This is a genomic window from Streptomyces sp. NPDC088915, from assembly GCF_044749825.1.
GTDB lineage: Bacteria > Actinomycetota > Actinomycetes > Streptomycetales > Streptomycetaceae > Streptomyces.
Genome location: NZ_JBIVIR010000007.1, coordinates 1 through 54,690, shown reverse-complemented (window position 1 = coordinate 54,690; position 54,690 = coordinate 1). Strand labels below are relative to the sequence as shown.

General features: G+C 72.6%; 56 protein-coding genes and 3 pseudogenes. 32 read left to right on the top strand and 27 right to left on the bottom strand.

All coding sequences use genetic code 11. From position 1 onward, the window contains the following. Window positions 1-8 precede the first annotated feature (8 nt). Window positions 9-857 (bottom strand): TetR/AcrR family transcriptional regulator, encoded by an 849-nt coding sequence (locus tag ACIP5O_RS14635; RefSeq protein ID WP_401292838.1) that lies wholly within the window; start codon window positions 855-857, stop codon window positions 9-11. 212 nt (window positions 858-1,069) lie between these two features. Between ACIP5O_RS14635 and ACIP5O_RS14630 the strand changes: the two genes are divergently transcribed. Together ACIP5O_RS14630 and ACIP5O_RS14625 are read left to right on the top strand one after the other, a co-directional pair. After that, window positions 1,070-2,041, top strand: coding sequence for an ATP-binding cassette domain-containing protein (locus ACIP5O_RS14630; RefSeq protein WP_401292836.1), 972 nt, complete (start codon window positions 1,070-1,072; stop codon window positions 2,039-2,041). Further along, the gene (locus ACIP5O_RS14625) at window positions 2,034-2,795 is read left to right on the top strand and encodes an ABC transporter permease (RefSeq protein WP_401292834.1); all 762 of its coding nucleotides are present in this window, start codon (window positions 2,034-2,036) and stop codon (window positions 2,793-2,795) included. The genes ACIP5O_RS14630 and ACIP5O_RS14625 overlap by 8 nt, the downstream gene beginning before the upstream one ends. Window positions 2,796-2,817: 22 nt before the next feature. Here the strand turns inward: ACIP5O_RS14625 and ACIP5O_RS14620 are convergent, their stop codons facing one another. Beyond that, on the bottom strand, window positions 2,818-4,062 hold the full coding sequence (locus ACIP5O_RS14620; protein WP_401292832.1) for a GNAT family N-acetyltransferase: 1,245 nt from the start codon (window positions 4,060-4,062) through the stop codon (window positions 2,818-2,820). Window positions 4,063-4,147: 85 nt separating this feature from the next. Further along, entirely contained in the window at window positions 4,148-4,747 is a 600-nt protein-coding gene (locus ACIP5O_RS14615) for an ABC transporter substrate-binding protein (protein ID WP_401292829.1), read from the bottom strand. A gap of 129 nt (window positions 4,748-4,876) precedes the next feature. On the opposite strand from ACIP5O_RS14615, the gene dtd reads away from it, so the two are divergent. After that, on the top strand, window positions 4,877-5,302 hold the full coding sequence (dtd, locus tag ACIP5O_RS14610; protein WP_401292826.1) for a D-aminoacyl-tRNA deacylase: 426 nt from the start codon (window positions 4,877-4,879) through the stop codon (window positions 5,300-5,302). 4 nt (window positions 5,303-5,306) lie between these two features. Here the strand turns inward: dtd and ACIP5O_RS14605 are convergent, their stop codons facing one another. From ACIP5O_RS14605 to ACIP5O_RS14580, 6 genes are all read right to left on the bottom strand, one after another. Further along, window positions 5,307-6,287 carry a YgfZ/GcvT domain-containing protein gene (locus ACIP5O_RS14605; RefSeq protein WP_401292824.1) on the bottom strand — a complete coding sequence of 327 codons (981 nt, stop codon included), beginning with the start codon at window positions 6,285-6,287 and terminating at the stop codon, window positions 5,307-5,309. 147 nt (window positions 6,288-6,434) lie between these two features. Beyond that, complete coding sequence (locus ACIP5O_RS14600; protein WP_401292821.1) at window positions 6,435-6,881, bottom strand: Fur family transcriptional regulator; 447 nt, start codon at window positions 6,879-6,881, stop codon at window positions 6,435-6,437. A gap of 55 nt (window positions 6,882-6,936) precedes the next feature. Continuing rightward, window positions 6,937-7,509, bottom strand: coding sequence for an FABP family protein (locus ACIP5O_RS14595; protein WP_062753387.1), 573 nt, complete (start codon window positions 7,507-7,509; stop codon window positions 6,937-6,939). A gap of 252 nt (window positions 7,510-7,761) precedes the next feature. After that, window positions 7,762-8,688: a hypothetical protein gene (locus tag ACIP5O_RS14590; RefSeq protein ID WP_401292818.1), complete on the bottom strand. Its 927-nt coding sequence runs from the start codon at window positions 8,686-8,688 to the stop codon at window positions 7,762-7,764. After that, window positions 8,685-9,545: a hypothetical protein gene (locus ACIP5O_RS14585; protein ID WP_401292816.1), complete on the bottom strand. Its 861-nt coding sequence runs from the start codon at window positions 9,543-9,545 to the stop codon at window positions 8,685-8,687. The genes ACIP5O_RS14590 and ACIP5O_RS14585 overlap by 4 nt, the downstream gene beginning before the upstream one ends. A gap of 17 nt (window positions 9,546-9,562) precedes the next feature. After that, the gene (locus tag ACIP5O_RS14580; protein WP_401292814.1) at window positions 9,563-10,360 is read right to left on the bottom strand and encodes a hypothetical protein; all 798 of its coding nucleotides are present in this window, start codon (window positions 10,358-10,360) and stop codon (window positions 9,563-9,565) included. A gap of 103 nt (window positions 10,361-10,463) precedes the next feature. Here ACIP5O_RS14580 and ACIP5O_RS14575 point away from each other — a divergent pair, with 103 nt between their 5' ends. Beyond that, the gene (locus ACIP5O_RS14575) at window positions 10,464-10,826 is read left to right on the top strand and encodes a DsrE family protein (RefSeq protein ID WP_401292811.1); all 363 of its coding nucleotides are present in this window, start codon (window positions 10,464-10,466) and stop codon (window positions 10,824-10,826) included. Between the two features lie 19 nt (window positions 10,827-10,845). Here ACIP5O_RS14575 and ACIP5O_RS14570 read toward each other — a convergent pair. From ACIP5O_RS14570 to ACIP5O_RS14535, 8 genes and pseudogenes are all read right to left on the bottom strand, one after another. After that, window positions 10,846-10,929 (bottom strand): annotated as a pseudogene (locus tag ACIP5O_RS14570) (DUF3099 domain-containing protein); the annotation flags it as partial. A gap of 129 nt (window positions 10,930-11,058) precedes the next feature. Next, complete coding sequence (locus tag ACIP5O_RS14565; RefSeq protein ID WP_401292809.1) at window positions 11,059-11,322, bottom strand: DUF3099 domain-containing protein; 264 nt, start codon at window positions 11,320-11,322, stop codon at window positions 11,059-11,061. A 117-nt stretch (window positions 11,323-11,439) separates the two neighbouring features. Next, the gene (locus ACIP5O_RS14560; RefSeq protein ID WP_030220952.1) at window positions 11,440-11,727 is read right to left on the bottom strand and encodes a DUF1416 domain-containing protein; all 288 of its coding nucleotides are present in this window, start codon (window positions 11,725-11,727) and stop codon (window positions 11,440-11,442) included. A gap of 52 nt (window positions 11,728-11,779) precedes the next feature. Then, a complete protein-coding gene (locus ACIP5O_RS14555) occupies window positions 11,780-12,625 on the bottom strand; it encodes a sulfurtransferase (protein ID WP_401292805.1) in 846 nt (281 codons plus the stop codon). 150 nt (window positions 12,626-12,775) lie between these two features. Next, window positions 12,776-12,856: a putative leader peptide gene (locus ACIP5O_RS14550; RefSeq protein WP_350203226.1), complete on the bottom strand. Its 81-nt coding sequence runs from the start codon at window positions 12,854-12,856 to the stop codon at window positions 12,776-12,778. A 225-nt stretch (window positions 12,857-13,081) separates the two neighbouring features. Next, window positions 13,082-13,768, bottom strand: a complete 687-nt coding sequence (locus tag ACIP5O_RS14545; protein ID WP_401292803.1) for a DUF2993 domain-containing protein — start codon at window positions 13,766-13,768, stop codon at window positions 13,082-13,084. Between the two features lie 148 nt (window positions 13,769-13,916). Continuing rightward, a complete protein-coding gene (locus ACIP5O_RS14540) occupies window positions 13,917-15,284 on the bottom strand; it encodes a hypothetical protein (RefSeq protein ID WP_401292800.1) in 1,368 nt (455 codons plus the stop codon). 11 nt (window positions 15,285-15,295) lie between these two features. Next, window positions 15,296-15,550, bottom strand: coding sequence for a MoaD/ThiS family protein (locus ACIP5O_RS14535; RefSeq protein WP_401292798.1), 255 nt, complete (start codon window positions 15,548-15,550; stop codon window positions 15,296-15,298). A 444-nt stretch (window positions 15,551-15,994) separates the two neighbouring features. On the opposite strand from ACIP5O_RS14535, the gene ACIP5O_RS14530 reads away from it, so the two are divergent. The 5 genes from ACIP5O_RS14530 (at window position 15,995) to ACIP5O_RS14510 (ending at window position 21,435) form a co-directional block, all read left to right on the top strand. Beyond that, window positions 15,995-16,804: a response regulator transcription factor gene (locus ACIP5O_RS14530; protein ID WP_356542943.1), complete on the top strand. Its 810-nt coding sequence runs from the start codon at window positions 15,995-15,997 to the stop codon at window positions 16,802-16,804. Between the two features lie 24 nt (window positions 16,805-16,828). Further along, a complete protein-coding gene (locus ACIP5O_RS14525) occupies window positions 16,829-17,890 on the top strand; it encodes a LacI family DNA-binding transcriptional regulator (RefSeq protein ID WP_401292796.1) in 1,062 nt (353 codons plus the stop codon). A gap of 166 nt (window positions 17,891-18,056) precedes the next feature. After that, window positions 18,057-19,181 carry a S1C family serine protease gene (locus ACIP5O_RS14520; RefSeq protein WP_401292794.1) on the top strand — a complete coding sequence of 375 codons (1,125 nt, stop codon included), beginning with the start codon at window positions 18,057-18,059 and terminating at the stop codon, window positions 19,179-19,181. 20 nt (window positions 19,182-19,201) lie between these two features. Further along, window positions 19,202-19,927: a response regulator transcription factor gene (locus ACIP5O_RS14515; protein WP_401292791.1), complete on the top strand. Its 726-nt coding sequence runs from the start codon at window positions 19,202-19,204 to the stop codon at window positions 19,925-19,927. Window positions 19,928-20,010: 83 nt separating this feature from the next. Next, window positions 20,011-21,435, top strand: coding sequence for an ATP-binding protein (locus tag ACIP5O_RS14510; RefSeq protein WP_401293504.1), 1,425 nt, complete (start codon window positions 20,011-20,013; stop codon window positions 21,433-21,435). Here the strand turns inward: ACIP5O_RS14510 and ACIP5O_RS14505 are convergent. After that, complete coding sequence (locus tag ACIP5O_RS14505) at window positions 21,400-22,254, bottom strand: phosphatidylinositol-specific phospholipase C domain-containing protein (RefSeq protein ID WP_401292788.1); 855 nt, start codon at window positions 22,252-22,254, stop codon at window positions 21,400-21,402. The genes ACIP5O_RS14510 and ACIP5O_RS14505 overlap by 36 nt on opposite strands. 106 nt (window positions 22,255-22,360) lie before the next feature. Further along, a complete protein-coding gene (locus ACIP5O_RS14500) occupies window positions 22,361-24,190 on the bottom strand; it encodes a bifunctional metallophosphatase/5'-nucleotidase (protein ID WP_401292785.1) in 1,830 nt (609 codons plus the stop codon). Between the two features lie 157 nt (window positions 24,191-24,347). Between ACIP5O_RS14500 and mshD the strand changes: the two genes are divergently transcribed. The 11 genes from mshD to pstB all read left to right on the top strand — a co-directional run bounded on the left by mshD (window position 24,348) and on the right by pstB (window position 36,046). Continuing rightward, window positions 24,348-25,274, top strand: a complete 927-nt coding sequence (mshD, locus tag ACIP5O_RS14495) for a mycothiol synthase (RefSeq protein WP_401292782.1) — start codon at window positions 24,348-24,350, stop codon at window positions 25,272-25,274. An 89-nt stretch (window positions 25,275-25,363) separates the two neighbouring features. Next, complete coding sequence (locus tag ACIP5O_RS14490) at window positions 25,364-25,762, top strand: GntR family transcriptional regulator (protein WP_356543408.1); 399 nt, start codon at window positions 25,364-25,366, stop codon at window positions 25,760-25,762. Further along, window positions 25,759-26,598, top strand: coding sequence for an ATP-binding cassette domain-containing protein (locus ACIP5O_RS14485; protein ID WP_401292780.1), 840 nt, complete (start codon window positions 25,759-25,761; stop codon window positions 26,596-26,598). Before ACIP5O_RS14490 ends, ACIP5O_RS14485 begins: the two co-directional genes overlap by 4 nt. Beyond that, window positions 26,595-27,560 carry a hypothetical protein gene (locus ACIP5O_RS14480; protein ID WP_401292778.1) on the top strand — a complete coding sequence of 322 codons (966 nt, stop codon included), beginning with the start codon at window positions 26,595-26,597 and terminating at the stop codon, window positions 27,558-27,560. The genes ACIP5O_RS14485 and ACIP5O_RS14480 overlap by 4 nt, the downstream gene beginning before the upstream one ends. Before the next feature lie 208 nt (window positions 27,561-27,768). Then, complete coding sequence (locus tag ACIP5O_RS14475; RefSeq protein ID WP_401292776.1) at window positions 27,769-29,997, top strand: RNA degradosome polyphosphate kinase; 2,229 nt, start codon at window positions 27,769-27,771, stop codon at window positions 29,995-29,997. Then, entirely contained in the window at window positions 29,984-30,967 is a 984-nt protein-coding gene (locus ACIP5O_RS14470; RefSeq protein WP_401292773.1) for a CHAD domain-containing protein, read from the top strand. The genes ACIP5O_RS14475 and ACIP5O_RS14470 overlap by 14 nt, the downstream gene beginning before the upstream one ends. Continuing rightward, entirely contained in the window at window positions 30,964-31,377 is a 414-nt protein-coding gene (locus ACIP5O_RS14465) for an NUDIX hydrolase (RefSeq protein WP_401292771.1), read from the top strand. Before ACIP5O_RS14470 ends, ACIP5O_RS14465 begins: the two co-directional genes overlap by 4 nt. Before the next feature lie 543 nt (window positions 31,378-31,920). Beyond that, a complete protein-coding gene (gene pstS / locus ACIP5O_RS14460) occupies window positions 31,921-33,063 on the top strand; it encodes a phosphate ABC transporter substrate-binding protein PstS (protein ID WP_401292768.1) in 1,143 nt (380 codons plus the stop codon). Between the two features lie 110 nt (window positions 33,064-33,173). Next, complete coding sequence (pstC, locus tag ACIP5O_RS14455) at window positions 33,174-34,148, top strand: phosphate ABC transporter permease subunit PstC (RefSeq protein ID WP_401293502.1); 975 nt, start codon at window positions 33,174-33,176, stop codon at window positions 34,146-34,148. Continuing rightward, complete coding sequence (gene pstA / locus ACIP5O_RS14450) at window positions 34,145-35,218, top strand: phosphate ABC transporter permease PstA (protein ID WP_401292766.1); 1,074 nt, start codon at window positions 34,145-34,147, stop codon at window positions 35,216-35,218. The genes pstC and pstA overlap by 4 nt, the downstream gene beginning before the upstream one ends. Before the next feature lie 51 nt (window positions 35,219-35,269). Then, a complete protein-coding gene (gene pstB, locus ACIP5O_RS14445; RefSeq protein ID WP_386364402.1) occupies window positions 35,270-36,046 on the top strand; it encodes a phosphate ABC transporter ATP-binding protein PstB in 777 nt (258 codons plus the stop codon). A 94-nt stretch (window positions 36,047-36,140) separates the two neighbouring features. On the opposite strand, the gene ACIP5O_RS14440 is transcribed toward pstB, so the two are convergent. Beyond that, window positions 36,141-37,139, bottom strand: coding sequence for an inorganic phosphate transporter (locus tag ACIP5O_RS14440; RefSeq protein ID WP_356542916.1), 999 nt, complete (start codon window positions 37,137-37,139; stop codon window positions 36,141-36,143). 6 nt (window positions 37,140-37,145) lie between these two features. Further along, the gene (locus ACIP5O_RS14435; RefSeq protein ID WP_365548667.1) at window positions 37,146-37,766 is read right to left on the bottom strand and encodes a DUF47 family protein; all 621 of its coding nucleotides are present in this window, start codon (window positions 37,764-37,766) and stop codon (window positions 37,146-37,148) included. A gap of 192 nt (window positions 37,767-37,958) precedes the next feature. Between ACIP5O_RS14435 and ACIP5O_RS14430 the strand changes: the two genes are divergently transcribed. After that, window positions 37,959-38,393, top strand: a complete 435-nt coding sequence (locus ACIP5O_RS14430) for a metal-sensitive transcriptional regulator (RefSeq protein WP_401292763.1) — start codon at window positions 37,959-37,961, stop codon at window positions 38,391-38,393. Window positions 38,394-38,423: 30 nt separating this feature from the next. On the opposite strand, the gene ACIP5O_RS14425 is transcribed toward ACIP5O_RS14430, so the two are convergent. Beyond that, window positions 38,424-38,609 carry a hypothetical protein gene (locus tag ACIP5O_RS14425; protein WP_125667292.1) on the bottom strand — a complete coding sequence of 62 codons (186 nt, stop codon included), beginning with the start codon at window positions 38,607-38,609 and terminating at the stop codon, window positions 38,424-38,426. A 139-nt stretch (window positions 38,610-38,748) separates the two neighbouring features. Next, window positions 38,749-39,591, bottom strand: coding sequence for a hypothetical protein (locus ACIP5O_RS14420; RefSeq protein ID WP_401292760.1), 843 nt, complete (start codon window positions 39,589-39,591; stop codon window positions 38,749-38,751). 127 nt (window positions 39,592-39,718) lie between these two features. On the opposite strand from ACIP5O_RS14420, the gene ACIP5O_RS14415 reads away from it, so the two are divergent. Beyond that, window positions 39,719-39,886 carry a hypothetical protein gene (locus ACIP5O_RS14415; protein ID WP_401292758.1) on the top strand — a complete coding sequence of 56 codons (168 nt, stop codon included), beginning with the start codon at window positions 39,719-39,721 and terminating at the stop codon, window positions 39,884-39,886. Between the two features lie 51 nt (window positions 39,887-39,937). Here ACIP5O_RS14415 and ACIP5O_RS14410 read toward each other — a convergent pair whose 3' ends face one another. Both ACIP5O_RS14410 and ACIP5O_RS14405 read right to left on the bottom strand, forming a co-directional pair. Then, on the bottom strand, window positions 39,938-40,669 hold the full coding sequence (locus ACIP5O_RS14410) for a phosphatase PAP2 family protein (protein ID WP_401292756.1): 732 nt from the start codon (window positions 40,667-40,669) through the stop codon (window positions 39,938-39,940). Window positions 40,670-40,875: 206 nt separating this feature from the next. Then, window positions 40,876-41,835, bottom strand: a complete 960-nt coding sequence (locus ACIP5O_RS14405; protein ID WP_401293499.1) for an NlpC/P60 family protein — start codon at window positions 41,833-41,835, stop codon at window positions 40,876-40,878. 457 nt (window positions 41,836-42,292) lie between these two features. Here ACIP5O_RS14405 and ACIP5O_RS14400 point away from each other — a divergent pair, with 457 nt between their 5' ends. The 6 genes from ACIP5O_RS14400 to ACIP5O_RS14375 all read left to right on the top strand — a co-directional run bounded on the left by ACIP5O_RS14400 (window position 42,293) and on the right by ACIP5O_RS14375 (window position 49,593). Then, complete coding sequence (locus ACIP5O_RS14400) at window positions 42,293-42,601, top strand: hypothetical protein (protein ID WP_024757447.1); 309 nt, start codon at window positions 42,293-42,295, stop codon at window positions 42,599-42,601. Window positions 42,602-42,717: 116 nt separating this feature from the next. Then, the gene (locus ACIP5O_RS14395; RefSeq protein WP_401292754.1) at window positions 42,718-43,557 is read left to right on the top strand and encodes a hypothetical protein; all 840 of its coding nucleotides are present in this window, start codon (window positions 42,718-42,720) and stop codon (window positions 43,555-43,557) included. After that, window positions 43,547-44,890 (top strand): hypothetical protein, encoded by a 1,344-nt coding sequence (locus ACIP5O_RS14390; RefSeq protein WP_401292751.1) that lies wholly within the window; start codon window positions 43,547-43,549, stop codon window positions 44,888-44,890. The genes ACIP5O_RS14395 and ACIP5O_RS14390 overlap by 11 nt, the downstream gene beginning before the upstream one ends. Then, window positions 44,887-46,440 carry an SCO6880 family protein gene (locus tag ACIP5O_RS14385; protein ID WP_401292748.1) on the top strand — a complete coding sequence of 518 codons (1,554 nt, stop codon included), beginning with the start codon at window positions 44,887-44,889 and terminating at the stop codon, window positions 46,438-46,440. The genes ACIP5O_RS14390 and ACIP5O_RS14385 overlap by 4 nt, the downstream gene beginning before the upstream one ends. A gap of 20 nt (window positions 46,441-46,460) precedes the next feature. Then, window positions 46,461-47,855 carry an ATP-binding protein gene (locus ACIP5O_RS14380; RefSeq protein ID WP_401292746.1) on the top strand — a complete coding sequence of 465 codons (1,395 nt, stop codon included), beginning with the start codon at window positions 46,461-46,463 and terminating at the stop codon, window positions 47,853-47,855. A gap of 46 nt (window positions 47,856-47,901) precedes the next feature. After that, window positions 47,902-49,593 carry a type VI secretion protein gene (locus tag ACIP5O_RS14375; RefSeq protein WP_401292744.1) on the top strand — a complete coding sequence of 564 codons (1,692 nt, stop codon included), beginning with the start codon at window positions 47,902-47,904 and terminating at the stop codon, window positions 49,591-49,593. Window positions 49,594-49,600: 7 nt separating this feature from the next. Here ACIP5O_RS14375 and ACIP5O_RS14370 read toward each other — a convergent pair. Beyond that, window positions 49,601-50,062 (bottom strand): annotated as a pseudogene (locus ACIP5O_RS14370) (GNAT family N-acetyltransferase); the annotation flags it as partial. A 138-nt stretch (window positions 50,063-50,200) separates the two neighbouring features. Then, window positions 50,201-50,755 (bottom strand): annotated as a pseudogene (locus ACIP5O_RS14365) (GNAT family N-acetyltransferase); the annotation flags it as partial. A 149-nt stretch (window positions 50,756-50,904) separates the two neighbouring features. On the opposite strand from ACIP5O_RS14365, the gene ACIP5O_RS14360 reads away from it, so the two are divergent. The 4 genes from ACIP5O_RS14360 to ACIP5O_RS14345 are packed head-to-tail and all read left to right on the top strand — an operon-like array spanning window position 50,905 to window position 54,578. After that, window positions 50,905-51,834 carry an ABC transporter ATP-binding protein gene (locus tag ACIP5O_RS14360; RefSeq protein ID WP_401292742.1) on the top strand — a complete coding sequence of 310 codons (930 nt, stop codon included), beginning with the start codon at window positions 50,905-50,907 and terminating at the stop codon, window positions 51,832-51,834. After that, the gene (locus ACIP5O_RS14355; protein ID WP_401292740.1) at window positions 51,831-52,625 is read left to right on the top strand and encodes an ABC transporter permease; all 795 of its coding nucleotides are present in this window, start codon (window positions 51,831-51,833) and stop codon (window positions 52,623-52,625) included. Before ACIP5O_RS14360 ends, ACIP5O_RS14355 begins: the two co-directional genes overlap by 4 nt. Window positions 52,626-52,638: 13 nt before the next feature. Then, on the top strand, window positions 52,639-53,913 hold the full coding sequence (locus tag ACIP5O_RS14350; RefSeq protein WP_401292738.1) for a sensor histidine kinase: 1,275 nt from the start codon (window positions 52,639-52,641) through the stop codon (window positions 53,911-53,913). Beyond that, a complete protein-coding gene (locus ACIP5O_RS14345; RefSeq protein ID WP_401292735.1) occupies window positions 53,910-54,578 on the top strand; it encodes a response regulator in 669 nt (222 codons plus the stop codon). Before ACIP5O_RS14350 ends, ACIP5O_RS14345 begins: the two co-directional genes overlap by 4 nt. The last annotated feature ends 112 nt before the right edge of the window (window positions 54,579-54,690 follow it).

Sequence of the window (54,690 nt, the reverse complement as noted above, 5' to 3'; positions counted from 1 at the left end):
CGCGCCCGTCACGACCGGGTCCCCTTCCCCGCCACCAGGACCGCGACCCCGTCCAGGATCCGGTCCAGGCCGAAGCGGAACTCGTCCTCCGGGGCGTCGGCGACGTCCAGGACGCCCGAGCCCAGGACCCGCGTCACCGCCGGGTACGCCTCCGGGTCCGCGAGCCGCCGCAGCGTGCGGGCGTACCGGGCCATGACCTCCTCCGGCGGGTCGTCGCCGGCGGCGACCACGGCGGCGAGGTCGGCCGTCATCGCGGCCTCGTTCTTCACGTAACCGGCCACGAGCATGGTCACCGAGAGCACGGAGCCCTCGTCCAGGCCCGTCCCCTCCAGGGCGACGAGGGCCCTCTCCCACCAGGCGACCATGTTCGGGGTCGCGGGCGGTCCGGCGACGGGGACCCGCAGCAGCCAGAGGTTGCGGTGGTAGACCTCGCGCATCGCCCAGGCCCAGGCCGCCATCGCCCCGCGCCAGTCGGTGCCGGGCGGGGAGAGCTCGGGCGGGGCGCCCGTCGCGGCCTCCTGCATCAGGACGTACAGCTCGCTCTTGGCGGAGACGTACCGGTAGAGGGACATGGTCGAGACGCCCAGCTCCTTGGCGACCCGGCCCATGGAGACGGCGTCGAGGCCCTCGGCCGAGGCGAGGGCGACGGCCGCGCCGACGATCCGGTCCAGGGTCAGACCGGGCTTGGGGCCCTTGGTGGGGCGCTCCCGCACCCCCCAGGCGGCCTCGATCGCGGGCGGCAGGAAGGACCCGCCACCGACCGCCCCCTCCGCCGAACCACTGGCACGGCCGTTCGACCGCCCGCCCGCCGGGACGGCTCCCCGCTCGTCCTCCCGGCCGCTCTCGCCGTCCGCCATGACCTTCCGCCTCCGCACCTCGTCCACCTCGCGGGCCGCGCGCGGCACGTACGACCCGCACGGCCCGCACGGCCCGCACGAACCGGCCCCGTACGGACCCCACGCTTGACGCCCATCCTAGTAATGCGTAACCCTTACACAGTAACGCGTAAGGCATACGCAGTACCGGCGCGGCGTCCCGTCGTGCCCTCCGCGAGCCCAGGGAGCACGTCATGCCTCCGGCCATCGAAGCCACCGGCCTGTCCAAGAGCCACGGCACCGTCCGCGTCCTCGACGCCCTCGACCTGCGGGTCGCCGAGGGCACCGTCTTCGCCCTGCTCGGCCCCAACGGCGCCGGGAAGACCACCGCCGTCCGGATCCTCGCCACCCTCACCGCCCCCGACGCCGGCCACGCGCGCGTGGCGGGGCACGACGTCGTCACCGAACGCTCCCGGGTCCGCCGCGCGATCAGCCTCACCGGCCAGTCCGCCGCCGTCGACGAGACCCAGACCGGCGCCGAGAACCTGCGGACCGTCGCCCGGCTCTCCGGGCTCTCCCGCCGCGCCGCCGCCCGCCGCGCCGCCGAACTCCTCGAACGCTTCGGCCTCACCGGGGCGGGCGACCGCCTCACCGGCACCTACTCGGGCGGCATGCGCCGCCGCCTCGACCTCGCCGCGGGCCTGGTCCGCGACCCCGGCACCACCCGGGTGATGTTCCTCGACGAACCCACCACCGGGCTCGACCCGCGCAGCCGCCAGGAGCTGTGGGACGCGGTCCGCGAACTCTCCGCCGCCGGCACGACCGTCCTCCTCACCACCCAGTACCTGGAGGAGGCCGACCGGCTCGCCGACCGGATCACCGTCCTCGGCGCGGGCCGCACCCTCGCCGCCGGCACCCCCGCCGCGCTCAAGTCGCGGTACGCGGGCCACCGGCTCGACCTCGTCGCCCGGGACCGGGAGGGCTATCTGCGCCTCACGTCCGCCGCCGCCGGCCGTACGGCCACCGCCGCGCCCGAGGCCCTGGCCCTCGGCGTCCCCACCGACGGCAGCGCCGCCCACGTCCGGGAGCTGCTCGACGTCCTCGACCCGGAGCGCCGGGACATCGCCCGCTTCACCCTCCACACGGCCACGCTCGACGACGTCTTCCTCGCCCTCACCGACGCGACGGCCCTTCCCACGAACGACAAGGAGCCCAGCCGTGTCTGACGCCCTCTCCGCCGCGGGCGTCCTCGCCGGCCGCGGCATCCGGATCAGCCGCCGCAACCTCGACGCCGTCCTCACCTCGATGCTGCTGCCGGTCATGCTGATGCTGGTCTTCGTCTACTTCTTCGGCGGAGCCATCGACACCGGCACCGGCACCCGGTACGTCACCTACGTCGTCCCCGGCGTCCTCGTCCTCTGCGCCGGGTTCGGCGCGGCGGGCACCGCCGTCTCCGTCAGCGAGGACATGCGGCGCGGGGTGGTGGACCGTTTCCGCACCCTCGACGTCGGCGGCACGCCGTTCCTGGCCGGGCACGTCGCCGCGTCCCTCGCCCGCAACCTGCTCTCCACCGCGCTCGTCCTCGGCGTCGCCTTCCTCATCGGCTTCCGCCCCGCCGCCTCGCCCGGCGGCCTGCTCGCGGCCGTCGGCCTGCTGCTCGCCTTCATCACCGCCGTCTCCTGGCTGTCGGCGGCGGCCGGTCTCGTCGCCAGGACGCCGGAGGCGGCCGGCGCGGTCACCTTCCTCATGATGTTCCTGCCGTACCCCAGCAGCGCGTTCGTCCCGATCGACAGCATGCCGGGCTGGCTGCACGGCTTCGCCGGACACCAGCCGGTGACCCCGCTGATCGAGTCGATGCGGGGGCTGCTGCTCGGCCTGCCGGTGGGGAACGCGCCCTGGATCGCGCTCGCCTGGTGCGCGGGCCTGTGCGCCCTCGCGCTCGCCGTCGCCGGCGTCCTCTTCCGCCGCCGCACCCGCTGAGACCCCGGGGGCGCGGCGGGGCTCAGAAGATGTCCGGCGAGAACGGCCGCAGCGGGGTGCGGAAGAGCAGGTCGGCGCGGGCCGCCGCGCCGGGCGTGGCCTCCTCGACGCGCCCGAGCCGGGCGAGCCGTACCGCCGAGCGGTCGCCGAACGCCAGCGTCCCCAGCTCCGCGACGCCGAGGACGAGGTCGGCGGACGCGTCCGTACGGACGCAGGAGGCGCCCTCCGGCGAGGCGTCGAGGCGGAAGCGCCCGCCCGCGAGGCCGTCCGCGTCCCGCACCTCCAGGACGAGGCCGTCCGTCACCGGGTACGCACGCCCCTCCAGGAGCCGGGGCACGTCCAGGACCCGGACCCACAGCATGTCCGCGTGGGACACCGTCCGCGCCGCGCGCGGGTCCGGAAGCAGCTCCGGCAGCGGGTCGTCGGGCGCGCGGTAGCCGGAGCGGACGGTGGTCACCCAGTCCAGCGAGCAGAGGTAGAGCCACAGGGCGCGCTCGGCGGCCGGGGTGACGGCGATCAGGTCCCGCACGGTCGCGGTGTTCACCGGCTGCTTGGCGTCGTCCCACTTGTCGTCGGTGCGGTACGCCACGAACCCCTCGGGCTCGCCCGACTCCGACCGGTACACCGCGTAGTAGGGCTCCGTCCACGGGTCGAGCTGGAAGCCGAGGCCGGTGCCCTGCGCCCAGAGGCGCTCGGTCCGGTCGGTGACGCCGGCCCGGACCCCGGCCAGCCGGCGGTGCAGGCCGGGACCGATCTTGCGGATCTCGTCGCCGTCGGACAGGTCGACGCGACCGCCGTCCTCGGGGCGGCCCGAGCGGCGCGGATCGAGCCCGGCCCGCCGCAGGTCCACGCTCCACTCGGTGGTCCAGCTCGCCGGACCGAAGCCGAACCGGCCGTAGATCGGGTACTCGGCGGCGATCAGGGTCGCGAGCGCGTCGCCCCGCTCCTTCGCGACGGTCAGGTCGGCGGCCATCATGCGGCTCAGCAGGCCCCGGCGCCGGTGCGTCGGCGAGACGGTCACCTGGGTGATCGCGTCGGCGGTGAGGCCGCCCCCGCCGACCGTGCTGACCTCCTGCCGGAACGAGCGGAAGGTGGCGACGACCCGGTCCCGGTCGAACGCCCCGAGGGTCCGCGCCAGGTCCGTGTGCGGCAGCCGGTCGGCCACGTCCCCGTCGGGCACGACGGGCGGGCGGAGGAAACCGGTGCGCAGACCCCGCAGCCAGTCGGGGAACTCGGACTCCGTCACGGGACGTATGTCGACAGTCATCCTTCGACCCTACGCAGGCCCCGGACGGCCCCGCACCGGATTTTCGACCGCCCCGGAAGCGGGGCGGAAGCACCCCGGGAACGCCTCAGGCCAGCAGGTCGTCCACCTGGGCCTCGCCCTCCCGGTACCGGCGGGCGATCTCCGCCCCGCAGTCGTCGGCCGTCCGCTGGAGCTCCTGCCGGCGCCGGGAGACCTGCTGCTCGTACCCCGCGAGCCGCCCCATCGCCGCGTGCAGCTCGTCGTCCGTGCGGGCCGTCAGGTCCGACAGCTCGACCTCGGACAGCATCTCGTTCGCGAGCCGCCGGTACTCCTCCCCGCGCGGCGTCGACAGCGTCACGTGCCGGGCCGACGTGCGGTGCCGGGAGGGCACGTCCGCGAGGATCTCCGAGAGCCGGTCGAGGACCGGCGCCTCCGGGTCGGTCCGGCGCGCCAGCTCGGCCCGCAGGATGTCGATCCGGCCCTGGAGCATCCGCCGCACGTAGCTCAGGTCGGCCTCGTCGCTCCGGGCGTCCCGGCGCAGCGCGCGCAGCTCGGGCAGCCTCAGCGTGCCGAGGTCCGGCTGCGCCCGGTCCGGCAGGGCGGGCTCGGAGGTCCGCTGCGCGGGCGGCCGCGCCACGGAGGAACCGCCCGCCCGCGTCAGCGGTACGGGACCGGACGGCGTGGGCCCGGTGCCAGGTGCACTCATGAGTTTCGTCCCCTCGACCGGTGCGGAGCCGCACCGCCTGACACGCATGGTGCCACTCCCACCCGTGCACGTGCAGGCGCTCTGCACCCGTTCGGCCCCTCCCGTATTCGGGTGGGTAGGTTGGGGCGCATGCGAGCAGTGGTGCAGAGGGTCGACGGCGCGCGCGTCGTCGTCGCAGGGGAGACCGTCGGTGAGATCGAGGGCGAGGGGCTGTGCGTCCTGGTCGGGGTGACCCATGACGACACCCCGGAGAAGGCCGCCCAATTGGCCAGAAAACTCTGGTCCGTCCGGGTGCTGGACGACGAGAGGTCGTGCTCCGACGTGAACGCGCCGCTGCTCGTGATCTCCCAGTTCACCCTGTACGGAGACGCCCGCAAGGGCCGCCGCCCCACCTGGAACGCGGCCGCGCCCGGCCCGGTCGCCGAGCCCCTCGTGGACGAGGTCGTGCACCGGCTGCGCGAGCTGGGCGCGCACGTGGAGACGGGCCGCTTCGGGGCGGACATGCGCGTCTCGCTCACGAACCACGGCCCGTTCACCGTACTGATCGACGTCTGACGGCCTACGGCTCGACGACGACCTCCTGCGCCGCCGCCGTCGTCCCGGCGACCAGCGGGGCGTCCACCGGAACGTTCCGCTTCACCAGGGCCAGGGCGATCGGGCCCAGCTCGTGGTGGCGGACGGCGGTGGTCACGAAGCCGAGCTGGCGCCCGTCCTCGCCGTCGGACGCGAGCCGGACCGGGGTGCCGTGGCCCGGCAGGAACACCTCGCTGCCGTCCAGGTGCAGGAAGACCAGGCGGCGCGGGGGCTTGCCCAGGTTCTGCACGCGGGCGACGGTCTCCTGCCCCCGGTAGCAGCCCTTCTGGAGGTGGACGGCGCCGCCGATGAGGCCGATCTCGTGCGGGATGGTCCGGTGGTCGGTCTCGAAGCCGAGCCGCGGCCGGTACGCCTCGACCCGCAGCGCCTCGTACGCGAGGATCCCGGCCGCCGGTCCGTGCGAGGCGGCGAAGGACTCCAGGTCGGCGCGGGGCAGGAACAGGTCGCGCCCGTGCGGGGTCTCCCGTACGACGACGCCCTCGGGGGTCTCGGCGACGGAGCCGGCCGGGAGGTGGACGACCGCGGTGTCCTCCGTGCGGTCGGCGACCTCGACCCGGTAGAAGAACTTCATCGACTCCAGGTAGGCGATCAGCTCGCCCTGCGTGCCCGGCTCGACGTGCGCCCACACCGTCTCGCCGTCGTCGACGAGGTAGAGGGCGTGCTCGATGTGCCCGTTGGCGGAGAGGACCAGCGCCTCGGTGGCCCGCCCGGGCGGCAGGTCGGTCATGTGCTGGGTGAGCAGCAGGTGCAGCCAGCTCAGCCGGTCGTCGCCGGAGACGGCGACGACGCCGCGGTGCGAGAGGTCGACGAAGCCCTCGCCCTCCGAGAGGGCGCGCTGCTCGCGGAACAGGTCGCCGTAGTGCGCGGCGACGCCCTCGTCGCGCCCTTCGGCGGCGACGGCGCCGGACAGGGACAGCAGGGGGCTGGTCGTGGAAGGTCGCTGCATGGGGAAAGCCTACGACTCCGTGGCCGGGGCCTGCCGGGGCCGGGGGGCGCGAGGAGGCCTGCCCAGACCCTGCCGGGGCCCGCGAGCACACGAGGGGACCCGTCCAGACCCTGCCGGGCCGCCGGGCCCGGGGAAGCACGAGGAGCCCTACTCCCCCTCCGGGACCTCGCCGCGCTCCTTCGCGGCGCAGTCCCCGCACCGCCCGAAGATCGCGAAGTGCTTCATGTCCGTCTCGAAGCCGAAGGTCGCGCGGAGCTTCCCGGTGAACTCGGCGGCCACCTCGACGTCCGCCTCGATCACCCCGGAGCAGTCCCGGCAGACCAGGTGGAGGTGGTGGTGCCGGTCGGCGAGGTGGTACGTCGGGGCCCCGTGCCCCAGGTGCGCGTGGCTGACGAGCCCGAGCTCCTCCAGGAGCTCCAGGGTCCGGTACACGGTGGAGATGTTCACCCCGGAGGCCGTCTTGCGGACCTCGCAGAGGATGTCGTCGGGCGTCGCGTGCTCCAGCGCGTCGACGGCCTCCAGGACAAGCTGGCGCTGCGGCGTCAGCCGGTAGCCGCGCTGCCGCAGGTCGCTCTTCCAGTCGGTGCTCACCACGCCCCCCAGTGTAGGAGGGCGCGGCGCACGACCCCAGGGCTTCCCCGAACGGCTTCTAGCGGAAGAAGGCGATGCCGTCGTCCGGCATGTCGGGCAGGTTGCGGGCCATCTCCGCGACCTCCTCCGGCGTGACGACCTTCTTCAGGTGCGCCGACATGTACGGACGCAGCGGGACCTCGGGGGTCGCCTTCTCGCCCACCCACATCAGGTCGCTCTTGACGTAGCCGTACAGGCGCTTGCCGCCGCTGTACGGGCCCGAGGCGGCCGTGCGGGCGACGGCGTCCGTCGCCAGGTCGATCTGCGGCTTCTGGTCGGCGAGCTCGCCGTACCAGATCTCCACGACGCCCTGGTCGCGGACCATGACGACCTCGACCTTGCGGTCCTTGTCGATCCGCCAGTACCCGCTCTCGCTCTCCAGCGGACGGACCTTCTCGCCCTTCTCGTCCAGGACCCAGGAGTGCGAGTGGTACTCCAGGAAGTCCCGGCCGTCGTGGCTGAACGTCACGGACTGGCCGAAGTTGCACTTCTCGGCGCCGGGGAAGTCGGAGACGCCCGCGCCCTCCCACGTGCCGAGCAGGAACGCGAGGGGGACGAGGTCCGGGTTGAGGTCGGACGGGATCTCGATCATGAGCAGCTCTGGCGTTCTCTAGAGGGGGATTACCGCTGGCCCTGGTACAGCTTCTTCACGGTCAGACCCGCGAAGGCGAGCACGCCGACGCAGACCAGGACCAGCAGAGCTTCGAAGAAAATGATCACAGGGTGCTCCTCGACTGAGGTGTGAAGGCGGAACGGGCCGGACCCCAGCTTAGTGGCCCGGGGTCCGGCCCACTCGGTGAGGTGGGTCTCGGGAGGGGCCCCGGGACGGGCCCCGCGCGGACGGTCAGCCGAGCAGCTGCGCCTGGAGGGCGACGGTCTGCTGGAACGGCACGGTCGGGGTGCCGCCCTTCCGGGTCTGGGTGACCACCCCGAGGGTGTCCCCGGCCTGGATGTAGGCCCACCGGGTCTGCTCGGGACCGTACGGCTCCGCCTCCGCGTAGCCGTAGAGGGAGAGGTACGGCACGTCGATCTTCCCGACGGACGTGTCGATCTCCGCCTCCTCGACGCCGAGGGGCAGTCCGCTGCTCTTGGAGACCTTCTCCATGGTCACGTCCTTGAAGTCCTCCGCGAACGCCACCGAGGCGAACCGCAGCAGGTGCACCCGGGTGGTCGTGCCGTCCGGTGTGGTCCAGCCGCGGGCGGTGACGTGCCGGAGCGCCGAGTCGGCCACGTACCGCTCCACCTCGCCGCGGTCCTTCTCCGGGAGCAGCGCGAGGTACGAGTCGAGGCCGGCCCAGCCGCCGTTCGACTTCGGGTCGACCGTGGCGCCCGCCGGGGCGGGCAGCAGGAGCTTGCGCAGGTCGGCGTGGTGGATCTCGCCCTCGTTGCCGTCGGTCCACGGGCGCGGGGCGTCCGCGGGCAGCGCCGGGAGGGCGAGCTCCGGGTAGTCCCAGCGGCCGTCGGACTCGGTCGCGAGCCCCGGGACGTCGGTGCGCTCCATGGCGGTGAGGCCCATGGCCGTACCGGCGCCGACGCCGCCGCACACGAGCACGGCGGCGGTCCAGCGGACGACGCCCCAGAGGACGCGGCGGGACTTCTTCGGCGCGGACGCGGACTCGGGCACGGACTCGGGCGCGGGCACGGACTCGGGCGTGGCGGTGGCTTCGGCCGCGGCTCCGGCCGTGGTTCCGGCCACGGTTCCGGCCGCGGCTTCGGGGACGGGCGGGGCGGTCGGCGCGGACGGCTCCGGCGTCAGGATCTGCTCGGTCATACGTATTCCCCCGGGGACTCGATGTGGTCGAGCTGCTGCTTCAGGAGGTCCGCCACGCGCTTCTCGTCGAAGGGCTTGGCGCCCGCCGCCGTGAGGGTGACGGAGACCTCGGAGTCGTACGCGATGCAGATCATCCGCTCCAGCGCCACGGCCCGCTCCTCCTTGTCCAGCGCCTTGTTCTCGGGCGCCGTGTAGCAGACGGCGTTGCGGTGGTCCTTCACCCTGGGGCCCTTCGGGAACTCCAGGGCGTCCATGACCTCCTTGCGCAGCCGGTAGCTGTCCTTGATCTGCTTCTTGTCCTTCATCCGCGCGACCTGGAGGGAGACGACGACGTCGTTGTCGGGGTCGGCGAAGGTGCGGACGCCGACGCCCTGGATGCCGAGCTTGTCGATGTTCTTCTCGAACGCGCGGCGCTTCTTGCCGGAGAGGCCCTCGCCCGCCCGCTTCATCAGCGCGGCGGCCTCCGCGGCGCCGAGCTCGCCGTCGTTCCCGTACAGCTCCTCGTCGGGGCCGAACTCGTACCCCTCGGGCAGCGGGAGGAGCAGCTTGCTCAGCGGGGTGTCGGCCTTGCCGCGCTTCCCGTCGGCGGCCGGGTCCTCGTCCTGCGCGGTCCTCTTCGTCGCGCCCCACACCTGCGTCGGCGCGGTGCGGTCGGCGGAGGAGACGGTGAGGGCGGTGTACGTGACGCCGCCGCCGATCAGGCCGAGGACGAGCACGGAGGGCAGGACGACGCGGAGCAGGACCCGGCCGGCGCCCTTCTTCTTCCCGTTCCCGTTCGCGTTCCCGTTCTCGTTCCCGTTCTCGTTCGCGTCCTTCTCCGGCGCTCCGGTCGTCGGCTCGGCCATGGGTTCGGTCACGTCGTTCCGGTCCTCACTCACAGGCGCCCCAGCTGTCGCTCGGCCAGCGAACGGATGTCGTTCTCGGAGATCTTCTTCGTGTCCACGATGAAGATCTCGACCGCGACGTCGCCGCGGTAGAAGTAGGCCCTGGCCTCGTACATGTCCATGTAGCCGGCCTCCCGCTCCACGGGGAAGACGTAGTAGCGGCCGTTGGACGAGCCCTTGAGCTCCCGGCCCTCGCTCTCCGCGAAGTCCTCGTCCGGCATGTAGCCCTGCTGGTCCTCGACGAACTCCCGGGCTCCGAGGGTGTCGTTCGCGCGGTACTGGATCAGCCGGACCTCGGTCCGCCTGTGCTCACCCGTCGCCCAGGACGCGACGGCGACCCGCCGGACGCCCAGGTCCAGCTGGTGGTCGAGGGCGCCGCCCGGCTCGTCGAACATCGAGGCGAACTCGGGGACGTTCATCCAGCCGTCGTCCCCGGCGTACCCGTCCTTCTTCGCTCCGGCGGGCTTCGGGACCAGCAGCTTCCGCAGGTCGCCCTGCGCCTTCGTCCGGAGGTCCTCCGAGGCCGGGAGCGGCTTCGCCTCCTGCCCCTTCGGGAGGGGCTTCGGCTGGACGAGGCCGGGCTGGTTCAGCGGCGGAAGGGCGGTCGGTTCGCGCTGGGCCTGGATGCCGTAGCCGACGGCGGTGCCGCCGACGAGGCCGATGACGGCGGCGACGGCGATCAGCCCGAGCGTACGGAGACCCCGGCGACGGGGCCGCGCGGCGGGCGCGGGCGCGGTGTCGTCCGGTGTCGTTCTTCCCTGGTCAGGGATGTTTTCTTCGTCGTTCAAGAGTCCCCCCACGAGACCTGAAGCGCGGATTCCGTAACCCGCGCATCCACCTGACACGTGAGGGGCGCATGAGGTTGCAGTGCCGCGCATTACAGTTCGGTGTATGGCGAAGAAGCTCGTGATCAAGGTGACCGCGGGGGCCGATGCCCCCGAACGCTGCTCGCAGGCCTTCACGGTGGCCGCCGTGGCCGTCGCCAGCGGGGTCGAGGTGTCGCTCTGGCTGACCGGCGAGTCCTCCTGGTTCGCCCTCCCGGGCCGGGCCGCCGAGTTCGAGCTCCCGCACGCCGCACCGCTGCCGGACCTGCTCGACTCGCTCCTGGCGGGCGGGCGCGTGACGCTCTGCACCCAGTGCGCGGCCCGCCGCGAGATCACGGAGAAGGACGTCCTGACCGGCGTCCGCATCGCCGGCGCACAGGTCTTCGTCCAGGAGGCGACGGCGGACGACACCCAGGCCCTCGTCTACTGAGACGCCCGCCGGGCGGCTCCTACCGCTCCCGGCGCTTCTTCCCGTCCAGTTCGTCCCACCACTCGTCCGACTGCGGGTCGCCCGAGGGGTCGTCCCACCAGCGGACCCACCCCCGACGCGCCCCTCGCACCGCTCGGCCCCGGAGGGCCTCCCGGGCTTCGGGCCGCTGCGCCGGACTCCGTCCGACGACTCCCGGCCGGCGCCCGGTCGGTCCTGGGCCGCCGGGCGGCTCCTACCGCTCCCGGCGCTTCTTCCCGTCCAGTTCGTCCCACCACTCGTCCGACTGCGGGTCGCCCGAGGGGTCGTCCCACCAGCGGTCCTCCGGGCCCCGGCGGTTGGCGATCATCGCGGCGACCGGGGGGATGACCATGGCGACGACGCACATGGCGACGGCGGCCGGGGTCGAGAAGAGGCGTACGACGGCCCAGGCGCCCACGAAGAGGAACAGGCAGGCGCCCATCATCCAGAAGTAGACGTGGCGGCGGCGTGCGTACACCCCTTCAGCGTACGTCCGCCGGGCGCGCGCGGGCAGACCGAAGGGCCGTGCCCCAAGTCCCGGAATGGCGTCCAACCCCCAGGAGGCACGGCCCTTCGGCCGGTAAGGCGTCGCGGGTCAGACCGCGATGGCGACCTCCGCGAGACCGCCCTTCTGCGCCACGACCTTGCGGTCGGCGGTGCCGCCCGGCACCAGCGCGCGGACGGTCCAGGTGCCCTCGGCCGCGTAGAAGCGGAACTGTCCGGTGGCGGAGGTCGGGACCTCGGCCGTGAACTCGCCGGTCGAGTCCAGGAGGCGGACGTAACCGGTGACCGGCTCGCCGTCCTTGGTCACGAAGCCCTGGATGGTGGTCTCACCGGGCTTGATCGTCGAGGCGTCGGGGCCGCCGGGCTGCGCTCCACACATGCTGTTCTTTCCTTACGGTCGAGGGGTCCGGAAGAAGGGGAGGTCCGGAGGGTTACTTGGCGGCGCCGAGCTCGATCGGCACGCCGACGAGGGAGCCGTACTCGGTCCACGAGCCGTCGTAGTTCTTGACGTTCGGGACCTCGAGCAGCTCGTGCAGGACGAACCACGTGAGCGCGGAGCGCTCGCCGATGCGGCAGTAGGCGATGGTGTCCTTCGCCAGGTCGACCTGCTCGGCCTCGTACAGGGCCTTGAGCTCGTCGTCCGACTTGAAGGTGCCGTCGTCGTTGGCGTTCTTCGACCACGGGATGTTGCGGGCGCTCGGCACGTGGCCCGGGCGCTGCGACTGCTCCTGCGGGAGGTGCGCCGGGGCGAGCAGCTTGCCGGAGAACTCGTCGGGCGAGCGCACGTCGACCAGGTTCTGGGCGCCGATCGCGGCCACGACGTCGTCGCGGAAGGCGCGGATCGAGGCGTCCTGGGCCTTGGCCTTGTACTCCGTGGCCGGGCGGTTCGGGACCTCGGAGCCGTCGACCAGGTCGCGGGAGTCGAGCTCCCACTTCTTGCGGCCGCCGTCGAGGAGCTTCACGTCCTGGTGGCCGTAGAGCTTGAAGTACCAGTAGGCGTAGGAGGCGAACCAGTTGTTGTTGCCGCCGTAGAGCACGACCGTGGTGTCGTTCGCGATGCCCTTGGCCGAGAGGAGCTTCTCGAAGCCCTCCTGGTCGACGAAGTCGCGGCGGACCGGGTCCTGGAGGTCCTTGGTCCAGTCGATGCGGATGGCGTTGCGGATGTGGTTCTTCTCGTAGGCCGAGGTGTCCTCGTCGACCTCGACGACGGCCACCTGCGGGTTGTCGAGGTTGGCCTCGACCCAGTCCGCGTCGACCAGGACGTCGGTGCGAGCCATGCTGTTCTCCTCCGGGGCAGTGTGCGGCGGTGCGGTGCGGGGTGGTGCGGGTACGCGTCGGAAGCGTGCGTACGACGGCGTACGGCTGCGCGGAATGTGGCCCCGACGTCGGTCGACGGGCCGTGAGGAAGGCGGGGTCGGACGTCCCGCTCAGACGGTGCGACAGAGCATGGCGGCGACGCGGCACAGGTCTACTGCCCGCCGCTTCGTGAGATCCGCCTGTCGCTTCATGGTCCCGATCGTAGGGACGGACAGGCGGCCGTGTCACCGGCGTGTCGCATGATGAGACGCGATCGTCCGATATGCGAGACGCGATCACGGCGCGGGGCCGCTCCGGGCGCCTCCGCACCGAGGTGTCCGGTTCTGCTTCTGCGGATCGGACGGCACCGTCTCAGCATGTGACCAGCCGGTAGGGACGGGAGACCGCGCGGCCCCCCGGACGGGCCCCTGGCGGGCTCAGCCCGCCAGGGCTATGTCCCGGCCCGAGACCGTGACCGCCAGGCCCTCCGGGCGCGGCTCGACCTTCTCCACCTTCATGCCGGCGAGCACGTGGAGCGGGCGCTCGAAGTCGGTGCGGGCGCGGACCAGGTCCTCCACGCCCGGGATGCCCTCGCCGGGCACCTCGTCGGCGCGGACCTTGATCGTGTCGCCGTTCACCACGGTCACGGTCGAGAGGACCGAGCGGGTCAGGGTGCGGCCCATGACCTCGACGCTGCCGGTGACCTTCACCTTGCCGTTCTCGCCGTAGGCGAGGGTGGCCTCGTGCTCGGAGGCGGCGGTGAGGTCCGCGTACGAGATGAGGGCGGTGCCGGTCGCGGTGCCGGCCTTCGCGCCCGAGAAGTCGCCGGTCACGGTCACGTCCCGCAGGACGACGTCCAGCTTGCCGACCCGGATCTTCCGGTCGCCCGCCCGCGCCTGGATGCCGGTCGCCCGCACGTCGACCCGGTCGAGGTGCTTGGCCGCCGCCTGGGTGAGGAAGGGGAAGCCCTTGATGTCGACCTCGATCGAGTCGCTCCGCGCGCCGGAGAGCTTCATCCGGCCCGCCGCCTCCGACTCCGCGTACGCCACGGCGAGGCGGTCGATCCCGACGAAGATCCCGCCGAGCACGACGGCCAGGATGAGCAGAATCCGCAGTGCTCGCATGGAATGTGCGTCCCCCCGTGAAAGTTTTCGACCCCCGACACGAAGATCGACGTGCCGGGGGTCCGGTTGGTTCCCGAGTCCGGGCGGTCTCGGGGACGGTCCCGGGTCGCCCCTACGGGACGCCCGGGCGGCACCCGGAGCCGAGCCGTCAGGCCAGGGCGCGGCCCAGCAGGTACACGGCGGGCGCGGCGGCGGTCAGCGGCAGCGCGATGCCCGCGGTCATGTGGACGAACCGCGACGGGTAGTCGTAACTGGCCGCCCGCAGGCCGACGAGGGCGCAGATCCCGGCGCCGAGGCCGAGCAGCGCCCCGGACGCGCCCAGGTCCGTGAACCCGCCGGCCGCGATGCCCGCGCCCGCCGAGGCGAGCAGCGCGGCGACGACCGGGACGGGCCCCGGCAGCGGGAGCGCCTTGGCGAGGACGGCGGCGGCGACCGCGATCCCGCCCACGACCACCGCGTCGGGGGCCGCGCCGAGGTGCCCGGTGGCGATCACGGTCAGGGCCGCCGAGACGACCGTGGCCATCAGGCCGTACATCCGCTCGTCCGGGTCCGCGTGGCTGCGGAGCTGGAGGACGAGGCAGAGCAGCACCCAGGCGCCGAGCGTGCCCAGGATCGCGGGGGCGGCGTTCTCCCGGCCGACGGCGAGCAGGGCGCCGTCGGCGACGAGGCCGCCGGCGAACGCGAGGGCGATGCCCTGCCGGGCCGGCCACATGCCGTTGAGCCGGAACCAGCCGGCCGCGGTGAGCGCCTGGAGCAGGACGAGCGGGAGGAGCAGGCCGTACGGGCCGAGGGCGGCGCCGCCGGCGAGCAGCAGGCCGAGGACCGCCGTCAGGGCGGCGGGCTGCATGCCGGGCTCGATGATCGGCGAGCGCCCCTCGGCGCGGGCGCGCTGGGCGTCGGTGATCCGGGTGTTCCCGGAGGTGGTGGGCGAGGAGTAGGCGGGCCCGTCGCCGCCCGCGGGCCCGTCGTCGCCCGCGGGGGCGGGCGCCGGAGCCGGAGCGGCCACCGGGGCGGGCGCGGGCGCCGGAGCCGGGGCGGCGGTCTGCTGCGGCTGGTACGCGCCCGCGTAGGGCTGCCCGTACGCCTGCGACTGCTGCTCGTGGGACTGCTGCCCGTACGCCTGCGGCTGCGGCTGCGGCTGTTCCCCGTACGCCTGCTGCCCGTAGGCCTGCTGCTCCCCGTACGGCTGCTGCTCCCCGTACGGCTGCTGCCCGTACGCCTGCTGCGGCTCGTGCGCCTGAGCCCCGTACGACTGCGGCGCGTACTGCTGCCGCTCCCCGTACGACTGCTGTCCGTACGCCTGCTCCCCGTACTCCTGCGACCCGTGCTGCCGCTCCCCGTGGGGCTGCTCCCCCCGGGGGCGGACGGCCGGCTGGTACTGGGTGTCCCAGGTCTGGCCCTCCCACGTCTGCGTGACGTCGGGGTCCTGCTGCCCGCCCGCGTACGGGTCGTACGGCCGCTGCCCGCCCGCGTACGGGTCCGGCTGCTGTCCGCCGTAGTGCTGGTCGTTGCTCATTGCTCTGGGGTTCACCCTCCTGCGAACGGGGGGAGCACCTCGACCGTGCCGCCCTCGGCAAGCCGTACGGTCTCATGGCTCCGGGTGCCGACGGGGTCGCCGTCGACCAGGAACGAGCACCGCCGGAGGACCCGGACGAGCTCGCCCGGGTGCTTCGCGCGGGCCGCGTCGAGGGCCTCGGCCAGGTGCTCGGCGGCGTACGGCTCCTCGGCGACACCGGCGGCCGCCTTGGCCGCGGCCCAGTAGCGGATGGTTCCCGCTGCCATAGCGGCGCTCCCTTCGTTCGTGTGCGCGCCGCTCCCATGATGGGCCATGCGCGCGTGGGCCGGACCGGTGACCGCCGTACCGGTGATCCTCGCGGGAGAGCGTGCGCGAACCGCCGCGACACGGACACCTCATCCCTGCGCAACATGGCGTTCCGGGTGCGGGGAGTGAGCGAAGAGACATCCACGATGTGAAATCCGCCCTCTCCACCGGAAGGCATCTGGGCTATTCTGCTGAACAGAGGATCCGGGCGACGCAGCCACCGGGTCCTTTTGCGTTTTCCGACCGTTGTTACGGACGGATGAACAAAAGCTCTCAGGGCGCGAGAGCAGGCAGTGATCCGTACGAAGCAGTGCACGTCCTCGCAGGGACCGAGGAGGAACCGACCTTATGGGCGAGCGAACCGAGCACGATCGCATGACCACGACCGGGGCAGGTGGTGGGCGATGAGTTCACTGCTCCTCCTGACCAACGCCCTCCAGCCGTCGACCGAGGTGCTGCCCGCCCTCGGCCTGCTGCTGCACAACGTCCGGGTGGCCCCGGCCGAGGGCCCGGCCCTCGTGGACACCCCCGGCGCGGACGTGATCCTCGTCGACGGCCGGCGCGACCTCCCGCAGGTGCGCTCGCTCTGCCAGCTGCTGCGGTCCACCGGGCCCGGCTGTCCGCTGATCCTCGTCGTCACCGAGGGCGGCCTCGCGGCCGTCACCGCCGACTGGGGCATCGACGACGTCCTCCTCGACACGGCGGGCCCGGCCGAGGTCGAGGCGCGGCTGCGGCTCGCCACGGGCCGCCGGCAGATCGTCTCCGACGACTCCCCGATGGAGATCCGCAACGGCGACCTGTCGGTCGACGAGGCGACGTACAGCGCGAAGCTCAAGGGCCGGGTCCTGGACCTCACCTTCAAGGAGTTCGAGCTCCTGAAGTACCTCGCCCAGCACCCGGGCCGGGTCTTCACGCGCGCGCAGCTCCTCCAGGAGGTGTGGGGGTACGACTACTTCGGCGGCACCCGTACGGTCGACGTCCACGTACGGCGGCTGCGGGCCAAGCTCGGCCCCGAGCACGAGTCCCTCATCGGCACCGTCCGCAACGTCGGCTACCGCTTCGTCACCCCCGAGAAGGTGGAGCGGGCGGCCGAGGAGGCCCGGGCCAAGGAGGAGGCGCGCGCGAGCGCCCGCGTCAAGGGCGCCACGGAGGAGGTCACCCCCGCGGAGGACAGGAACGTGGCGGACGCCACAGTGCGGCCTGCCGGTAGGTAGGTCCCCCCGCGTAGACTGCCGCGCGTGGCCAAGGTGACGCGGGATGACGTAGCGCGACTGGCGGGTACTTCGACCGCGGTCGTGAGCTACGTCATCAACAACGGACCCAGGCCGGTCGCCCCGGCCACGCGCGAGCGTGTCCTCGCCGCCATCAAGGAGCTGGGCTACCGCCCCGACCGGGTAGCCCAGGCGATGGCGTCCCGGCGCACCGACCTCATAGGCATGATCGTCCCGGACGCGCGCCAGCCGTTCTTCGCGGAGATGGCGCACGCGGTCGAGCAGGCCGCCGCCGAGCGCGGCAAGATGGTCCTCGTCGGGAACTCCGACTACCGGACCGAGCGCGAGATCCACTACCTGCGCGCCTTCCTCGGGATGCGGGTCTCCGGTCTGATCCTGGTCAGCCAGGGCATGAGCGAGCAGGCCGCGAGCGAGATCGAGGCCTGGGACGCGCGCGTGGTGCTGCTGCACGAGCGGCCCGAGGCGATCGACGACGTGGCCGTCGTCACCGACGACATCGGCGGCGCCCAGCTCGTCACCCGCCACCTCCTGGAGCACGGCCACCCGTACGTGGCGTGCCTCGGCGGCGTCCCGAACACCCCGGCCGTCGGCGACCCGGTCGCCGACCACGTCGAGGGCTGGCGGCGCGCCATGGTCGAGGCGGGCCGCCCCACCGAGGGCCGGCTCTTCGAGGCGCCGTACAACCGCTACGACGCCTACCAGGTGGCCCTCAAGCTGCTCGCGGGCCCGGACAGGCCGCCGGCCATCTTCTGCTCCACCGACGACCAGGCCTTCGGCGTGCTGCGGGCGGCGCGCGAGCTGCGCATCGAGGTGCCGACCGAGCTGGCGGTCGCGGGCTTCGACGACGTGAAGGAGGCGGCGCTCACCGACCCGCCCCTGACCACGGTCTACTCGGACCGCCCGGCGATGGCCCGGGCGGCCGTCGACCTGGTCCTCGACGACTCGCTGCGGGTGGCGGGCTCGCGCCGCGAGCGCGTGAAGCTCTTCCCGTCGGCCCTGATCGTGCGCCGCTCCTGCGGCTGCGACGGCGGCGGGCCGGGCCTGGCGCGGGTCTCGACCCCGCGCTGACGCCCGGCCCCGGAGCTTTCGCGGGTCTCGACCCCGCGCCGACGCCCGGCCCCGGGGCTTTGTCCCTTGGTCCCCGTACGGGGCTTTATATCGGGCATACAGGCTTCTGTCGGGCTTCTCAGCCGCTCCTCAGACGGCTCTCATGTACGGATCCGACAGTCTTCCCATGACGGATCACCAGGAGCAGCCGCAGCAGCCGTACTACCCGCCGAGGCCGCCGTACGAGCCGGGGCGGGCCCCGTACGCGCCGTTCACCACCGACCACGGCACCACGATCTGGCCGTCCGGCGCACACGGCGGGCACGTCCCGCCGCCGACGGGCCCGGCGCCCACCGCCACCGTCTCCCCCGTCCCCGCCCCGGGTCCCCGCCGCCGTGCGAAGCGCGGGGTCGGGCTCATGGCGGCCGTGGCCATCGCGGCCGCCGCGATCGGCGGCGGCACGGCCACGCTGGTCCAGCAGCTCGCCGCCGACGGCGCGACGACCGCCTCCGCCTCCGCCCCCGTGGCCGGCACGAACGTGGCCGCGCGCGGCACCGGCACGGTCGCCGGGGTCGCCGCGGCCGTCTCCCCCTCCATCGTGGAGATCTCCGCCGCCTCGAACTCCGGCAAGTCCACCGGCTCGGGCGTGATCATCACCTCCGACGGCGAGATCGTCACCAACAACCACGTGGTCTCCGGCGCCTCCGAGATCACCGTCCAACTGAACGACGGCAAGACCTACCCGGCCGAGGTCGTCGGCACGGACCCCGACAAGGACCTGGCGCTCGTCAAGCTGAAGGGCGCCTCCGGCCTCAAGGCCGCCTCGCTCGGGAACTCGAAGGACGTGAAGGTCGGCGACGAGGTCGTGGCGATCGGCTCCCCCGAGGGGCTCACCGGGACCGTCACCAGCGGCATCGTCTCCGCCCTCGACCGGGACGTGACCGTCGCCAAGGACGAGGACCAGAGCCAGGGGCAGGACCAGGACCAGGGCCAGGGCCAGGACCAGGGCCGGCAGCAGTACGACCCCCGGCAGGGCTGGCCGTTCGAGTTCGGCGGGCAGCAGTTCAACGGCGACACGGGCTCGTCGAAGACCACGTACAAGGCGCTCCAGACCGACGCCTCGCTCAATCCGGGGAATTCCGGCGGCGCGCTGATCAATATGAACGGCGAGATCATCGGAATCAATTCGGCCATGTATTCGCCCAGTTCTTCGAGCGGGTCCACGGCCGGGAGCGTCGGCCTCGGATTCGCGATCCCGGTCGACACCGTGAAGGCCGACCTGGACGGACTCCGCTCGGGCGGCGACAGCTGAACACGTGGGACGCTGCCCCCATGACGGGACAGCAGAACGAAGCCGAGCGGATCCTCATCGTCGACGACGAGCCCGCCGTCCGGGAGGCCCTGCGCCGCAGCCTCGCCTTCGAGGGGTACGGGACGCGGGACGCCGTCGACGGTCTGGACGCGCTCGCCGCCATGGAGGCGTACGCCCCCGACCTCGTCGTCCTCGACGTGCAGATGCCCCGCATGGACGGCCTGACGGCGGCCCGCCGCATCCGGGCGTCCGGCTCGACCGTGCCGATCCTGATGCTCACCGCCCGCGACACCGTCGGCGACCGGGTCACCGGGCTCGACGCGGGCGCGGACGACTACCTGGTGAAGCCCTTCGAGCTGGACGAGCTGTTCGCCCGCATCCGGGCCCTGCTGCGCCGCAGCTCGTACGCGGCGTCGACGTCCGCCGCCCCGGCCGACGACGTCCTCTCCTTCGAGGACCTGCGGATGAACCTGGCCACCCGCGAGGTGACCCGGGGCGGCCGGACCGTGGAGCTGACGCGGACCGAGTTCACGCTCCTGGAGATGTTCCTGGCGCACCCGCGCCAGGTGCTGACCCGCGAGCAGATCCTCAAGGCCGTGTGGGGCTTCGACTTCGAGCCGAGCTCGAACTCGCTCGACGTGTACGTGATGTACCTGCGGCGCAAGACGGAGGCGGGCGGCGAGCCGCGCCTGGTCCACACGGTGCGGGGCGTGGGGTACGCGCTGCGCGGAGGGGGCGGGGAGTGACGACGGTTCCCCCGCGCGGGCCCGCCGCGCCGCCCGCGCCCGCCACCCCGCCGGCTGTCCCGTCCGGCCCCCGTCTCCGTCCCCTGGCCTGGTTCCGCTCCCGGCCGCTGCGCTCCCGGCTCGCCCTGCTCACCGCCGTCGCGGTGGCGGTGGCGGTGGCGGCGGTGTCGCTGGCGTGCTGGTTCGTGACGCGGGAGCAGCTGGAGGCCGAGCTGGACTCCTCGCTGAGCTCCACCCGGCTCGACCCGGGCGGGGCGCAGAACATCCTGTCGTTCTGCCGCCAGGGCACCACGCCGCCGTCGGTGGCGGGCTCGTACACGGTGCGGGTGATCCTCGCCGACGGGAGCGTGTGCACGTCGGGCGAGGCCGCGATCCCCGTCGGCAGCGGCGACCTCGCGGTGGCGCAGGGGCGTCTGGAGGACGTCCTGCACACGGTGAAGGACGCCGACGGGCGCGAGATGCGCGTCTACACCTATCCGCAGGAGAGGACGCCCGGGGTCGCGGTCTCCCTCGCCCGGCCGCTCGCCGAGATCGACAACTCGATGTCCACGCTGCGCTGGGTGCTGCTCCTGGTCTCCGGGATCGGGGTCGTCGGCGCGGGCGCGGCCGGCCTGTGGGTGGCGCGGACCGGTCTGGAGCCGGTGAACCGGCTGACCGGGGCCGTCGAGCACGTGGCGGCGACCGAGGACCTGACGGTCCGCATCCCGGTGGAGGGCGAGGACGAGATCGCCCGGCTCTCGCGCTCGTTCAACGCGATGACTGCGGCGCTCGCGACCTCCCGGGACCTCCAGGCGCGGCTGATCGCGGACGCGGGGCACGAGCTGCGGACGCCGCTGACCTCGCTGCGCACCAACGTCGAGCTCCTCGCGCGGAGCGAGGAGACGGGCCGGGCGATCCCGCCGGAGGACCGGCGGGCCCTGATGGCCTCGGTGAAGGCGCAGATGACGGAGCTGGCGTCGCTGATCGGGGACCTCCAGGAGCTGGCCCGGCCGGACGCGGGGCGGTCGGCGCCCCTGGAGGTGGTGCCGCTGCACACGGTGCTGCGGGCGGCCCTGGACCGGGCGCGGCTGCGCGGCCCGGAGCTGACCTTCGTGACGGACCTGGCGCCCTGGTACGTACGGGCGGAGCCGGCGGCGCTCGAACGGGCCCTGGTGAACGTCCTGGACAACGCGGTGAAGTTCTCGCCGCCCCGGGGCACGGTCGAGGTGACCCTCATGCGGGGCGAACTGACGGTCCGCGACCACGGTCCGGGCATCCCGGCGGACGAGCTGCCGCACGTCTTCGACCGCTTCTGGCGCTCGCCGTCGGCCCGCAGCCTGCCGGGCTCGGGCCTGGGCCTGTCGATCGTGGCCCGTACGGTCCGGCAGGCGGGCGGCACGGTCGCGCTGGCCCCGGCGGAGGGCGGCGGGACGGTGGCGGCGGTCCGGCTGCCGGGGGCGCCGACGCCGCCGCCGGGCGGGGCTTCCGGGGCCTCAGTTGTGCCGGAGGAGGGCCTCGACCAGGCCTGACCGGGTGTTCGGGAAGTCCAGGGGGACGATCCCGAGCCCGGTCCGGCCGGCCAGCTCGGCGCCGTCGAGGAAGCCGTGGACGCGGGGGTTGAGCCGGTCGGAGTTCCAGCGGGGCGGGAGGTACGCGGAGGTGCTGACGAAGTTGACGTAGAGCCGCCCCGGCTGGGCGACGGCGGCCCGGAAGTGGGCCTGGACCTTGGGGTACTTGGCGTCGGGCAGCGCGTTCCAGTCGTCCTGGAGGGCGATCTGCGAGCCGTCCCACCACTTCAGGCCGGGCAGTCCGCCGTTGTCGGCGATGAGGACGACCTTCCCGCGGGCCTCGCCGAGGAGCGGCAGCCGGTCGCCGATGCGGAAGAGGGAGCGCCAGCCGCGCCGATCGAGGTAGTCGTCGAAGATCGCCCGGAAGGTGGCGTCGGACTCCTCGGAGTACTCCTGCTTGACCCGCATGAGGACGGTCTCGGAGGGGTGCGCGGCGAGGAAGGCCTGGCAGGCGACGAGCACGTCGCCGAACATCGTGTTCTGGTACGAGGCTCCGTGGTGGATCGCGAACGACCCCCCGGTCACCCGGCACCGCACGTCCAGGAAGCGGATGCCGCTGTCCAGCTGCTGGGCGACCGTGGTGTTCTGGCACTCGCTCCAGGGCCCGCCGAACCGGGCGCCGGAGTCGTGCGTGCCGGGGATGGTGAGCCGGGTCAGCTCGGTCCCGTCCCCGTGCGCGCCCATCCACGCCCGCACGTCCACGGCCGAGGCGGCGGGCGCCCCGAGCACCACTCCGGCCCCGGCGGCCAGGGCTCCCACGAGGAATCGTCGTCGGTCCATGGCACCGCACTATGACAGGTTCACTTCAAATCCTGCCAGGGTGCGGAGGAAGGAAAAAGGAGGGGCGGCGGCCCGCCGAAACGGCCCGCCGCCCCTCTCGTGGTGCTTACTTGACGACGGTGATGCGGTCCGCGGCCGGGACGGCCAGCGGGGACGTCGCCGAGGAGTGGGCCGCCAGGTAGGCGTTGAAGACGTCCAGGTCCGAGGGGCCGACCAGCTTGTTGGTGCCGGTGGCCAGGGCCGGGAAGCCGTCGCCGCCGCCCGTGAGGAACTCGTTCATCGCGACGCGGTAGGTCTTCGCCGGGTCGATCGGCTCACCGTTCAGCTTGACCGAATCCTCGACGACGCGGTCCGCGCCCGCCTTGGTCGTGTCGAGCGTGTACGTGAAGCCCTTCGAGACCTGGAGGATCTTGACCGAGTTCAGGTTGGCGCCGCTGACCTGCTGCTTCAGGGCGGCGATCAGGTTCGCGCCGGTCAGGTCGACCACGTTCATCATGTTGGTGAAGGGCTGCACGGTGAAGGACTCGCCGTACGTCACCACGCCGTCGCCCTCGGCGCCGGACGCCTTGCGCACCAGGTCGGACCGGATGCCGCCCGGGTTCATCAGGGCCAGCTGCGCGCCGCCCTTGTCCGCCGGGGCCAGGCCCTCCAGCTGCGCGTCGGCGATCACGTCGCCGAGCGGCTTCTCGTACGCCGTGGAGCCGCGGCCGTTGATGTCGGCGGCGATCCAGCCCTGCGGGCGGTTGGCGATCGGGGCCGCGAGCGCCGTCCAGTCCTGGATCAGCTTCGTCATGTCCGCGGCCTTCGGCACGTCGCGCGAGACGACGTGGTTGGCCGAGGCGACCGCCGTGCGCACGATGTCCTTGGTGCGCCGGTCGTAGGTCAGCGTGGTGTCCGTGTAGAGCTTGCCGTACGAGGACGCCGAGGTGACCAGGCGCGGCTTGCCCGCCGGGTCGGGGACGGTGCACACGTACGCCTGGTGCGTGTGGCCGGTGACGAGCGCGTCGACCTGCGGCGAGACCTTCTTGGCGATCTCGGTGATCGGGCCGGAGATGCCGTCGCCCGGACCGGGGCTGTCGCAGTCGTAGTCGTACGCGTCGGAGGCCGGGGCCCCGCCCTCGTGGACCAGGGCGACGATGGACTTGACGCCCTTGCGCTCCAGGACCTTCGCGTACTTGTTGATGGTCTCGACCTCGTCGCCGAACTTCAGGCCCTTGACGCCCTCGGCGGTGACGATGTTCGGGGTGCCCTCCAGGGTCACGCCGATGAAGCCGATCCGGACGCCGTCCTTCTCCCAGACGAAGTACGGGTCGAGCAGCGGCTTCCCGGTCTTCTCCTTCGTCACGTTGGCCGCGAGGTAGGGGAAGTCGGCGCCCTTGAACTTCTTGCCCTGGACGAAGCAGCCGGCGGTCGGGTGACAGCCGCCGTTCTGCATGCGGGCCAGCTCGACGGCGCCCTCGTCGAACTCGTGGTTGCCCACGGAGGTGACGTCGAGGTCCAGCTTGTTCAGCGCCCCGACGGTCGGCTCGTCGTGGAAGAGCCCGGACAGCAGCGGCGAGGCGCCGATGAGGTCACCGGCCGCCGCCGTGACGGAGTAACGATTCCCCTCGCGGGCCTGGCGCAGGTGCGTGGCCAGGTACTCGACGCCGCCCGCGTCGACCTTCTCGGTGGTGCCGTCCGCCTTGAAGCGGGTGACCTGCCCGGAGGAACCGGTCGGCGGCTCCAGGTTGCCGTGCAGGTCGTTGAAGGAGAGCAGCTGGACGTCGACCAGGCGGCCCTTCCCCTTGTCGTGCCCGTGGCCGTGTCCGCCGCCGAACCGGTCACCGGCCGCGCCGGCCGACGGCATCGCGGCGACGAGCGCCCCGACCGTCACGAGCCCGGCCCCCGCGGCGAGGACCCGCCGCGCCGTCCTGTTCTTCCTCGGTGTCGCTGCCATCTGCCCTCTGTTCCCTTTTTCGCCTCTACGGGACGCACTTCCCGTATGCCGGTGCAGCCTAGGGTCAACGCGCGTAGCGCAACAGGGGGGTGTGGATTACAAGACGGTTGCCGCCCGCTTTCCACCGGGCGGCGACGGGCCGCCGTAGGCTCGTGCCATGACTTCCGACACGGCGCCGGCCCTCGAACCCGGACGGCAGATCCACACGTACGACGAGCTCACGCCCGAGCAGGTCCGGGACGTAGCGGAGCTCCTGGAGGCCGCGGACCGGGCCGACGGGATGCACGCCGTGTCCGAGCAGGGGCGGCTCTACCTGCGCAACGGCCGGCGCGAGGGCGTGCGGCACTTCCTGCTGACCGTCGGCCCCCACCTCTACGGCTACGCCCAGCTGGAGGAGACCGACCCGATCGAGGCCCCGGCCGCCGAGCTGGTCGTCCACCCCGACCGGCGCGGGCGCGGGCACGGCCGGGCGCTCGGCACCGCCCTGCTCGACGCCTCCGGCAAGCGGCTGCGCGTCTGGGCGCACGGCGGCAAGCCGGCCGCCCGGCACCTGGCACAGGTCCTCGGCCTGGCCCTCTTCCGCGAACTGCGCCAGCTGCGGCGGTCCCTGGTGCCGCTCGACCTCCCCGAGCCGGTGCTGCCCGGGGGCGTCACCGTCCGCACCTTCGTCCCCGGGCAGGACGACGCGGCCTGGCTCGCCGTCAACGCCGCCGCCTTCGCCCACCACCCCGAGCAGGGCTCGCTCACCCAGCGGGACCTGGACGACCGGACCGCCGAGCCGTGGTTCGACCCGAAGGGCTTCTTCCTCGCGGAGGAGGACGGGCGGCTCGTCGGCTTCCACTGGACGAAGACGCACGCCGAGGAGCAGCTCGGCGAGGTGTACGTGGTCGGCATCCTGCCCGAGGCCCAGGGCGGCGGCCTCGGCAAGGCGCTCACCGCGATCGGCCTGCGGCACCTGGCGGCGCAGGGGCTGCCGACGGCGATGCTGTACGTGGACGGGGACAACTCGGCGGCGGTGCGGGTGTACGAGGGGCTCGGCTTCGCCACGCACGAGGTGGACCTGATGTACCGCACGGAGTCGTAAGTCCTTCTTCCCGGGGGGCGGTTGACACCGCCCCCTTCTTTCCACCACCCTTTCACTACTTGATTAGTGAAAGGGTGGTGGAAGGGATCGTGGTCGAGTACCGCATCGACCGGCGCAGTGGCGTCGCCACCTACCTCCAGATCGTCCAGCAGACGAAACAGGCCCTCCGCATGGGCCTCCTGGAGCCGGGCGACCGACTGCCCACCGCACGCGAGGTCGTCGAGGCGACGGCCATCAACCCCAACACGGTCCTCAAGGCCTACCGCGAACTCGAACGCGAAGGCCTCGTCGAGGCCCGCCGCGGCCTCGGCACCTTCGTCCGCGCCACCCTCGGCACCCACCCGGCCGACTCGCCGCTGCGCGGCGAACTCACCGACTGGGCACGCCGGGCGCGGGCGGAGGGACTCGAACGGGAGGACGTGGCCGCGCTCTTCACATCCGTACTGGACCAGCACTTCACGGACGCACCATCCAAGGGGGAGGAATGACCGATCCGGTCATCGAGGCCGAAGGACTCGGCCTGCACTACCGCCGGCGCGGCGGGGCCCGGGCATTGAGGGACTGCACCTTCGCCCTGCCCGCCGGCCGGGTCGTCGCCGTCGTCGGGCCGAACGGAGCGGGCAAGTCGTCCCTCCTCGCGCTGGCCGCCGGCCTGCTGCGGCCCACGGAGGGCCGGATCGAAGCACCTCCGAGGGAACGCCTCGCGTACGTCGCTCAGGACAAGCCCCTGTACGGACAGCTCACCGTCGCGGAAACACTGCGGATGGGCCGTGAGCTCAACCCGGGCCGCTGGGACGCGGCCGTCGCCGAGAGCATCGTCGCCGCGGGCCCCCTGCCGTCGAAGGCGCGGGTCCGCTCCCTCTCCGGCGGCCAGCGCACCCGTCTCGCGCTCGCCCTCGCACTCGGCAAGCGTCCCGAAGTCCTCCTCCTCGACGAGCCGATGGCCGACCTCGACCCGCTCGCCCGGCACGAACTCATGGGCGCCCTCATGGCCGACGCCGCCGAGCACGGCACCACCGTCGTCATGTCGTCGCACATCCTCACCGAGCTGGAGGGCGTCTGCGACCACCTGCTGCTCGTGCAGGACGGCAGGATCCGCCTCGACGGCCCGATCGACGAACTGATCGCCGCGCACACCCTGCTGACCGGCCCGGTCGCCGACCTCGCCCCGCACACGGTGGTCGACTCCCGCACCACCGGTCGCCAGCTCACCGCCCTGATCCGCCGCGAGGGCCCGGTCGAGGGCCTCTGGGAGACCACCGAACCCTCCCTGGAAGAACTCCTCCTCGCCCACCTCCGCACCCCCGAGGGGGCCCCCGCATGACCGCCCTCGCCCTCAAAGGCCCCTACTGGGTGACATCCCGGCAGCACCGACGGGTCCTGTGGATCGCCCTCGCCCTGGCCGGTGCGGCGGTGGCGGTCCTGATCACCTCACGGCTGTGGTCCGACAGCACGGTGGAAACGCTGCGCGCGACGGGCTGCGCCTACAACAGCCTGGACCCGTCCTGCTTCCAGCACGCCCGCGACTACGCCGACGACCAGTGGCTCGCCCGCCACCTCGTCGAGTACACCGCCCTGGGCATGCTCGTCCTGCCCGTGCTCCTCGGGGCCTTCGTCGCGGGCCCGATGCTCGCCCGCGAGCTGGAGACCGGGACGTACAAGCTGGCATGGACGCAGTCCGTCAGTCCGGCACGCTGGCTCGCGGCGAAGACGGCGGCGCCCGCCGCCCTCGCCCTCACGGTGGTCCCGCTGCTGAGCCTGGTCTTCTACTGGTCCTGGTCGACGGGTCCCGCCGAGGACTACCCCACCTACTGGTACGACCCGACCATGTTCGTCTCGTTCGGCATCGTGCCGACGGCGCACGCACTGCTGGGTCTCGGCCTGGGCACGGCCGTCGGAGTCCTCGTACGGCGCACCGTCATCGCCATGGGCGTCACCGCCCTGCTCACCGGCGCGGCCGTGGCCGTCCTCGCCCGGTTGCGTGCCGATCTCTGGCCCATCCGGACCCTGACCGGGCCCGTATCGCCCAAGGGCGAGGTGTGGCGCCTGGACAGCGGCATGCTCACCTCGTCCGGCGAGCGCCTCCTCTGGGACGACTGCATCGCCGTGCGCCCGCAGAACGTCCGGCAGTGCATGACCGACCGCGGCGGGGTCGTCGAGTTCGTCGACATCCACCCCGCCTCGCACTACTGGCCGCTCCAGCTCGTCGAGTCCGGCATCTGCCTCGCCCTCGCCGCCCTCGCCACCCTCGTCGCCTTCCGCGTCCTGCGCGCCCGCCACCCGTAACCCTCCGCAAGAAGAATCGGGCGCGGGGCCCGCACACGGCCCCGCCCCCGATTCCCGTACGTCATGTCGTCGTTACCGGCCATTCAGAAGCGCTTGCGACGCTCACGCAATGAAGCGCTCCGTGTCCGGCCTTCCCAAAGGGAGGCTCCCCTCCCCCGCGGCCCGCTCCGACGCGCCCGAGCAGCCCCCCGCGCGGAAGAATGGGGTCATGAGCCAGCAGCCCGCCGAGGTCCCGGTCCAGCCCTCCGCCGCCTCCGCGTCCTCCGCCTCCCTCGGATCCATAGCCGCGCACCGCTCCCAGGCGGTCACCGACCTCGACTCCGGTCTGGACACCGATCCCGACGCGTACGAGAGCGACGGCGCGCTCGGCGACGAACTGCCGCAGGGGCGGTTCCTCGACCGGGAGCGCAGCTGGCTCGCGTTCAACGAGCGCGTCCTCGAACTCGCCGAGGACCCCACGACCCCCCTCCTCGAACGGGCGAACTTCCTCGCGATCTTCGCCTCGAACCTCGACGAGTTCTTCATGGTCCGGGTCGCCGGCCTCAAGCGCCGCATCGCCACCGGCGTCGCCACCCGCTCCGCCTCCGGCCTCCAGCCCCGCGAGGTCCTCGACCTGATCTGGACCCGCTCGCGCGAGCTCATGGCCCGGCACGCCGCCTGCTACCAGCAGGACGTGGCCCCGGCCCTGGCCGACGAGGGCATCCACCTGATCCGCTGGCCCGAGCTCACGGAGAAGGAGCAGGCCCGGCTCTTCACCCTCTTCCGCCAGCAGGTCTTCCCCGTCCTCACCCCGCTCGCCGTCGACCCGGCCCACCCCTTCCCGTACATCTCGGGACTCTCGCTCAACCTCGCCGTGGTCGTGCGCAATCCGGTCAGCGGCCACCGCCACTTCGCGCGCGTGAAGGTGCCCCCGCTGCTCTCCCGCTTCCTGGAGGCCTCCCCGCAGCGGTACGTCCCCCTGGAGGACGTCATCGCCGCGCACCTGGAGGAGCTGTTCCCCGGCATGGAGGTGCTCGCGCACCACATGTTCCGGGTGACCAGGAACGAGGACCTGGAGGTCGAGGAGGACGACGCCGAGAACCTGCTCCAGGCCCTGGAGAAGGAGCTCATGCGGCGCCGCTTCGGCCCGCCGGTCCGCCTGGAGGTCGAGGAGTCCATCGACCCGTACGTCCTCGACCTGCTCGTGCGCGAGCTGAAGGTCTCCGACGCCGAGGTCTACCCGCTGCCCGGCCTGCTCGACCTGACCGGCCTCTTCCGGATCGCCGGACAGGACCGGCCGGAGCTGAAGTACCCGACGTTCGTCGCCGGCACCCACCGGGACCTCGCCGAGGTCGAGTCCGCGTCCGCGCCGGACGTCTTCGCCGCGCTGCGCGAGCGGGACGTGCTCCTGCACCACCCGTACGACTCGTTCTCCACCTCCGTCCAGGCCTTCCTGGAGCAGGCGGCGGCCGACCCGGACGTCCTCGCGATCAAGCAGACGCTGTACCGGACCTCCGGCGACTCCCCGATAGTGGACGCCCTCATCGACGCCGCCGAGTCCGGCAAGCAGGTCCTCGTCCTCGTCGAGATCAAGGCCCGCTTCGACGAGCAGGCCAACATCAAGTGGGCGCGCAAGCTGGAGGAGGCCGGCTGCCACGTCGTCTACGGCCTCGTCGGCCTCAAGACCCACTGCAAGCTGTCCCTGGTGGTGCGCCAGGAGGGCGAGCTCCTGCGCCGGTACTCGCACGTCGGCACCGGCAACTACCACCCCAAGACGGCCAGGCTCTACGAGGACCTCGGCCTGCTCACCGCCGACCCGCAGGTCGGCGCGGACCTCTCCGACCTCTTCAACCGGCTCTCCGGCTACTCGCGGCGCGAGACCTACCGGCGCCTGCTGACCGCCCCGAAGTCGCTCCGCGACGGCCTGGTCTCCCGGATCACCAAGGAGATCGCCCACCACCGCGCGGGGCGGCCCGCGTACGTGCGGATCAAGGTCAACTCGATGGTCGACGAGGCCGTCATCGACGCCTGCTACCAGGCCTCGCGGGCGGGCGTCCCCGTCGACATCTGGGTCCGCGGCATCTGCGCCGTACGGCCCGGGGTCGCCGGCCTCTCCGAGAACATCCGGGTCCGCTCGGTCCTCGGCCGCTTCCTGGAGCACTCCCGGATCTTCGCCTTCTGCAACGGCGGCGAGCCCGAGGTGTGGTTCGGCAGCGCCGACATGATGCACCGCAACCTGGACCGCCGGATCGAGGCCCTCGTACGGGTCTCCGACCCGGGGCACCGGGCGGCCCTCACCCGGCTCCTGGAGACCGGGATGTCCGACACCACCTCCTCCTGGCACCTCGGCCCGGACGGGAACTGGACGCGGCACGCGACCGACCCCGAGGGACGGCCCCTGCGGCACGTCCAGGAGATGCTCATCGACGCGCGGAGGCGCAGGCGTGCACAACCCTGACCAGTCGCAGGACGTCACGGCGGGCGAGGTCCTGGCCCCGTACCTCCATGCCCGGGCCGCGGACTTCCTCCGCGGCCTGCGCCTGCACGGCGAGAGCGGCTCCGACAGCGCCGGGTCGGAGGAGGCGGCCCGTACGCTGCGGGCCGCCGCCCGCCGGATCGGCGGCACCCTCCACACCTTCCGGCCGCTGCTCGACGCCGCCTGGGCCGACGAGCTGCGCACCGAGCTGGCCTGGCTCTCGGGCACCCTGGCCGTGGAGCAGGCCTGCACCTCGCGCCTGGTCCGCCTGGTGGACGCGCTGTCCCGCCTGTCGAACGGCGGCGGGCCCGTCCCCGCCGCCCGCGGCAGCGAGTCCGCCGGGCTCTCGGTCGGCGCGGCCCGGGCCGGCGCCCTCCTGGAGCGCCAGCTCACCCTGGCCCGTACGCGCGCCCACTCGGCGGCCCTCCAGGCGCTCGGCTCCTCCCGCTTCCACGCGGTCGCGGACGCCGTCGCCCTCCTGGCCTCGGAGGTCCCGCTCGGGCCCGCCTCCGCCGCGCCCGCCGCCGAGGTCCTGGACGCCTCCGCCGGGGTGGCCGAAAGGCGCTTCCTGGACGCGGTCGCCGCCCTCCCGCTGACCCGGGCGGCCCACCCGTACAACGCCGACGCCCTCGCCCTCGCCGCCGGCGAGACCCAGGACGCGCCCTGGCACCAGACCCGGCTGCTGCTGCGCCTGCACCGGTACGCCACCGAGGCCCTGCACGCCGGGGGCGAGCCGGACCCCGTCCTGTACGAGGCGGCCCGCGCCCTGGACCGGCACCGCGACGCCGCCGAGGCCGCGGCGGCCGCGTCCGCCGCCGCCCGCACCCCCCGCATCGCCCCGGCGACCGCCTACGCCCTCGGCGTCCTCCACGCCGACCAGCGCCACGAGGTCGAGGCCGCCCGCTTCGCCTTCCAGCGCGCCTGGCGCAGAACGACGGCCCCGGTCCCATGACGGCCCCGACCCCGGTCCTGGCGGCGGGCTGCGTCCTGTGGCGCCCGTCGCCCTCGGGCCGGGGGATCGAGATCGCACTGGTCCACCGGCCGAAGTACGACGACTGGTCGCACCCGAAGGGGAAGCTGAAGCGCGGCGAGACGGCGGAGGAGTGCGCGCTGCGCGAGGTCCTGGAGGAGACGGGCCGGCGCTGCGAGCTCGGCCCCCGCCTGTCCACGGTCCGCTACACGGTGGCGGACCGCCCCAAGGAGGTCGCCTACTGGTCGGCCCGCGCCCTCGACGGCACCTTCACCCCCAACCACGAGATCGACACCCTCCTCTGGCTCCCCCCGCCCCTGGCCCGCCCCCACCTCACCCAACCGAGGGACCGCACCCTCCTGGCCGAGGCCCTGACGACGACCCACTTCTGAAACGCCCCACCACACGGCGAACCCACCCCCGAGACGCCCCCCCCCACGCGGCCAGACCCACCACCGGGACACCCCTCGTCACGGCCGACCCACCCCCGAGGCACCCCTGCCCCACGACCGGCCCACCCCCGAGACGGTCCCACCCCACGACCGGTCCACCCGGGGTGACACCCCCACGCAACCGTCCCGCCGCCGACGGCGAGCACCGCCCACGGGAAGACCCGCACCTCTGCCCTCCCACCCGCACGGGCGGTGCGGGTGGGAAAACCCTCCCGGCCGGAGGCCGGAAACACCCCGACCGCGGTCAGCCACCCCGCACCTCCACCCCGCCGCCGCCCGCCCAAGGGCCCCGCACCCGGGCTTCCGGCACGGTTCACTTCCCGTTCACCCTCCCCCGTCGACCGCTTCACCTGTTCTGCCTAATTTCGGCCTTACGAGGTGCTCGGAGCACAGTGAAGCACCCGCCAAACCGACACACGCCGCCGCAGAACGTTCAGGACACTCGGTCCGCGACAGGGCGGCTTCTGGAAGGAACACCCGAAAGTGAAGCTTTCGCGCAAGAACGGGCTTCGCGCCTCCGCGATCGGTGCCCTCGTCGTCTCCGGCGCCCTGGTCCTCTCGGCGTGTGGCTCGGACAACAACACGGAGACCCCGGCCAAGGACGGCGACACCAAGTCCTCGGCCGCCGCCTCGAACATCGCCTGTGAGGGCGCCAAGGGCCAGCTCCTCGCCGCCGGCTCCAGCGCGCAGAAGAACGCGATGGACCTGTGGGTCAAGAACTTCCAGGCCGCCTGCTCCGGCGTCGAGATCAACTACCAGGCCATCGGTTCCGGCGGCGGCATCACCAAGTTCAACCAGGGCCAGGTCGCCTTCGCGGGCTCCGACTCCGCCCTGAAGGACGAAGAGGTCGCCGAGTCCCAGAAGATCTGCAAGGGCGGCAAGGGCGTCAACCTGCCCATGGTCGGCGGCCCCATCGCCATCGGCTACAAGCTGGAGGGCGTGGACAACCTGGTCCTGGACGCCTCCACCATCGCCAAGATCTTCGACAACAAGATCACCAAGTGGAACGACCCGGCGATCGCCAAGCTGAACCCGGGCGCCAAGCTCCCCGACTCCACCATCCAGGCCTTCCACCGCTCCGACGAGTCGGGCACCACCCAGAACCTGGGCAAGTACCTCTCGACCGCCGCCGCGGCCGACTGGAAGCACGACCCGAAGTCGAAGTCGTGGCCCGCCCAGGGCGGCCAGGCCGCCAACGGCTCCTCCGGCGTCGCCACCGCGGTCAAGGACGCCGAGGGCTCCATCGGCTACTTCGAGCTCTCGTACGCCACCGCGAACAACATCTCCACGGTCGCCATCAACACCGGCGCCTCCGCCCCGGTCGCCGCCTCCTCGGAGAACGCCTCCAAGGCCATCGCCGCCGCCAAGGTCAAGGGCACCGGCAGCGACCTGGCCCTCTCCCTCGACTACGCCACCAAGGCCGAGGGCGCCTACCCGATCGTCCTCGTCACGTACGAGATCGCCTGCGACAAGGGCAACAAGGCGGAGACCCTGCCGACCCTGAAGGCCTTCCTCAACTACACCGTGAGCGAGGAGGGCCAGAAGGTCCTCGCCGACGCCGGCTACGCCCCGCTCCCGGCCGAGATCGCCGCCAAGGTCCGCACGATCGTCCCCACCCTGTCCTGACCCCCGACCGGGCCGGCCCCTGACCTCCCGTGCAGGGGCCGGCCCGGCATCCGGTGCACCGCCGCCAGGAGCCGTACGACCCGTACCGGCCCCGCAGACCGGAGAAGCAGATGGCCACCACCACACCAGAGCTCAAGAGGAGCCGGAGCGCCAAGAGCGCCTCCCGCCCCGGAGACCGCGTCTTCAGCGGCCTCTCCCGGGGTTCCGGCATCACCCTCCTCGTCATCATGGCCGCGATCGCGGTCTTCCTCAGCTACCGCGCGGTCCTCGCCATCTCGAAGGACAGCACGAACTTCTTCACCACCTTCGAGTGGAACCCGGCCGGCGACCCGCCGGTCTTCGGCATCGCCGTCCTCGCCTTCGGCACCGTCGTCTCGTCGGTCGTCGCGATGGTCATCGCCGTGCCGGTCGCGATCGGCATCGCCCTCTTCATCTCGCACTACGCCCCGCGCCGGCTCGCCAAGCCGCTCGCGTACGTGGTCGACCTGCTCGCCGCCGTGCCCAGCATCATCTACGGCCTCTGGGGCGCGATCTTCCTCGTCCCCTACCTGGCCGGCCTGAACGAGTGGCTCGACCAGTACCTCGGCTGGACGTACGTCTTCGACAAGTCGCAGGACGGCGTCGCCCGCAACCTCTTCACCGTGGGCATCCTCCTGGCGATCATGATCCTCCCGATCATCACCAACGTGACCCGCGAGGTCTTCCTCCAGGTCCCGAAGATGCACGAGGAGGCCGCCCTCGCCCTCGGCGCCACGCGCTGGGAGGTCATCCGCATGTCGGTGCTGCCCTTCGGCCGCTCCGGCATCATCTCCGCCTCCATGCTGGGCCTCGGCCGCGCGCTCGGCGAGACCATGGCCGTCGCCGTGGTCCTCTCCCCCAGCTTCCTCGTCTCGGGCCACCTGCTCGACCCGGGCGGCGGCACCTTCGCCCAGAACATCGCCGCCAAGTTCAACGAGGCCAACGAGTACGGCCGGGACGCCCTCATCGCGTCCGGTCTCGTCCTCTTCACCATCACCCTGCTCGTCAACGGCGCGGCCCGCTGGATCATCGGCCGCCGCAAGGAGTACTCGGGGGCAGCGGCATGAGCCACGCCATTCAGGACCGTCCGCTCTCGGTGGCCCCGCGCCGCGGGTCCCTCTCCCACGCCCGCCTCCCCCGCTGGACCCCGGCGGCCGTCGCCGTCGGCTCCGTCCTCGCGGGCGTCGGCACCGGCCTCGCCGCCGGCTGGCACAGCAAGGTGCAGTGGGGCCTGATCTCCGCCCTGCTCTTCGTCCTCGTCACGTACGCCCTGACCACCAAGGTCGAGGGCAGCCGCCAGGCCAAGGACCGCGTCGCCACCAGCCTCGTCTGGGTCTGCTTCGTCCTCGCCGTCGTCCCGCTGCTCTCCCTCGCCTGGGTCACGATCAGCAAGGGCGCGGCCGTCCTCGACGGCTACTTCCTGACCCACTCGATGAACGGCGTCCTCGACGCCGAGGCCGGCGGCGGCGTCTACCACGCGCTGCTCGGCACCATCGAGCAGGTCGGCATCGCGACCCTGATCGCCGCCCCGATCGGCCTGCTGACCGCGGTCTACCTCGTCGAGTACGGCGGCGGGAGGCTCGCCCAGGCCGTCACCTTCTTCGTCGACGTCATGACGGGCATCCCGTCCATCGTCGCGGGCCTCTTCATCCTCGCCACCTGGAACCTGATCCTGGGCTTCGGGCCCTCCGGTTTCGCCGGCGCGATGGCCCTCGCCATCCTGATGATGCCGGTCGTGGTCCGCTCCACCGAGGAGATGCTCAAGCTCGTCCCGAACGAGCTCCGCGAGGCCTCCCTCGCCCTCGGCATCCCCAAGTGGCGCACCATCCTGAAGGTGGTCCTGCCCACCGCGATCGGCGGCATCACCACGGGCGTCATGCTCGCGGTCGCCCGCATCACCGGCGAGACGGCCCCCGTCCTGCTCCTCGTGTTCGGTACGAAGCTCATCAACCCGAACCCCTTCGAAGGCGCCCAGTCCTCCCTGCCGCTCTACGTGTACGAGCAGTACGCGGTCGGCACCGACGCCGCCGTGGCCCGCGCCTGGGCCGCCGCGCTCGTCCTGATCGCCTTCGTCATGATCCTCAACCTGGTGGCCCGCGGCATCGCCCGCTGGAAGGCCCCGAAGACCAGCCGCTAAGCATCTGACATGCGGCTGACGCCGCGTGGCGGCAATAAGGAAGTGATCCCCATGGCCAAGCGAATCGACGTCAGCGGCCTCTCCGCCTACTACGGCGCCCACAAGGCGATCGACGACATCTCGATGACCGTCGAGCCCCGCTCCGTGACGGCCTTCATCGGCCCCTCCGGCTGCGGCAAGTCCACCTTCCTGCGCACCCTGAACCGCATGCACGAGGTCACCCCCGGCGGCCGCGTCGAGGGCAAGGTGATGCTGGACGACGAGAACCTGTACGGCACGAACGTCGACCCGGTCGCCGTGCGCCGCACGGTCGGCATGGTCTTCCAGCGCCCGAACCCCTTCCCCACCATGTCGATCTTCGACAACGTGGCGGCGGGCCTGCGCCTGAACGGCAGCTACAAGAAGTCGCAGCTCAGCGACATCGTCGAGAAGTCCCTCAAGGGCGCCAACCTCTGGAACGAGGTCAAGGACCGCCTGAACAAGCCGGGCTCCGGCCTCTCCGGCGGCCAGCAGCAGCGCCTGTGCATCGCCCGCGCCATCGCGGTCGAGCCCGACGTCCTGCTGATGGACGAGCCCTGCTCGGCCCTCGACCCGATCTCCACCCTCGCCATCGAGGACCTGATCGGCGAGCTGAAGGAGCGCTTCACGATCGTCATCGTGACGCACAACATGCAGCAGGCCGCCCGCGTCTCCGACCGCACCGCCTTCTTCAACCTGGCGGCCGTCGGCCAGCCCGGCAAGCTGATCGAGCTGGACGACACGGAGCGCATCTTCTCCAACCCGAGCGTCCAGGCGACCGAGGACTACATCTCCGGCCGCTTCGGATAAGACCGTCCTGCGGTGCTGCATGGCGGTGCCACCGCACGACGAAGGGCCCGACTCCCCCACGAGGGGAGCCGGGCCCGTTTCCGTACGGAAGCACTCAGCCGAAGACGAGCTGCACCACGTAGTAGCTCAGCGCCGCGACGATCGCCGCCGCCGGCATCGTGATGAACCAGCCGAGGATGATGTTCTTGGCGACGCCCCACCGGACCGCGTTGACGCGCTTCGTCGCGCCCACGCCCATGATCGCGGAGGTGATGACGTGCGTGGTCGAGATCGGCGCGTGGAACAGGAACGCCGAGCCGAACATGATCGACGCGCCCGTGGTCTCCGCCGCGAAGCCCTGCGGCGGGTCCAGTTCGATGATCTTCCGGCCGAGCGTCCGCATGATGCGCCAACCGCCCGCGTACGTACCGAGGGAGAGCATCAGGGCGCAGGCGATCTTCACCCACACCGGGATGTCGTCGCCCGCTTCCTGCACGTCGGCGATGACCAGGGCCATCACCACGATGCCCATCGTCTTCTGGGCGTCCTGGAGGCCGTGGCCGAGCGCCATGCCGGCCGCCGACACCGTCTGGGCGATGCGGAAGCCGCGCTTCGCCTTGTGCGGGTTGGCCTTGCGGAAGATCCACATGATCGCGCACATCACCAGGTAACCGGCCACGAGACCGATCACCGGCGAGACGAACATGGGGATGACGACCTTGTCGAGCACCCCGCCCCAGATCACCTCGGTGCCGCCGGCGAGCGCCGCGCCCACCATGCCACCGAAGAGCGCGTGCGAGGAGGAGGACGGCAGGCCGAAGTACCAGGTGACCAGGTTCCAGATGATCGCGCCCACGAGCGCGGCGAAGAGGATGCCCATCCCCTTGTCGCCGGTGGGGGTCGCGATGAGCCCCTCACTGACGGTCTTGGCGACCCCCTGGCCCAGGAAGGCGCCCGCGAGGTTCATCACCGCCGCCATCGCCAGGGCCGCCCGGGGCGTCAGCGCCCGGGTCGACACCGAGGTGGCGATGGCGTTGGCGGAGTCGTGGAATCCGTTCGTATACGTGAAGCCGAGCGCGACGCCGATGGTCACGATCAGGGCGAAGGTGTCCACGAAGCCTCAGGACTCCTTGACCGCGATGGTCTCCACCGTGTTGGCCACGTGCTCGAACGCGTCGGCCGCCTCCTCGAGGACGTCCACGATCTGCTTGAGCTTCAGCACCTCGATGGCGTCGTACTTGCCGTTGAAGAGCTGGGCGAGCAGCTTGCGGTGGATCTGGTCGGCCTGGTTCTCCAGCCGGTTGACCTCGATCCAGTACTCGGTGAGGTTGGACATCGTCCGCAGGTTCGGCATGGCCTCGGCGGTCAGCTCCGCCGCCCGGGCCAGGACCTCGATCTGCTGCTCGACGCCCTTGGGGAGCTCTTCGACGTTGTAGAGGACGACCAGGTCGACGGCCTCCTCCATGAAGTCCATGATGTCGTCGAGGGACGAGGCCAGGGAGTAGATGTCCTCGCGGTCGAACGGCGTGATGAAGGAGGAGTTGAGCTGGTGGAAGATCGCGTGGGTGGCGTCGTCGCCGGCGTGTTCCGCTGCCCGCATCCGCTCCGCGATCTCGGCCCGGGCGGAAGGCTCCGCCCCGAGCAGTTCCATCAGGAGCTTCGAGCCCGTGACGATGTTGTCCGCGGACGCGGCGAACATGTCGTAGAAGCTCGTCTCCCTGGGGGTCAGACGAAATCGCACGTGAGGTCCTCGGGGTGCTGGGTTGGGTCAGGCTGATGCTAGGCGCATCATCCGGCCACGGCTAACCGGCGTCCTCTCAGTGTCGCCCATCGGGCACAGTGATCTGCACGGGCCCCCGCCCGGTTCGGCGGGGATCGGTACCATATACCCACGAGGGGTATACACCCCCTTTCTGGACAACGGGAGGACGCGATGACGACCACCGAGGCGGACCAGGTGACCCCCGAGACCGTCGAGCCCGTCGGCCCCGTCGAGAGCGCCGGAACGACCGCCGCGGCGACTGCCGAAACAACCGCGGCGGCGACTGCGGGGGCGACCTCGGGGGCGACCGCCCACGAGCGCGGCGTGCACGGCTACCACCACCAGAAGAGCGAGCACCTCAAGCGCCTGCGCCGGATCGAGGGCCAGATCAGGGGCCTCCAGCGGATGGTCGACGAGGACGTCTACTGCATCGACATACTCACGCAGGTCTCCGCCTCCACGAAGGCGCTCCAGTCCTTCGCGCTCCAGCTCCTGGAGGAGCACCTGCGGCACTGCGTCGCGGACGCGGCGGCCAAGGGCGGGGACGACGTGGACGCCAAGGTCGAGGAGGCCACGAAGGCCATCGCCCGCATGATGCGCACCTGAGGTACGGGGGCCGGAGCGGGGCCGGCGGGATCAGCGGCCGCGTGCGGTCCGCTCCGCCGCCACCCTCAGGACCTCGTCTATCCGGTCGGCGCTGAGCCGCTCCCCGTCGGCGGCGGAGGCGGCGATGATCAGCTCGCCGCACAGCTCTATCTCGGCGAGGGCGACGCGCTCCTGGTCTGCGGGCACGGTCGCGGTACCGGGCGGGGCCACGCGCATCCACCTCTTCCTGCCGGCGTCGGTCTCCCAGCGGTCTCCCAGCGTAGGTACGGAGCCACGCACCGCGCATGACACGTCCGGACCATTTGCCGATGGCCCGTGCCACCGTCGCCCGAGGTGGGGCCGGGGCACGGGCGGGTCAGGTCTCGACCTTCCCGTCGTAGAGGTCCCGGCGGTCCGGCAGCACGACCCGGACGGGGACCCCGAAGCCGTAGAGCAGCGTGGTCGAGGAGACGGCGACCGTGCGGCCCTGGTTGCTGAAGTTGAACCGGTGGCGGACCTTCCGCAGCCGCCCCTCCCCGTCCAGGTACGCGTCGAACGGCACCGCGTCGTCGGAGAACCCTTTCGCCGCCGCGGCGAGCGCCCCGCGCACCTGCGGCGACGCGGCCCGGGCCGCGCGCGCGATGTCGGCGACCCCCCGGTAGTGGCCGACCCTCTCCCCCGCGAGGTCGGTCTCGCCGAGGTACGTGACCTCCCGGGCGCCCCGCAGCAGTTCGGCCGCGGCGGCCGGGTCGGTGGCGCCGCCCGTGACGAGGTTCCCGTCGTCGAGGGCGGTGGTGTCGACGCGGACCCACTTGTCGGCGGGCACCCCGGCCCCGCGGTTCTTCATGTAGAGGACGCCGGGGGTGAGGAGTTCGGTGATCGGCCGGTGGCCGCTCGTACCGGCCGGGTCCCGGGGCAGCACCACCTGGAGGTGGCCGGTCCGGCGCCGGAAGTCGTAGCCGCCCTCGCCCCGGATGGTGACCCGGGTCCCGCCCGAGGCCATCTCCATGGCGGTGCTGGCCTTGGCGGTGCCGGCCCGCGCCAGCGCGTCGGCGGCGCCCCGCACGGCGAGCGCGGGATCGGACGCGGACTTCGGGTCCTGGGACGCGGCGCAGCCGGAGACGGCGGCGGACCCGACGAGGGAGCCGACCAGGACGACGGTGGCGGCGAAGGTCCCGCTCCCCCGGCCGTGCGGACGCCCGTACTCCTGAACCGTCATCGTCTGCCAACCCCCCACGCCTCACCGCCGTCCGCCCGGGGCCCCTCTCGTCCCGGCCCGGGACGGGGGACACCCGATCCGGATAACGACGGCCCGGACGAGCCGTCACGCGCAGTACGGTGGACGCGTGTACGCGCAGGCTTCCTCCCACACGACCACGACGACGGAGCGCGGCTCGTTCGCGCTGGCGCGCTGCAGCTGCGGCTGGACGGGACCGGCCCGCAGATCGAGGGACCGGGCGCGTACGGACGCGGCGGACCACACCCGTACGGCGACGGGCCCGGAGACCCCCTAGGGGTCGCCCAGGGGTCACCCGGGGATCACCCGGGGGTCTCCTCACCCGCCGTCAGGCGGCCAGGTCCTTGCGGTCCTTGCGACCGGTCCTTGCGGCCGGTCCGCCGACGCGGGACTCGGGGATCTCGACCGTCTCCGGGAGCCGCGCCACGTCGGCCCGCCGGGAGCGGACGAGGCGGGCGCCGCGGCCCGAGCGGGCGACGGCGGAGACGACGGGGGTCAGCAGCGCGAGCGCGAGCGGGGCGAGGAGCAGCGCCACCGCCGTGCCGAGGGCGAGCCCGCCGATGACGTCGGTCGGGTAGTGGACGCCCAGGTAGACCCGCGCGAAGCCCTCGGCGAGGGCCAGGCCGATGGCCGCGAGGCCGAAGCCGCGGTGGGCGACGAAGAGGCCGACGCCGAGGGCCATCGCCAGGGTGGCGTGGTCGCTGACGAAGGAGAAGTCGGTCTTCCCGCCGACGAGGACCTCCAGGCCCTGGTGGTCCACGAAGGGGCGGGGGCGCTCGACGAAGCCCCGGATGGGGATGTTGACCAGGAGGGCGGTCCCGGCGGCCAGCGGGGTCCAGACGAGACCGGCGACGGCCGAGACGGAGTCGGCGGGGGTGCCGCGCCGGCGGACGCTCCACCAGCACGCGAGCACGGTGAGGACGATCGCGAGGACGATCCCGTACTCGCCGACGTACGCCATGACTCGGTCGAACCACGGCGGGGCCGACCTGGCCAGCCCGTTGATGTCGTAGAGCAGGCTGACATCGGGGTTCGAACCGTCCGATGCGAGTACAGCCATCTGCTGCGGTCCCTTGCTCTCGTGGTCTGTGGTTTCCAACCCCCGTGTTCAGAGCGGTCGGATCAGGGAACGAACCGCCTGAGGCGTGCGTTCCGCTCTCTCCGGTGGATCATGCCGACGTTATCGAAGAGTGACGGCCCGCCGCAGCTCAGGGCCTGTGCATGACGGAGAGTTCCGGCCATGTCCCGTACGCCCCGAACGCCGCCCTACGTCTGCGGCAGGTGCGTGGGCAGGGCGGCGGCGCCCTCCGGGGTGACCCGGGTGGCGCCGAAGTAGTCCGGGGTGTCGATCCGGTCGAAGCGGATCACCGCCCCGGTCCGCGGCGCGTTGATCATGTACCCGCCGCCGACGTAGACGCCGACGTGCCGGATGGCCCGCGAGTCGGTCAGGTCGTCCGAGAAGAAGACCAGGTCGCCGGGGAGCAGCTCCTCGCGCGCGGGGTGCGGTCCGGCGTTGTACTGGTCGTTGGCGACGCGCGGCAGCTGGATCCCGACGCTGTCGTACGCGGCCTGGGTGAGCCCGGAGCAGTCGAACCGGCCGTTCTGCGCGGCCGTGCCCGTACCGCCCCAGAGGTAGGGGGTGCCGAGCTTCTGCTGCGCGTAGTGGATGGCGCCCGCGGCCTGCTGCGACGGGTCGACGCGGCCGACGGGCCGGGCGAAGCTCTCCTCCAGGGACTTGATGATGCGGACGTAGTTCCGGGTCTCGCTGATGGGCGGCACGCCGCCGTGCCGGATCACCCGGTACGCGCCCGCGTTGTACGCGGCCAGCATGTTGCTCGCCGGGTCCCCGGGGACGTCCTTCACGTATTTGGCGAGCTCGCAGTCGTACGAGGCGGCCGACGGGATCGCGTCCTTCGGGTCCCAGATGTCCCGGTCCCCGTCCCCGTCCCCGTCGATGCCGTGACCGGCCCAGGTGCCGGGGATGAACTGGGCGATGCCCCGGGCGTCGGCCGGGGAGACGGCCCGCGGGTTCCAGCCGCTCTCCTGGTAGAGCTGCGCGGCGAGCAGGGCCGGGTTGATGGCGGGGCAGAGGTTCCCCCACCGCTGCACGAGGCCCTGGTAGAGGGCCGGGACGGCGCCCTTGGCGAGCCCCACCGTGCCGTTCCTGCCGGCGCCGGCGCCGGCGGCGAGACCCGAGGCCGCGGAGTACGTGCCGACGACGAGCATGGCCACGAAGGCGAGACAGACCCCGAAGGCCCCGCCCGCCACCAGCCACGCCCTGCCCGCCCCGCGACCCGCCCTACGCACCGTCAACCACCCCTCGGCCCATGGCAGTACGTCCGGGAATCCAGTCTAGGCGGCGGAGCCCTCCGTGGGGACGGTGCGCGACGACTCCGTCACACGCGCCGCCGTGCGCCGCCCGTACGCCGCCCCAAGAGTGGAACAACGACGATCATTGCCCGGAGTCACCCTCCGTGATACACAGAGTGACCATACGCTTCTTCACACGGAAACCGGCCACACCACCGCAGGTCAAGACGGTCAGACCGGTCAAGTGTGCGGGGATCGGGTAAAGAGAGCCGTCAAGCAGTCACACGCGAGCGGTTTCATCAGCGAAGATAGAGCGATGACCCGTGCCGCCCGGGAGGGGCGGCCAACAACCCATACAGGGGCGGTGAGTTACATGTACCTGGCGGCTGAAAAGGGCGACATCACCACCATCATCGGTGGAATCGCCCCGAACTGGGGCCCCTTCGGGAGCCTGGGCAACGAGGCCAAGGTGATGATCGAGGTCGTGATGGCCGTGGCCATCCTGCTCTGCCTGGGCATCGCCATCTGGGGCGCGGCCAAGCAGCGCATCGGCGCGACCGCCCTCCGCGACACGTTCAGCGCGGAACAGGGCAAGGGCCTGATCGTCGCCGGCCTGACCGGCGTCTTCATCATCGGCTCCCTGGGCACGCTCTTCACCATCGTGTACGGGATGGCCGTCTGACGCCCCGCCGGACCGACCGCCCCGCGACCGCCCACCCCGATTGCCCACCTGAACCTGATGCCCAGTCCTGTTGAAGCACGGCCGTACCCGCGAACGAGTGAGGGGGCGTACCCGGCATGAGTCCCGGCGACGAGCACGACAGCTTCGGCGGCGTGGGCGGCTCGGGCCAGACCCGGACCCGCCTGCCCGAGGGCAACAGCGGCGACGTGTACGGCGCCGGGCGCCGCCCCGTCCGCAGCTCCCGCTCCCTCGTCACGGTCGTGGGCGTGGTGGTCCTCCTCGTCGGCGCCATCGCCCTCGCCAACCGCGGCGGGGGCGACCCGTCGGACCCGTCCGCCCCCCGCTCCGGCACCCCGGGCAAGGCGGCCTCCACGGCGGCCACGGGCGTCCCCCCGGTCACCACCGGGAACGGCCCGATCCCCACGGGCTACGCCCACGACGAACAGGGCGCCCAGAGCGCGGCGACGAACTACGCGGTGGCGCTGGGGTCGGCGGCGATGTTCACCACCGCCGGGCGCGACGAGATCGTCACCACGGTCTACACCCCCGACGCCGCGGCCGCCCGCCGGAACGACCTCGACGAGGCCTACGGCTCCAAGGAGCTCCTGACCCGCATCGGCCTGGAGGCCGACGGCACGGCACCGCAGGGCATGACGTTCATCTCCCGGGTCATTCCCGTGGGCTCCAAGGTGGAGAGCTACGGCACCGACCGGGCGACGGTGTCCGTCTGGTACTCGACCCTGTTCGGCCTCGCGGGCGAGGCCTCGCGGAACCCCGTCTCCGAGGCCTGGTACACCGATACGTTCGAACTGCGGTGGGCCGACGGCGACTGGAAGGTCACCAAGACCACCCAGAAGGACGGTCCCGTGCCCGTCGCCCGCGACCAGCGGGCGTCCGGAGCCCAGGACATGGCGGACGCCGTCGGACAGTTCGGAGGCTTCACTTATGCCCGGTAGGCCCCTCGTCCGCAGCGCCGGGATCGCCACCGCGTTCGGCGCGGTCCAGACGGCCGCCGTCCTGTTCGCCGGCCGGGCCTTCGCGGACCCCACGCCGCCGTCCACGCCCACGACGACGCCCACGCCTTCCCCGAGCCCGACCAGCAGGGGCTGTGAACTCCTCACGGGGCAGGCCAGGGAGCACTGCGAGAAGGGACAGACCGGCGGCGGGAGCGGTGGTCAGGGTTCGCTCACCGACCCCACCACGGCCCTGGATCCCCTGGCCTCCCTCTCCCGCGGCTTCGCCGACGCCGCCGTCACCACCCTCGACTACCTCTCCAAGGCCGTCAAAGAGACCGCCGACGTGGACTTCACCAACATGGAGTTCCTCGGCCGCTACGCCGTCGTCTTCGCCGCCTCCACCGTCCTCACCCTCCTCCTCTGGCTCCTCGCCGTCGCCAAGCGCGCCATCCGCGGCGTCCCCCTCACCACCGCCCTCTCCGAAGCCATCGGCTTCCTCTGGCTGACGGTCCTCGCCTCCGCCTTCACCCCCCTGATCCTCTACACCGTCGTCAACGCCACCGACGCCGTCACCGAGGTCATCGCCTCCGGCACCGGACAGCAGACCGACGTCTTCTTCGGCAGCTTCAAGCAGGCCCTCCAGAAGGGCGACAGCATCGGCGGCGGCCCGATCATGCTGATCATCGTGTCCCTGGTGACCGTGATCGCCGCCGGCGTCCTCTACCTGGAGCTGTTCCTCCGCGCCGTCATGCTCTACGTCGGCGCCCTCCTCGGCGTCGTCGTCTACTCCGGCCTCGTCGACAAGAACATGTGGGGCCACGTCCGCCGCTGGGCCGGCATCATGATCGCGATCATCATGGTCAAGCCGGTCATCGTCATCGTCCTCGGCCTCGCCGGCGCCCTCTCCTCCGGCACCGGCCCGGACTCCTTCTCCGCCGTCGTCTCCGGCCTCGCGATCATCCTGCTCGCCATCTTCGCCTCCGCGATGATCTACCGCTTCGTCCCCGGCTTCGGCGACGAGATCGCCGCCTCCCGCAACAACCGCCTCCACCGCGCCGGCGAGAACACCGCGGCCGCCGTCATCTCCTCCCCCGCCTCCCTCGTCTCCCAGGGCATCAAGACCCACAGCAGCCGCGGCGACGGCGGCGGTGGCGGCCAGGCCTCCGCGGCCCCCCGCCCCGCCAACCAGCTCTCCGGCGGCATGGCCGCCCACAGCAGCCGCGGCGGCGCCGGAGGCGGCGGCGCGACACCGCCCCCGGCCCCCCGCAGCAGCAGTCCCACCGCGGGCACCCCGCACAGCAACCGCAAGAACTCTGGAGGTGGAGGGCGTTGACGACCCAGTCCCAGCCGGTCGCGCCCCGCCGCACGTATCTCATCGGCCGCGCCCGGCCGAACGCGATCGTCGGCAAGAACCGCGAGACCGGCGAGATCGCCCTGATCATCGTCGGCGCCTTCCTCGGCATGATGAGCGGACTCCTCGTCCCCTCCCTCCCCCTGCGGATCGCCCTCCTCGCGGGCCTGCCCATGCTCGCGATCGCCGCCGTCTACCTCCCGTACAAGGGCCGCACCTTCTACAAGTGGTTCGAGATCAACCGCAGCTACAAGCGGATGCTCAAGCGCGGCACCGCCTACCGCTCCTCCGTCGTCGAGGCCGGCACCCGCCTCGACGGCCGCGAGGTCGAGATCGGCCCGCCCCCCGGCATCGGCCGCGTCGGCTGGCTCTCCGCCCCCTTCGGCCCCGACGAGATCGCCGTCCTCCTCCACGCCGACCGCCGCACCGTCACCGCCGCCATCGAGATCGAGGGCCCCGGCGTCGGCCTGCGCGACAGCGAGGACCAGGAGGCCCTCGTCGACCGCTTCGGCACCCTCCTCAAGCACGTCGCCAACGGCGACGGCTTCGTCACCCGCCTCCAGATGCTGGCCCGCACCCTCCCCGCCGACCCCGACGCCCACGCCAAGGACGTCGGCCAGCGCGGCGACCCGCACGCGCCCCCGTGGCTCCAGGAGTCCTACGACCAGCTCCAGTCCATGGTCTCCACCTCCAGCGAGCAGCACCGCGCCTACCTCGTCGCCTGCATGCACTACACCCGCGAACTCGCCGCCGAGGCCAACGCCATGGCCCGCGCCGCCCGCCACGCCTCCGGCGCCCGCCGCCTCGACCGCGACGCCGGCCTCGCCGTCGTCATGGCCCGCGAGCTCACCGACATCTGCGCCCGCCTCGCCGAGGCCGACATCCGCGTCCGCCAGCCCCTCGGCCAGTCCCGGCTCGCGTCCCTCGTGCACTCCATGTACGACCCGGACCACCCCATCGACCACATCCAGGCCATGACGAAACGAAACACCTGGCCGGCCGAGCTGGACGCGATGGAACCGACGTACCTCCAGGCCAAGACCCGCGAGTCCTCCACCCGCGCCCCCTGGTGCCACGCCACCGCCTGGGTCAAGGAGTGGCCGATGACCCCCGTCGGCGTCAACTTCCTCGCCCCGCTCCTCGTCCACACCCCCGACGTCATCCGCACGGTCGCCGTCACCATGGACCTGGAGCCCACCGAGGTCGCCATCGAGCGCATGCTCACCGAGAAGACCAACGACGAGGCCGACGCCAGCCGCGCCGCCAAGATGAACCGCACGGTCGACCCGCGCGACATCGCCGCCCACGGCCGGCTCGACCAGCGGGGTGAAGATCTCGCCAGCGGCGCTGCCGGGGTCAACCTCGTCGGGTACATCACGGTGTCGTCGCGTTCGCCCGAGGCGCTCGCCCGGGACAAGCGCACGATCAGGGCCTCGGCCGGCAAGTCGTACCTGAAGCTGGAGTGGTGCGACCGCGAGCACCACCGGGCCTTTGTGAACACCTTGCCGTTCGCGACCGGCATCCGCCGCTAGGGCCGAAGGGGCACAGACCCATGCGAGATCCGCTGTCCGTCCTCACCGACGCCTTCACCTCCTTCCTCTTCGGGAAGGTGGAGACGACCCGCCTGCCCGTCCGCACCTCCACCGGACAGGCCCAGGCCGTCTACCTGCCGACCGCGGCCCCCGGCCTCGGTGACTCCGGCGTCATCATCGGCCGCGAGGTCTACAGCGGCAAGGGCTACATCTACGACCCCTTCCAGCTCTACGGGCAGCAGCTCCCCGCCCCCCACTGGCTGGTCCTCGGCGAGTCCGGCAACGGCAAGTCGGCCCTGGAGAAGACGTACGTGCTCCGCCAGCTCCGCTTCCGCGACCGGCAGGTCGTCGTCCTCGACGCCCAGGGCGAGGACGGCGTCGGCGAGTGGAACCTCATCGCCCAGGAGCTGGGGATAACCCCCATCCGCCTGGACCCGATGGTCGCCAACGACGCCGGGATCCGCCTCAACCCGCTCGACCCGTCGATCACCACCACGGGACAGCTCGCGCTGCTCCGCACCATCATCGAGGTGGCGATGGGCCACGGCCTCGACGAGCGCTCCGGCTTCGCGCTCAAGGTCGCCCACGCGTACGTGAACAACCACGTCACCGACCGCCAGCCGATCCTCACCGACATCGTCGAGCAACTGCGCCACCCCAAGGCCGAGTCCGCCGAGGCGATGAACGTCGCCATAGACGACGTACGGGCCTGGGGCCTGGACGTCGCCCTCGTCCTGGACCGCCTGGTCGACGGCGACCTGCGCGGCATGTTCGACGGCCCGACGACCGTCGGCATCGACCTCGACGCGCCCCTGATCGTCTTCGACCTCTCCCACATCGACCGCAACTCCATCGCCATGCCGATCCTCATGGCGATCGTCGGCGTCTGGCTGGAGCACACCTGGATCCGCCCCGACCGGAAGAAGCGCATCTTCCTGGTCGAGGAGGCCTGGCACATCATCAACAGCCCGTTCGTGGCCCAGCTGTTCCAGCGCCTCCTGAAGTTCGGCCGCCGCCTCGGCCTGTCCTTCGTCGCCGTCGTCCACCACCTCTCCGACGTCGTCGACGGAGCGGCGGCGAAGGAGGCCGCGGCGATCCTCAAGATGGCCTCGACCCGGACCGTCTACGCCCAGAAGGCCGACGAGGCGCGCCACACCGGCCGGGTCCTCGGCCTGCCCCGCTGGGCGGTCGAGATCATCCCGACCCTCACCCCCGGCATCGCGGTCTGGGACGTCAACGGCAACGTGCAGGTGGTCAAACACCTCATCACCGAGAAGGAACGCCCGCTCGTCTACACCGACCGCGCCATGACCGAGTCCTCGGTCACCGACCCGGAACTGGAATGGGAGACGGAACAGCGGGCCATGCTCATCGAGCAGCAGATGAACGGCTCCTCGCAGTCCACGGTGGCGTAGGCGGGCGAGCGAGGCCCGGCGAGGCGGAGCAAGGCAGGTGGGGCGGATGGGACAGACGGACACGGCGCGCAAGGGAGGGGGAGGCGTCTCGGACGGGCTGCTGCTCGGCCTGTTCGGCCTCCTCCTCTGCCTCACGGTCCTGGTGTGGACGGCGACCGGCCTGGCGGGCCTGTTCGCCCACGGGGCCTGGCCGGACGGCGTCGCCTTCACCGGTACGCCCCCGGCCCTGCGCTCCCTGGTGACGGCCCCGACGGACCTCCCGGCCGCCTGGCCGACCACCCCGCCGGCCCAGCTCTCCGGGTACGGCCTCTTCTGGGGCCTCCTGATCGGCGAGGCGATGGTCCTGGCGGTCCTCGCGGTCTTCGTCCTGGGCACGGTGACCCGCTGGCGCGCGGTCCGCGCCCACCGCAGGGCGGGCACGTACGAGGAACCCGTACGGGAGCCGGCCCCGAACCCCCGGAAGCCGGTACGGGACCACACAGGCCCCCACCCGGCAAGCACCCCGTCGGCCCCGGCCCCGGCGTTCACCGAAGCGACCGCCACCGATCCGGCCGCCCGACCCCCCGCCACCACCATCCCGACCTCAACCCCGACCCCGACCCCGGCCACCCCACCCGAGCACACCAGGGAACCCGCCCTCACCCCCCTGAGCCCCGTACGGGAGACCCCGAGGTCACCCCTCTCCCCGGCCGAACCACAGATCCCCCCACAGCCCCGCACCGCACCCGCACCCGCACCCGCGTACGCAACCACGACCGCGTACGCAACCACGACCGCAACCGGGCACCCCGCCCCCGCAGGAGACGGCAGAGACGGCACCCTCTTCGGTCCGCCCGACGTCCGCCGCCCCCTCGCCGTCCAGGCGGTGCGGGACGCCGAAGGCCCGGTCCTCGTCGTCACCTCCGACCCCGCCGTCTGGTCGGACACCAAGGACGCGCGCGGCAAGCTCGGCCCGGTCCTCGTCTACGACCCCGGGCACCTCTGCGACACCCCGGACCGGCTCCACTGGTCACCCGCCGAGGACTGCGGCGACCCGGAGACCTCGCAGAACAGGGCCGCCGCCCTGCTCGCCCCGGTCCGCCCGCACTCCCGGCTGGACGCGGCGACCGCCGACACCGCGGAAACGCTCCTGCGCTGCTGGCTGCACGCGGCGGCCGTCGACGGCCGCCCCTTCCGGCAGGTGCACCGCTGGGCCCAGGGCGCCGACGCCCACGAGCCGGTACGGATCCTCCGCAGCCACCCCAGGGCGGTGTCCGGCCTGGCCGGGCTCCTGGAGTCCGCCCTGACCGCGCACCCCGAAAGCCGCCGCCTGGCACAGGAGCTGACGGCCCGTGCGTTCTCCGCGTTCTCCACGGTCCACATCAGGGAGGCGTGCACCCCGAACCGAACGGATTCGCTGGCGCTGGCATCTTTCCTCTCCGAAGGGGGCACCCTCTACGTGGTGGGTGAATCGATCGAGGACCCCCGCACCCACCCCGGCGCGATGCCGCTCCTGACGGCGCTCGCCGCAAGCGTGGTCGAGCGCGGCCGCCGCATGGCCGCACGGTCATCCGACGGTCGGCTCGACCCACCACTCACCCTGGTGCTCGACGACGTCGCCGCCGTCGCCCCGCTCCCCGCGCTCCCGGCCCTCCTGGCCGAGGGCAGGACCCGGGGCCTGCCCACCCTGGCCCTGATGCGCTCCCGCGAACAGGCGAGGACCCGCTGGCCGAACGACGCCCTGACCCCCAGGGCCTGACTTCGCCTCACCTGGCGCGCGAGGACTCCGGCCGCCGCAGCCCATACTCCAGATCGGTCAACTCCTCGCCCCCGAGCGTCGCCGCCCGTCCCCCCGTCGGCACGAACCCGAGCCGCCGGTAGACGGCCGCCGCGCGCGCGTTGTCCTCGTGCACGAAGAGCCGGGCCCGCTCGACGACCGGCGCCGGCCGCTCCCACGCCCACTCCAGGGCCGTCCGGAACAGCGCGTCGACGAGCCCGCGCCCCCGCGCCCCGGGACGTACGTACACGCCCACGACGTCGACCTGCGGCACCTCCACCACGTCCCCGAAGACCGTCTTCCCGTCCTCGGGCCGCTCCACGAGCACCGTCACCGTGCCCAGCCAGCGCCCGTCCGCCGCCTCCGCCACGAACTGCCGGATCCACGTCCCCAGGTCCTCCGACCCGCCCTCCGCCCGCTCGCGCCAGAACGACTCGGGCCGCGCCGCCGCCTCCTCGTACGACTCCACGAAGGCGAGGGAGGCCACCGGGTCCCGCAGCGCGTCGAGCCGCAGCTCCCGGACCTTCTCCCACTCACCGGACCGGACCGCCCGGACCACGCACCCGCCGCCGGCCTCCGGCTCCCCCGCCGGCCGCCGCAGCTCGTACTCCACCTCCTCCGCCGACGCGCTCCCCGGCACCGCCACCCGCTCGCCCGTCGCCGTGAAACCGAACCGCCGGTAGAAGGCCGCCGCCCGCGCGTTCTCCTCGTGCACGTACAGCCGCACCCGCTCGACCACCGGCTCCGCCAGCGACCAGGACCACTCCACGCCCGCCCGGAACAGCGCGTCGATCACGCCCGTCCCGCGCGCCTCGGGGCGCACGTACACCCCCACGACGTGCGTCTGCTCCACCGTCGCCGCCCCGCCGAACCGCACCTCGTCCGAGGGCCGCTCCACGAGCAGCGTGACCGTGCCCGCCCAGGTGCCGTCGGGCCCCTCGGCCACGAACTGCCGCACCGCCCCGTCGCCGTCCTCGGACGAGGCCTCCGCCCGCTCCCGCCAGAACGCGTCGGGCCGCCCGGCGGCGGCCTCGTACGTGTCGAGGAACGCCAGGTGCGCGACCGGGTCCCGGAGGGCGGCGAGCCGGATCTCGCGGGCCTTCTCCCACTCGTCGGCGCGGATGACACGTATCAGAGAGTCCATGGACCCGATCCTGACGACGGGCACACGCCCCTGACAAGGCATTTCCCGAGCCCCCGCTCCGCACGTCGTACCCCGGTACTACGCCCGGACCCCCCGCACACCACCCCGGTCCGACGCCCCGCCCCCGCCCGGCTCCTAGCGTCGGAGACATGATCCGAGCAGAGAACCTCACCAAGCGGTACGGGGACAGGACCGTCGTCCAGGACCTCAGCTTCACCGTCCGCCCCGGCACCGTCACCGGCTTCCTCGGCCCCAACGGCGCCGGGAAGTCCACCACCCTCCGCATGATCCTCGGCCTCGACGCCCCGACCCGCGGCCGCGCCACCGTCGACGGGCACCCCTACGACCGCCACCGCGCCCCGCTCACCCGCGTCGGCGCCCTCCTCGAAGCCCGCTCCGCGCACCCGGGCCGGTCCGCACACCACCACCTCATGGCCCTCGCCCACACCCACGGCATCCCCCGCGCGCGCGTGGAGCGGGTCCTCGCGCTCACCGGCCTCACCCACGTCGCCCGCACGCGCGTGAAGGGCTTCTCCCTCGGCATGGGACAGCGCCTGGGCATCGCCGCCGCCCTCCTCGGCGACCCGGCCGTGGTCGTCCTCGACGAACCGGTCAACGGCCTCGACCCCGAGGGCGTCCTCTGGGTCCGCACCCTCCTCAAGTCCCTGGCCGCCGAGGGCCGCACCGTCCTCTTCTCCTCCCACCTCATGAGCGAGACGGCCCTCACCGCCGACCACCTGATCGTCATCGGCAAGGGCCGGCTCCTCGCCGACACCACGGTCGACGCGCTCGTACGGTCCTCCGGCGGCGCCTCCGTCAAGGTCGTCACCCCCGAGGCGGACCGGCTGCGGACCCTGCTCCCGCCCGGCGCCCGGGTCACCGCCGAGGCCCCGGACACCCTCCTCGTCACCGGCCTCGACGCACCCGGGATCGGCCGCGCGGCCGCCGCCCACGCCCTGCCCATCCACGAACTCACCCCGCAGGCCCCCTCCCTGGAGCAGGCCTTCATGGACCTCACCCGCGACGCCGTCGAGTACCGGACCGAGCGCCGGCCCGAGCACCAGGGAGCCGCAGCATGACCACCACGACCACCACTCCCGGAAACGCACCCGGCATCACCCCCGCCCGGGTCCTCCGCTCGGAGTGGCACAAGCTGTGGACGGTCCGCTCCACCTGGATCACCGTCCTCACCGCCGTCGCGTTCCTCCTCGGCGTCGGCCTCCTCATGGGCGCCACCTACACCTCCGACGGCGGCGACTCCGACGTCGACACCGTCGTCCTCACCCTCTACGGCTCCCGGCTCGGCGGCATCGCCCTCGCCGTCCTCGGCATCCTCGTCACCGCCGGCGAGTACGCGACGGGCACGGTCCGCGCCTCCCTGACCGCCGTCCCCCGCCGCCTCCCCGTCCTGTGGGCGAAGGCCGCCGTCTACACCGCCATGGTCTTCGCCCTCTCCCTGACGACGGCCCTCCTGACCTTCCTCACCGCCCAGGTCTTCCTCGACGACACCGACCAGGCCGCCTCCCTCACCGACGACGGCGTCCTCGCCGCCGTCGCGGGCAACGCCGCCGGCGTCACCCTCCTCGGCGTGATCGCCCTCGGACTCGGCGCCGCCCTCCGCTCGGTGCCGGGCGCGATCGGCGCCTTCGTCGGCGGAGTCCTGATCGTCCCCGAGGTCCTCGGCATGCTCCCGTACGAGGCGGTGGACACGGCCCTCCGGTACTTCCCCACCCAGGCCGCCGGCGTCCTCGGCTCCTCGACCGCGCTCCCGGGCGCGGCCTCCCCCGGCGCGGCCCTCCTGGCCCTGCTCCTGTGGGCGTCCGCGGCACTGGCCGTCCCCACCCTGTTGCTCAAGCGCCGGGACGTGTGAGGAAGATGACGGCGTGACGACGGAGACGGAAGAACACCGGAGCGGGGGCACGCGTACGGACACGGGGACGGGCCTCAGCCGCCACGTCGACCGCCTCCTCACGCGCGTGCGTGCCTTCGACGCCCGCCACCCCCGGCCCTGGGACGCGGTGGTGACGTCCTGCTGGGTCGTGGCGGCGCTCGTGGACGCGACGGGCGGCTGGCGGAACACCGCCCCGGACCCGACCCTGCCGGCCCGGCTCGTGGCCGTCCTCAGCCTGGCCCTGACCGTGCCGCTGTACTGGCGCCGCCGCCACCCCACGACCGCCCTGGCCGTGATGGCGGGCGCGGCGCTCGTCAGCGACGCCTCGGGCGCCTTTCTCCAGGCCTCGTACCTCCAGCTGCTCCCGGTCTTCCACATCGCGCTGCTCCGCCCGCCCCGCGCGCTCCTGTGGGCCCTCGCCCTGCTCCTGCCGCCGCTGGTGACGGGGGCCGTCCGCTTCGTCCCGGGGAGCTGGGACCAGCGGGTCGTCCCCACCCTGTGGGCGTACGCGCTCGTCGCCCTCCTCGGCATCACGGTCCGCTCCCGCAAGGACCGCACGGCGGGCCTCGTCGACCGGGCCCGCCGCCTGGAGGTCGAACGCGACCAGGAGGTCCGGCTCGCCGCGGCGGCCGAACGGACCCGCATCGCCCGCGAGATGCACGACATCATCGGCCACAACCTCTCGGTCATCACCGGTCTCGCGGACGGCGGCCGGTACGCGGCGGCCAAGAGCCCCGAGCGGGCCGTCCAGGCCCTCGACGCCATCGGCACGACGAGCCGCGAGGCCCTCGCCGACCTCCGCCGCCTCCTGGGCGTCCTGCGCGACGACGAGCAGGAGGCCGTACGGGACCCCCAGCCGACCCTCGCGGACCTGGACGCCCTGCTCACCGGCGTACGCGAGGCGGGCCTGCCGGTACGGCTCCGCACCCACGGCGAGCCCCCGGCCCCACCCCTGTCCCCCGGCGCCCAGTTGACGGTCTACCGGGTGGTGCAGGAGGCCCTGACGAACACCCTCAAGCACGCGGGCCCCACCGCGAGGGCGACCGTGCTCCTGACGCACACCCCCGAGGAGGTACGGGTGGAGGTCACGGACACGGGAACGGGCGCCGCCCACGCCCCTCGGGGGCAGGGCCAGGGTCTCACCGGAATGCGCGAACGCGCGGCCCTCTACGACGGCACACTCGACTGTGGCCCGCTGCCGGTCGGCGGCTGGGCCGTCCGGCTCCGCATACCCCTGCGAACCCCCCGGGAGGTCTCCCCCTCGTGACGACCGTTCTCATCGCGGACGACCAGCCGATGCAGCGCTTCGGCTTCCGCATCCTGCTGGAGAGCCAGGACGACATGACCGTCGTCGGCGAGGCGTCGAACGGCGCCGAGGCGGTCCGCCTGGTCGACGGCCTGCGCCCCGACGTCGTCCTGATGGACATCCGGATGCCGGGCCTCGACGGCATCGAGGCGACCCGCCGCGTCATCGCCACGGGCGCCCGCACCCGCGTCCTGATCGTCACCACCTTCGACCTGGACGAGTACGCGTACGACGGCCTGCGCGCCGGCGCCAGCGGCTTCCTGGTGAAGGACGCCCAGCCGGAGGAGCTCCTCGCGGGCGTCCGCGCGGTGGCCGCCGGCGACGCGGTCGTGGCCCCGAGCCTCACCCGCCGCCTCCTGGACACCTACATCCACCACCTGCCGCCGTCGCCCGCGCACGGACCCCGCCCGGAGGACCCCCGTCTCGCCGCCCTGACGGACCGGGAACGCGAGATCCTCACGGTCATCGGCCGGGGCTGGACGAACACCGAGATCGCCACCCGCCTCCACCTCGCGGAATCCACGGTGAAGACCCACGTGAGCCGCATCCTCGCCAAGACGGGCGCCCGCGACCGCGTCCAGGCGGTCATCCTGGCGTACGACGCCCAGCTGGTCGCGCCGGCCTGAAAAGGCGGTCGGGGAACGGCCCGTGAACGCAGAAAAGCCCCGCACCATAAAGGTGCGGGGCTTTCCCACAATGATTGTTCGGCGGTGTCCTACTCTCCCACAGGGTCCCCCC

Bases quoted from the DNA above. Each gene is read 5' to 3' on its own strand.
- ACIP5O_RS14635 (WP_401292838.1), bottom strand. From the start codon at position 857: ATGGCGGACGGCGAGAGCGGCCGGGAGGACGAGCGGGGAGCCGTCCCG.
- ACIP5O_RS14630 (WP_401292836.1), top strand. From the start codon at position 1,070: ATGCCTCCGGCCATCGAAGCCACCGGCCTGTCCAAGAGCCACGGCACC.
- ACIP5O_RS14620 (WP_401292832.1), bottom strand. From the start codon at position 4,062: ATGACTGTCGACATACGTCCCGTGACGGAGTCCGAGTTCCCCGACTGG.
- ACIP5O_RS14615 (WP_401292829.1), bottom strand. From the start codon at position 4,747: ATGAGTGCACCTGGCACCGGGCCCACGCCGTCCGGTCCCGTACCGCTG.
- dtd (WP_401292826.1), top strand. From the start codon at position 4,877: ATGCGAGCAGTGGTGCAGAGGGTCGACGGCGCGCGCGTCGTCGTCGCA.
- ACIP5O_RS14605 (WP_401292824.1), bottom strand. From the start codon at position 6,287: ATGCAGCGACCTTCCACGACCAGCCCCCTGCTGTCCCTGTCCGGCGCC.
- ACIP5O_RS14595 (WP_062753387.1), bottom strand. From the start codon at position 7,509: ATGATCGAGATCCCGTCCGACCTCAACCCGGACCTCGTCCCCCTCGCG.
- ACIP5O_RS14590 (WP_401292818.1), bottom strand. From the start codon at position 8,688: ATGACCGAGCAGATCCTGACGCCGGAGCCGTCCGCGCCGACCGCCCCG.
- ACIP5O_RS14575 (WP_401292811.1), top strand. From the start codon at position 10,464: ATGGCGAAGAAGCTCGTGATCAAGGTGACCGCGGGGGCCGATGCCCCC.
- ACIP5O_RS14560 (WP_030220952.1), bottom strand. From the start codon at position 11,727: ATGTGTGGAGCGCAGCCCGGCGGCCCCGACGCCTCGACGATCAAGCCC.
- ACIP5O_RS14555 (WP_401292805.1), bottom strand. From the start codon at position 12,625: ATGGCTCGCACCGACGTCCTGGTCGACGCGGACTGGGTCGAGGCCAAC.
- ACIP5O_RS14550 (WP_350203226.1), bottom strand. From the start codon at position 12,856: ATGAAGCGACAGGCGGATCTCACGAAGCGGCGGGCAGTAGACCTGTGC.
- ACIP5O_RS14545 (WP_401292803.1), bottom strand. From the start codon at position 13,768: ATGCGAGCACTGCGGATTCTGCTCATCCTGGCCGTCGTGCTCGGCGGG.
- ACIP5O_RS14540 (WP_401292800.1), bottom strand. From the start codon at position 15,284: ATGAGCAACGACCAGCACTACGGCGGACAGCAGCCGGACCCGTACGCG.
- ACIP5O_RS14535 (WP_401292798.1), bottom strand. From the start codon at position 15,550: ATGGCAGCGGGAACCATCCGCTACTGGGCCGCGGCCAAGGCGGCCGCC.
- ACIP5O_RS14530 (WP_356542943.1), top strand. From the start codon at position 15,995: ATGAGTTCACTGCTCCTCCTGACCAACGCCCTCCAGCCGTCGACCGAG.
- ACIP5O_RS14520 (WP_401292794.1), top strand. From the start codon at position 18,057: ATGACGGATCACCAGGAGCAGCCGCAGCAGCCGTACTACCCGCCGAGG.
- ACIP5O_RS14515 (WP_401292791.1), top strand. From the start codon at position 19,202: ATGACGGGACAGCAGAACGAAGCCGAGCGGATCCTCATCGTCGACGAC.
- ACIP5O_RS14505 (WP_401292788.1), bottom strand. From the start codon at position 22,254: ATGGACCGACGACGATTCCTCGTGGGAGCCCTGGCCGCCGGGGCCGGA.
- ACIP5O_RS14500 (WP_401292785.1), bottom strand. From the start codon at position 24,190: ATGGCAGCGACACCGAGGAAGAACAGGACGGCGCGGCGGGTCCTCGCC.
- mshD (WP_401292782.1), top strand. From the start codon at position 24,348: ATGACTTCCGACACGGCGCCGGCCCTCGAACCCGGACGGCAGATCCAC.
- ACIP5O_RS14485 (WP_401292780.1), top strand. From the start codon at position 25,759: ATGACCGATCCGGTCATCGAGGCCGAAGGACTCGGCCTGCACTACCGC.
- ACIP5O_RS14480 (WP_401292778.1), top strand. From the start codon at position 26,595: ATGACCGCCCTCGCCCTCAAAGGCCCCTACTGGGTGACATCCCGGCAG.
- ACIP5O_RS14475 (WP_401292776.1), top strand. From the start codon at position 27,769: ATGAGCCAGCAGCCCGCCGAGGTCCCGGTCCAGCCCTCCGCCGCCTCC.
- ACIP5O_RS14465 (WP_401292771.1), top strand. From the start codon at position 30,964: ATGACGGCCCCGACCCCGGTCCTGGCGGCGGGCTGCGTCCTGTGGCGC.
- pstC (WP_401293502.1), top strand. From the start codon at position 33,174: ATGGCCACCACCACACCAGAGCTCAAGAGGAGCCGGAGCGCCAAGAGC.
- pstA (WP_401292766.1), top strand. From the start codon at position 34,145: ATGAGCCACGCCATTCAGGACCGTCCGCTCTCGGTGGCCCCGCGCCGC.
- pstB (WP_386364402.1), top strand. From the start codon at position 35,270: ATGGCCAAGCGAATCGACGTCAGCGGCCTCTCCGCCTACTACGGCGCC.
- ACIP5O_RS14430 (WP_401292763.1), top strand. From the start codon at position 37,959: ATGACGACCACCGAGGCGGACCAGGTGACCCCCGAGACCGTCGAGCCC.
- ACIP5O_RS14425 (WP_125667292.1), bottom strand. From the start codon at position 38,609: ATGCGCGTGGCCCCGCCCGGTACCGCGACCGTGCCCGCAGACCAGGAG.
- ACIP5O_RS14420 (WP_401292760.1), bottom strand. From the start codon at position 39,591: ATGACGGTTCAGGAGTACGGGCGTCCGCACGGCCGGGGGAGCGGGACC.
- ACIP5O_RS14410 (WP_401292756.1), bottom strand. From the start codon at position 40,669: ATGGCTGTACTCGCATCGGACGGTTCGAACCCCGATGTCAGCCTGCTC.
- ACIP5O_RS14405 (WP_401293499.1), bottom strand. From the start codon at position 41,835: ATGCTCGTCGTCGGCACGTACTCCGCGGCCTCGGGTCTCGCCGCCGGC.
- ACIP5O_RS14400 (WP_024757447.1), top strand. From the start codon at position 42,293: ATGTACCTGGCGGCTGAAAAGGGCGACATCACCACCATCATCGGTGGA.
- ACIP5O_RS14395 (WP_401292754.1), top strand. From the start codon at position 42,718: ATGAGTCCCGGCGACGAGCACGACAGCTTCGGCGGCGTGGGCGGCTCG.
- ACIP5O_RS14390 (WP_401292751.1), top strand. From the start codon at position 43,547: ATGCCCGGTAGGCCCCTCGTCCGCAGCGCCGGGATCGCCACCGCGTTC.
- ACIP5O_RS14380 (WP_401292746.1), top strand. From the start codon at position 46,461: ATGCGAGATCCGCTGTCCGTCCTCACCGACGCCTTCACCTCCTTCCTC.
- ACIP5O_RS14375 (WP_401292744.1), top strand. From the start codon at position 47,902: ATGGGACAGACGGACACGGCGCGCAAGGGAGGGGGAGGCGTCTCGGAC.
- ACIP5O_RS14360 (WP_401292742.1), top strand. From the start codon at position 50,905: ATGATCCGAGCAGAGAACCTCACCAAGCGGTACGGGGACAGGACCGTC.
- ACIP5O_RS14355 (WP_401292740.1), top strand. From the start codon at position 51,831: ATGACCACCACGACCACCACTCCCGGAAACGCACCCGGCATCACCCCC.